Below are 57671 nucleotides of genomic sequence, written 5' to 3'. Positions count from 1 at the left end.
ACAGCGACACCGAGCTCAAGATCGTCATCATGACCGCCGCGCCGGGCAGTGAGGACGAGACCAAACTCCAGCTCACCACCGTCGTCGGCCCACCGGCCGGCATACGCAACTGATCCGCCCCGCGCGTCGGCGGTCACCGACAGCGTCACGTACTGGGACGACGAATGGGCCCTGATCGAACCGCTGTTGCCAACACCGGCCTGCGAGACGAAGGCGGGCGGCCGCCGGAGAAGCATCCTCGCCGGGAGATCGTGGACGCGATCCGCTATGTCGTGGACACCAGTTGCAAGTGGCGGGCACTGTCCGAGGACTTCTCGCCTTGGCGCACGTCCTACGGGTTCACGGCCCGCTGGGCCGCCTGCGGCGACCGATGCGCTCCACCCGAGGGCTTCGGGCGTGTGCCGGCGGGGCCGCTCCGGCGCGGGCTATGACTACCCCTGGCCCGCGGGGCGACGCTCTGCAACTGATCCCAGTCCTCGAATGGCTACGTGTATTGCGTCCGGAAGGCGGATGCCCACAGCATTGGCCGACTCGAGAACTTCAGGCTGTGGCTACGCGCTACGGCGAACGTGCCTTCGTCTTCCAGGGAACCGTCAACGTTGTCGCGGTCCGGCTGTGGGCCCGGCCCTGACCGAGCTCAGCTCTTCCGCGCCGTCACTCTGGAAAACAGCCAATGTCTGCCGTCCTCGCCCTTACAGTTGCTGTCACCACCAGTACCGGCTCTGCCGAACCAGCCCGTCTTGTCCCGCTGACCTGCCCGAACTCATCAGGCTCCTATTGGTGTTCGTCCTGGCACCACCCGTCCGGACCCCGGAACACGTCCTGCGCCGGAAGGCCTGGCGCCGCCACCATCAAGCCGTCGCGCAAGCCTGCCTCCAGCTTCTCATCGGAGAACACCCGCGTCGCCACGCTGCTCTGCCCTCTCGCTGAGCCGTCACCCACTCGACCCAACGAGCCAGGCAAACATCGGGAACAGGCCCGGGCGAGAACCACCAGGTCACAAGCTCAGCATTGGCTTGGCGTTGTTTTTTTCGGCGAGAACTACAGGGGTCCCGACATGGACAGGCCTCCGAATCGCCGAATCGCGGGTTTCGGCCTCTCGGATAAAATGTGCTGGAAGCACGGGTGCGAATGAGACGCATGAGCGATTGGCATCCCGCAGTCGCGTGCTCCAGGCACCCGAGGGTACAGTGAGCTGGCAATACCCAAACTCTGCACCGAGGTGCCGACCTCGCAGGGGCGCCGCACGCGGCCGACGAATGCCTGAAAAGACGCTTTCGACAGGGGGCGGAATCCATTCGGAAAGTATCGCCAGGAGGATCAAGTGACGGAACAACTGGCAGTGAGCAAAGAAACCATCGCCCGTGACTTCGCCAAGCGTATGCACGGCACCCTGGAGCAGGACAAGGTCGACGCCGCGGTAGGCGCCCTGCTGTCGCCGGCGGTTTCCTATCCGGCGGAGTGCATCGTCATCAGTGCCATCTTCTACACGCACTGGAAGATCGTCGTTACCGACGGGGAGACCTTCAACGGCAACGCCGGCGGTGTGGGAACTCCCGGTGGCGGCGGCATGTGGGGATCGGTCAACACGAACGACATCAACAAGCTCTACAGCCAGACCAAGAGCTTCGAGTACTACGCCACCTCGGCCTACGTGAACGTCAATTTCTTCGACGGAAGCGCCAACTTCCTGGGGTCCTTCAACGCCGGTGGCCTCTCCACCCTCAATGGGGCCGGCGGGGGCTCCGGCAGCTGGTCCTAGCCTCGATCTTTCGTGACGGTCTGCCGACGAAATCGGCAGACCGTCACGCGTTCCGTGGCTGCTGGTGGGCAGCCCGGTTCGAGGCCACCGGCCCGAACACGGCCGGCGCGGCCCGCAGCTGAACTGGTGGTGTCCGCGGGCTGGTGACGTTGCTTGATCGTCGCGCTTTCCAGCCGTGGGCGAGGGGTGGGGCTGACGACGTGGACGCCGTACTGATGCTCGGGGCCTTGGCGTGGGTGGGCGCGCTGTTCGCCGGCGTGGCCGTGGTCGGCGACGGACCGATGGGCCCGGTGCTGACGTTGGGTGGCATTGCAGCCTTCATCGTGATGGCGATCGGCGTGACGATCGTGCCTCGTCGGCTGCGATGGCGGGGGGATGTCCGGCCACGCAGTACCGGCCGCCCTGCCTTCGAACCCGGGTATCCGCTGAAGCCTGCGCAGATCGCGGTCGAGGAACGCTGGGGCGTCACGCAGCAGATCACGGACAGCGGGTGGGTGAGGGAGGTCGGACGGCTGAGCTGGCGCCAGGCCACGGTGTTTCTGGTGGGCCACAAAACGGGGTTAGTCGTCGATCCGTGGTTCTTGTCGCGCCGGGCCTACATCTTCGACAGCACCTGCCACGTCGGCCCGAGTTCGACGCCGGCAACGCTCAACCCCGGGTTCAACCTCCGGCGAAAGAACCGCGTGCTGCGGATTTCCCAGGGGACGCAGGTGATCGACTTGGCTGTCCCGACAAAATCCGTGTCCGCTGTCGCGCTCATCGGGGCGTCGGGGACGGTCGACAAGGTGGTCGGCACTGCCGTCACCGTCTCCGGGGAACGCCTCGCCCGGATCGCGCGGGCTGATCGTCGGGCCGCGCGACGCCATGCGTTCTTCACCCGGATCAACGCGCCTTCCAAGACGAATCGTCATGCTCTCGCTGCTGTGCCTGGGCGCGGCGGGTGTCTACGCAGGGCGCCTGATATTTCGGAACGAGCACGACTCGGGTTGAACCGGTGGTGTCCGGTGGCACCGCGGGCATGATGACCTCCGCCGGAATCCTGATCCCCGCCGGCGCCACGGTCGCCTTCGGCAGCGGCAGCGGCAGCGGACCGGCCGTCCGCCTCACCGCCGTCCACGGCGTCACCGCCGCCCGCACCCTCCCGCTCGCCCTCGAATTCGGTGTAGCCCGGCTGGTACGCCTGTCCGCCGTCCTCGCACCCGGGTGAAACCCACTCGGGCTCGGGGGGGCAGGCCGGCTCGTCGGCCTCGTCGGTCCCCACGGCCTCGCCGGTCCCGCGTGGCCGGGGCGGAACGTGCGGGTCGGACGGGCGGCGTGGCGTCGGCATCAAGGCGATGGCCGACACCGGGCCCACCGCTGTCCCTGCGTACCTGCGAAAAGTGGTCGCGGGACCGGGCGAGTGCAAGCGGCCCGGTGTTCGTGACTTCGGCGGGCGCGTCATGGCGGCCTCCCACCCGGAACTGCCGGGCATCCATCGTTCCACGCTCGACTGTGCCCGGGAATCCCACGCACAGGCCCGGGGCCCGGCCCCGGCGGCCGGCGGTCACGCGGCCGGTTCAGGCCGTTCTGCCCGTGCCGCCGGGTGAGATGGCAGGATTGTCTGCCGACGCATCGGTGACGGCCGGGGGGATGCACGCCATGCAGCATGGTTCGGTCCACGCTCTCTTCGAGGTGTGGGCCCGGCGGACGCCGTCCGCGCTTGCCGTGGTGTGCGGCGCGGAGCGTGTCACCTACGGTGAACTCGACCGCCGGGCGAACCGGTTGGCCCGGCGGCTGCGGGATGCAGAGCTCCCGTCCGGCGGTCTGGTCGCGGTGTGCCTGGAGCCGGGCCCCGACGCGCTGGCGGCGATGCTCGGCGTCCTCAAGGCGGGCGGCGCGTATGTGCCGCTCGGGCCGGGAGTCCCGGAACCGCAGTTGCGCCACGTGCTCGCCGACGCCGACCCGTTCGCGGTGGTGACCACAGAGGCGCTGCGGGTCACGGCCTCCGACGGCAGGCGCCGCAGGATCGTGGCCGTCGATCGGGAGGCCGACGCGACAGCCGGCCGGTCCGCGGAGCCGCTGGATGTGGCGGCGCCCGATCTCGCGTGCGTCTTGTATACGGCGGGGACGACCGGCCCGGCCAAGGGCGTGCTGATCGAGCACAGCGTCCTTCTGAGCGCCTTCGAGGGCTCGCAGGTCGTGCACCGCCCGACGCCCGAGGACCGCCAGCTCGTCATCGCCCCCATGGAGTCCGCGGCGTTCACCGCGGGCTGGCTGCGTACGCTCGGCTCGGGCGGCACGCTGGTGCTCCCCGCACCCGAGGGCCTGGCGCACGACGCGCCGGCCGCCGCGAAGGACTTCCGGTCCGCCGCCGCGAAGGCGGCCAGGTTGGCCACCGCGGGGACACGTACGAGTGCCGGCGCCGCGGGCCGGGAGCCGGCCGCCACCGCGCTGCACGCGCTGGTCCTCGCCGAAAGCGTCACCGTGCTGGACTGCGACACGGCCACCGCCGCGGACCTGCACTGGTACATCCGGCGGAACGGGCTGGACCTCGGCGCGGTCCGTCTGGTCAGCGTCACCGGCGACGTCTGGTACCTGGACGAACAGCAGGCGCTGCGCAGGACGCTGGGTCCGCACATGCGCGTGCTCAATGTCTACGGCCCGGCCGAGGCCGCCGGCTGCGCGACGTTCTTCGAACTGCCCGACCGGCCGGTGACCCTCGACCGTCCCGAACGGGTGTCGCTGATCGGGGAGTCCTTCCCCGGCCTCCACGTCCGGGTGCTCGACTCCCGCGGCCGGTCCGTCGTATCGGGTTCGATCGGGGAGATCGCGGTCGACGGTCCCGGCGCCGCCCGCGGTTACCGGAGCGCCGACCGGCGCCCGGGCATCGGCGGGTGGCTGCGTACCGGCGACCTCGGCCGGGTGGCGGACGACGGCCGGCTCGAATACCTCGGACGCAAGGGCGCGCACGCCGACGCCGAGGCGGTGCTGCGCGGCCACCCGTCGATCGAGGAGTGCGCGGTCGCCGAGATCGAGACCGCCGCGGGTCGCAGGACCCTTGCCGCCTATGTCGTCCTCGCCGACGGCGCGCGGTCCGATCCGGCGGGTATACGCAGCTACGCCTCCGCGCGGCTGCCTTCCGCGCGGGCCCCGCGCACCGTCGTCCCGCTGGTCTCGCTGCCGCGCACCCGGGCCGGCCGGATCGACCGGCGCGGCCTGCCGCTCCCGGTGCGATCGTCAGGCGCCGGGGCGGCGTCCGGCGGCAAGGGCGGACCGGGGTCCGGCTCCGGCGACACCAGGGGTTGCGCGCCGCTAATTGCGGGTGTCGTGGCGGCTTTCCTGTCCGCGGTGTTCACCGATCTCCTTTGGCCCCACTCGACCGACCTCACCGGCGTGCCCCAGCCGGAGGCCGCGCTGTTCTTGGGCCTCTATGTGTGCGAGTGGCTCTCCTTCGGCCTGGGAGCCGCGTTCCTCTTCTACGGACGGGAGGCGGTCGCCCGTCAGGGACGCTCTCGCCGCCTCAGCACCGCAGCGCACTTCTCCGTGGTCTGGCTGCTGGTCGCCTGGTGGCCGCAGGACAACTTCTACCGGCTCGCGAGCAAGACCGACTGGCCGCGCCAGGCCGCTTTGGTCTACGGCTTCAACATCACCCTCATGGCCGCCGCCGCGGTACTGGTGGCATTCTTCGTCGCGCGGCCGCGAGAGTGGACCTGACGTCCCAGAGCCCGCCTTCCGCCGCCGATGCGACGCCGGCCACCTCCGCCTCTGCGTCCTGGAACATCGCGCCCAGAGCGCGGTTGGCGGCGACCACCGCCGCCTGAGCTGCGTCCAGCGCCTCGGGCGTACGGGCGGCGAGCGCCACACCCACGTACGGATACGGGTCGAAGCTCGCCGTCGGCACGGTCGGCAGCAGCGTCGCGCCGAACGAACGGCACTCCCGTGCCACCCGGCCCAGGTGCTCGAACAGCGCCGCGGAAGGCAGCCGCGCGCCCAGCGGCAAGCGGTCCAGGGTCCGCACCCAGAATGAGCCGCCGTGGATCTGCGCGAGCCTGGCCTGGATGACGAAGGCGACCGCCGGGCCGGTCAGCCGGAGGTTGATCTCCGTGGGGCACAGCCGTCCGGCCCGGTCCGCCACGAAGTCGACGTCGTACCAGCCGCGATAGCCGTCGGCGGCCAGCGCGCCGCCCACGGCCGAGCCGAAGCGGACGGCGGTCTCCGTGGCAGCGTCGGGCAGGACGGCGGGGCCGACGGTGACGCCCCGGTAGCTCGTGTCCTCGATGTCCATGGCCCCGACTCCGACGGGGTGGACCCGGCCGTCGGCGCCCACGACGGCGTCGAAGGTCGGGTCGCTCAATGGTCCCGAGCCGTCCACGTGGTCCTCCACCAGCACGCCGCCGGCGGGCATTCGGCCGACCAGCGCGCGGGCGTCGCGCCCGGAGCCGACATCGCCGGGCGGAACCACGAGGGTGCCGGAGCCGCCGACGCCGTACTCGGTCTTCACCACGGTCGTCATGCCCGCGGCGGCGCGGGTGGCCAGCAAGCGGGCGAGGGCGCGGCGGGAGGCGACCGGGTGCTGGGCCGGGACCGTGACGCAGGGGTGCTCGGGGGCCAGGGCCCGGAAGAGGGCGTGCGCGGCGGACTTGGACTCGTAGCGGCGGACGGCGCGGAGCACCGCCGGGTCCTGGCCGCCTTGCGTGCTCACAGTCGCCGCGATCCGGGCGAACTGCGCCGTGTGCCCCCACGGGATCACCGGCAGGCCGGCCGCCGTGATGCGTTCGAGCAGCACAGGGTCGGCGAGAACCGCTTCGGACAGCCCGGCGTCCCCCGCGAAGCCGCCGTACACCTCGACATCCCCCCAGCCGAGCGGCGCCGCCAGCACCCGCATCCAAGCCGGATCCACGTGCCGGGGGAGCACCACGGCTTTCGGGTGCGGGCCGGCGAACGCCGCCAGGCACGCGTAGTGGTCCCCGCCGCGTCGCAGGGCGGCGGAGGCGCCGGGGAACTGGGCGTTGAACTCGCCCACGTTGCCGAGGTGGACGGTGCGCAGGCCGCCCGTCCACGCCCGGACCCAGGCCGGGGGTCGCACCGGGCGGGGCCAGGCGGTGAGCAGGGGGAGTCCGCGGCCGGCGTTGGGGCCCGACGGCGCGGCATCCGTCCGCTCCGCGCTCATGGCCAGGTAGAACGACTCGGCGTGCGGATCGGAGGCGATCACCACCCGGGTGAAACCGAGTCGCCCCGCCTCGGCCAGTACGTGCTGGTACAGCAGCCGCCCCACGCCCTGCCCGATCGCGGCGGGTTCCACGAACAGCATGCCCAACTCGCCGTCGGGCGCGGTGCCGTCGAGCGTGGCGAACCCCAGGACGCGCCGGACGTCCGCCGGCTCCGCCGCCGATTCGGCGTCCCGCGCGACCTCCTCCACGACCGCGGTCCTGCGGGCCGCCACCTCGCCCGTCCGCAGCCGCAACTCCTCCCGGCACGCGGCCAGGAACGCCGCGTCGTAGCCCCAATGCCCCTTCGACCGCAGCGCCAAGTCACTCAGCGCCTGCGCCTCGTCCTCCCGCGCGGCCCTCAACCGCAGCACCCGGCCCCTGGACCCGGTCCCCACCAGCCGGCCCCGCTCGCTCCCCATGACCCGATCCTGCCACCACCGGCCCCCCGACCGCCCAGGGTTGAGCCGCCTCGGAGCCGGCCCGATCGGCCATCCGTGGTCCAGCCGCTGCCCGCCGATATCACCTGACGGCAGTGCCGACCGAGCAGCCGGCCCGGCGTCCGCGGGCGGCGGGGACGCACCGCCCTCAGGAAGGTGCCACCGTCGGACCGGTCGAGGAGTCGGTGGCGCCTGCGAGGCGCCGGAGATGTCGGGTGAGTGTGCCTGCGGTGACGATCAGGGCGGCGCCTGCGTAGACGAGGGTCTGGAGGGTGTCACCGTGGATGCGGAATTCGCCGCCGGTGTAGAGGGCGAGTCCGGCCAGCGGCACGGCGAGCCATTCCCAGCGGTTCTCGAATGCGGCGAGGGCGACGACGAGGAGCCCGTACCAGTAGTAGGAGGGGGAGGTGAGCAGCAGGGTGATCCCGGTCATGATGAGGGCGCCGTGCCAGGGGCGGCGGGGGTCGCCGCGGAGCAGGACGTACAGCGCGGTGACGGCGATCGCGGCGAGGGCGGCGGGACCGGCGGCTGCGTCGGGCAGGACCAGGCGCAGCAGGGCGAAGCGGTGGACGGCGCCGGGTTCGTAGCCCTCCTCGTGCAGGTAGCCGGGCAGGTAGCCGAGGACGCCGGCGCCGGAGGCGAGCACGTACGGCAGGTAGGTGAGGGCGACGACGGCGACGGCCGCGGGCACCAGGCGCAGCCATTCCCGGCGCGGGCGGCGGGCGAGCGCGCCGGGCATGACGAGGCCGGGCAGCAGCTTGACGGCGATCGCGGCGCCGAGCAGTGCGCCGCGCCGGACCGGTGCGGTGGCGACGCCGAGGGCGAGGACGGTCAGCAGCACTCCGAGGGTGTCGACGTGCGCGTCGTTGACGGCGGCGACCGGCACCAGCGGGCACCAGGCCCACAGCGCGGCGCCGCGCGGATCGCCGCCGCGCCGGCGCAGTGCCAGCAGCAGCGCGCCGGTGGTGGCCAGGGCGAGGGCGGCCCCGCCCAGTTGCATGGGCTTGTGGCGGGCGCCGGACGGGGACAGTTCGTGCACGAGCAGGAACCACCCCTCGGCGACGGGCGGGTAAATGGTGTGCACGGCAGGGCGGTTGATGCGGGTGCACACCCCGCCGGTGGCCGGCCGCGAGTCCCACCCCGGGCAGGGATCGGGTCCCTCGGCCACAGGCGGGAACAGCCACGGCCCGCGCAGCCGGGCCGGCTCCGGGGCGTCGGGGGAGTATGCGTACGGCGAGATCCCGGCGGACTGTACGGTGCCGTCCCACACGTAGCGGTACATGTCGTCGCTGGTCCGCGGCGGCGCCACCAGCCCGGCCAGCGCGAGGGCGGCGGCGCCGGTGACGACAAGGACGGTGGCCGCCCGGCGCGGCACCTTGCGCACCACCAGCAGGGCGGCCGCGAACAGCAGCCACGCGCCGGCGTACCAGTACGGCAGCCGGCGCGGGTCGCCGAACGTACCGCCTACGGCGACCGTGGCGGCGACTTCCGCGGTGAGCGCCACGAGCAGCAGCACCAGGACCGGCACCGCCCAGCGGCCGCCGGGCCCCGCCGACCGGCCGGGGAACGGACCGGGTGACCGCCGGGCCGGGCGGGCGGGTTCACCGCTCAGGGCAGTCGTCGGTCCCGCGGCCGCGTCCGCACCGGTCCCGCGGATCGGGTCCGGGCCCGTCGAGCCGTCCCTGCTGTCCTGGATCTCCACAGGTCACACCCTCACACCTGTCCGGACCGGGCAGGACCGCCGCCGTGCGGTCGTCCGTGTTCCGTAAGGAGTCGTGAGAGGCTCCGCAAGGGGCGTGCGTTGTGTGATGGGGGCCATGTCCACATCGTCTGAACCCCCTTCGTTGTCCCCAGGCGGTCCGCCGCACGAAGTCCGCCTGCCCCGGACGCCCCTCGGCTCCCGGGTATCGCGCTACGGCGGTGCGGCCGCTCGCCGGCTCTCCGCTGCTCTTTCCCGCGGGCGCACCGACGGTCCCATGCGTGAGCGGGCCGTGCTCGATCCTTCGCGGCTCAGGATGGGACCGCTGCGGGAAGGCGCGTTCCGCGGGCGCCTGCACGACGCCCGCACCGCGGTCTCGGTCGGCCGGCTGGCCGGGGCCGCGCTGGTGGTGTGCTTCGTGACCGGTCTGGTCAGCCATTACCTCCAGCAGCCGCCGGGCTGGGCGGTGAACGTACTGCCCAGCCGTCCGGTGTGGGGCTACCGGCTGACCCAGGGACTGCACGTGGCCAGTGGAATCGCCGCGATACCGCTGGTGCTGGCCAAGCTGTGGACCGTCTACCCGCGGCTGTTCGCCTGGCCGCCGCTCAAGTCCGTCACGCACGCGCTGGAGCGGCTGTCGATCGCGGTGCTGGTCGCGGTGACGCTCCTGCAACTGGCGACCGGCCTGCTCAACACCGTGCAGTGGTACCCGTGGCCGTGGAACTTCCGGCAGACCCACTGGGCGCTGGCCTGGGTCCTGGTGGGCGCCCTGCTCCTGCACATCGCGGTCAAGGCACCGGTGATCGCTGCCCATTGGGGTCGCCGGTCGGCCGGCACGCTGCGGCTGCCCGCGGCCGACGGGCCGGACCGCCGGGCGTTCCTGGCGACGGTGGGGGCCGCGGTGGGCGCGGTCACCGTGACGACCGCGGGCCAGTCGTTCACCCCGCTGAAGGACCTGGACGTACTGGCCCCGCGTCATCCCGACCACGGTCCGCAGCACCTGCCGGTGAACCGTACCGCCGCCGCGGCCGGCATCACCGCCGGCCACCTGACCGGCTACCGGCTGACCGTCCGCGGCCCGCACCCCTACGACCTGACACTCCCTCAGCTCCAGGCGCTGCCCCGGCACTCCGCGGTGCTGCCGATCGCCTGCGTGGAGGGGTGGAGCAAGAACGCCCACTGGTCGGGTGTGCGGATACGGGACCTGCTCGACCGCGCCGGCGCCCCGCACAGCGCGACGATACGGGTGGTCTCGCTCCAGAAAGGCGGCGCGTACTCGGTGATGGAAATGGGCGCGAGCTACGCCCGCGACCCGCTGACGCTGCTCGCGCTGTCACTGAACGGCGCGCCGCTCGACCTCGACCACGGCTTCCCGGCCCGCATCATCGCCCCCAACCGCCCGGGCGTGCTCCAGACCAAGTGGGTCGGCATGCTGGAGGTGATCGTATGACCGGCGCGCGGATCCTGCGGTGGACGGTCGGCGCCGCCGGACTGGCCGCCCTCGGCTACGGCGTCTCCACGCTGCTGACCGACCCCCAGGTCGGCGACTGGCACGGCGTGCTCAGGTGGCTGGTGCTGGCTCTGCTGCTGCACGACGGCGTACTGGTGCCCGTCACGCTTCTGCTCGGCCTCGCCGTGGGCGCACGGTGGCGGGCCCGGCTGCGCCTGCCTTTCCTGGTGGCCGGGTCGCTGACCGCGGTGGCGCTGCCGGTGCTGCTGCGGCCGGGCGCCACCGCGAACCCCTCCGTACTGCCACTGGACTACCTGCGGGGCTGGGTGCTGTCCCTGGCCGTGGTCGGGGCCGTCGCGCTCCTGCTCCCGCTGTGCAGGCGGATACCGGGCCTGCGGTTTCCCGGTGTGCGGATTCCGGGAGGGCGCCGGCCGGGGAGCGGGGCCCGTGGCGGCCGCCGGACCGGACGGCGCCGGTCCGGCGGTACCCCGTAGGGCCGGCGGGAGCTCACCGGGCGGACGGGGGCACCGGGTTCAGGAACATCCCGAACCGGCGGCCGTCCGCGGTCCATTCCTCGGCCACCGTCCAGCCCGTCGCCAGCGCCGCGCCGCGCAGCGCGGCGGGGCCCAGCCGGGCCCACCGGAAGTCCCGGCCCTGCCGGCCGTGTCCGTCCTGCACCCGTACGGTCAGCCGCTCGTCGACCTCGTGCGGCGCCGCTTCGGCGAGCAGCCGCCCACCCGGGGCGAGCAGGTCACCTATCCGCCGTAGCAGGGCGCGGGGGTCGCCGTCGATCCCGATGTTGCCGTCCAGGAGCAGGGCGGTGCCCCAGGCGCCCTCGTGGGGCAGCCGGTCGAACACCGAGCGGCACAGCACGGGCCCGCCCTTGCTGCGGGTCCGCTCGACCGCGGCCGGATTGACGTCCACTCCGAGAACAGGCATGCCACGGCCCGCCGCAGCGGCCACCATCCGGCCGGGGCCGCAGCCTATGTCGAGCACCGGCCCGCGACAGCGTCGCAGCAGCGCCTCGTCCGCGGCGTCAGGTGGGGCGCACCACCGTTCCACCTCCAGCGGCAGCAGCCAGCCGTCGGGGCGGCGCAGGAACAGCGGCCCCCGGCCGTCCCGGATGGCCAGGGTGTAGGGGTCCCCGCCCCAGGTCGTGCACTGCGGTGCCGGTGCCGGAGCGGTCACCGGGCGGCGTCCGGAGCGGTGCGGGGCGGGGTCCCGGCAGCGGGCCGGTCGCCGGTCGTGGCGTGCGCGGGCCCGGGCGCCGGGCCGGACGGGACACGGGAGGCCGGTGGGCGGTCCGCTCCCGCCGGCCCCCGCCGCAGGGCGCCCAGTTCGGCCACCGCCCGGGCGAACCGGGTGCGCGGCGCCGCCCGGGCGACCTCGACCGCGTCCGCCGGTTCGTCCACGTCGAGGAGTACCGGCAGGTCCCGTACCCGCAGACCCGCCGCGGTCAACCGCGCCCGCTGCACCGCGCCGGTGCGGGCCGTGGACATCGGCACGCCCAGCAGGAGTCCGGGGCGGCGCGGCTCGGCCAGCCCCAGCGCCCAGAAACCGCCGTCGGCCGCCGGGCCGAACCAGGCGTCGCACTCCTGCCACGCCGCGTCGGCGAACACGGGCCGCAGCAGTTCCGCGGTCACCTGCGGGGTGTCCATGCCGATCAGCAGCGCGGGCCCGTCACACCCCGCGAACGCGGCGGCCAGTCGCGCGTCGAGCCCTCCGGCGGCCTGCGCCACCACCTGATAGCCCGCGGGCAGCCACGGCCCGGGCTTCCCGTCCAGTACGAGCACGTGACGACCGGCAGGCAGCGCCAGACCGGCTTCCAGGGTGTCGGCGAGTGCGGCTTCCGCCAGTTCTGCGGCCTGGCGCGGCGTCCAGTACGGCGTCAGACGCGTCTTGACCCGCCCGGGCACCGGCTCCTTGGCGATCACCAGCAGCGTCGTACCGCCACCTCCCCCTCGCACGGCCGTCATCGGTCTGTCCCGTGCCGTGGGGCCGGAGCGGCTGCGGCGCCGGCAGGACGCGGTCCGGACAGGGCGCCGCGGACGCCGGCCGGCTCGTCTCCGCCGGCCGGGCGCCGGACCGGTGCGCGCAGCACCGCGCTCATGTCCTGAACGGCCTGCCACGTGCCGCGCCAGGTGCCGGTGACCTTGGACCGGCCGGTCCGTGGCAGGTACGGGACATCGCTCTCCGTCACCCGCCAGCCCGCGTCGGCGGCGCGGACCAGCATCTCCAGCGGGTAACCGGATCGGCGGTCGGTCAGGTCCAGGCCGAGCAGGCCTTCGCGGCGGGCGGCGCGCATCGGCCCGAGGTCGTGCAGCCGCAACCCGGTCCGGCGGCGGATCCGGCGGGCCAGTTCGCGGTTGGCGAGCCGGGCGTGCAGGGGCCACGCGCCCCGGGCGGTGGGACGGCGGCGCCCCAGCACGAGGTCGGCCGCACCGGTCAGAACCGGCTGGGCCAGATCAGCGAGCAGCGCCGGGTCGAGCGAGCCGTCGCAGTCGCAGAAGCAGACCACGTCCGCGGTCGCGGCGAGCAGCCCGGCGTGGCAGGCCGCGCCGAAGCCGCGTACCGGCTGCGATACCACCAGCGCCCCCGACTCGGCGGCGATGCGGGCGGAACCGTCGGTGGAACCGTTGTCCACGACAATCGCCCGCCATCCGACCGGGACACGCCCGAGCACCCAGGGCAGGGCGGCCGCCTCGTCGAGGCAGGGCAGCACGATGTCGGCGACGGGACGCTGTCCGTCGACGGCCGGGAGGGCCGTCGCGTCGGAGGCGGGGGAAGCGCCGGGAGCGGAGCGAAGGGCCGGATGCGCGTGGCCGGACGGTGCCGCGCCGGGCGACGCGGCGACCGGGTGGTCATGATGAGGTGAGCCTGTCACCCGCTTCACACTACGGAGCCACACAGGGATGAATCGGACTCCCGCCCTTACGAAACACGGACATTGATCACTGTCGGCCACAGCTCGGCGACAGTGCGGCGTAGCTCTCCGCACCCGGGTGCCCCCGCCGGGTCGACTCGATGTGCGGCCGGTGGCTCTCGCCACGGACCGCGTGGCCCCGAGCCGGGCCGGCGGTTCAGCGCGGTGCGCGCCCGGCGGGGAGCCCCCGCTGCGGGGCGCGGGCGAACTGCGCGACACCGTCGGCGAAGTCCACGGCGGGGCGCCAGCCGAGTTCGGTGCGCAGGCGCTGGGAGGACGCGGTGATGTGCCGCACGTCGCCGAGCCGGTACTCGCCGGTGACCACGGGAGTGGGGCCGCCGCTTGCGGCAGCGAGCGCGGCGGCCATCTCCCCCACGGTGTGCGGGGTTCCACTGCCGGTGTTGTAGGCACGCAAGGAGCCGGGCGGACGGTCCGCGATCGCCTCCAGCGCCGCCACGTTCGCCGCCGCGACATCCGCGACGTGCACGAAGTCGCGGCGCTGGTGCCCGTCCTCGAAGACCCGCGGGGCCTCGCCCCGGGCCAGCGCGGACCGGAAGAAGGAGGCGACGCCCGCATAGGGGGTGTTGTACGGCATGCCCGGCCCGTAGACGTTGTGGTAGCGCAGGGCCATCGCGCGACCACCGGTGGACCGGGCCCACGCGGCGGCCAGGTACTCCTGGGCGATCTTGGTGGCGGCGTAGACGTTGCGCGGATCGGCGGGCGCCTCCTCATCCACCAGTCCCGGTACCAGGTCGGCTCCGCAACGCGGGCAGGGCGGCTCGAAGCGGCCGGCCGTGAGGTCCGCCGCCGCGCGCGGTCCGGGGGCCACCCTGCCGTGCTGCGGGCAGGCGTAATGCCCTTCGCCGTAGATCACCATGGACCCGGCCAGCACCAGGTGCCGTACGTCCGCCCGCGCCATCTCGGCGAGCAGTACGGCCGTTCCGAGGTCGTTGCTGCCCACGTAATCGGGTGCGTCGGTGAGGTCCTTGCCCAGACCGACCATCGCCGCCTGATGGCAGACCGCGGTCACACCGTGCAGCGCCCGCCGCACCGCCTCGGGATCCCTGACGTCCTCGTGGTGGAACTGTGCGGTTCCGGACGGAAGTTGTTCCAGCGGCCCGGCGTGGGCGGTGGGCAGCAGGGCGTCCAGGACCACTGGTTCATGGCCGCGGGACGCGAGGGCGGCAACGATGTGCGAACCGATGAAACCGGCACCGCCGGTGACGAGTACACGCATGCGGCGACAGTAGGTCGGGCAGGCGGAGGGCGATCGGTGGCAGAGCGGTCCGCCACGAGTTCGTAAGGAATCGCAGCCGTGTCCCCGGCAAGGATTGCCGGGCGGCTTGCCGGAGGGCCGCGAACCGTGCCGCGGCGAACCTGGCCGAAGCCGTCGCTGAGGTCCTCGAACCGGAATTCACTGCCCTTGCGGCAGTTGGAACCCGGGATCCATCCCGTTCAGCGCGTTCGCGCAAAGGCAGTCCCGCGCCTCGTTCGCCGGCAGGGCGGCCACGGTGTCGAACAGCACGCCCCGCAGCCGGTCCACATTGGCGGCGAACGCCTGAAGCACCTCCTCGTGCGAGACGCCCTCGCCGGTCCCGGCACCCGCGTCGAGGTCGGTCACCAGGGTCAGGGACGTGTAGCAGAGCTCAAGCTCACGGGCGAGGGCCGCCTCGGGGTGACCGGTCATCCCCACCACTGACCAGCCTTGAGCCCGGTGCCACAACGATTCGGCACGTGTGGAGAAGCGCGGGCCCTCGATCACGACCAGCGTGCCGCCGTCCACGGGTTCCCAGTGCCGGCCGTGTGCTGCCTTCAGCGCGGATGTCCGGCCCGTGGGGCAGTACGGGTCGGCGAGCGACACGTGCACGACGTTCGGCACCGTGCCGTCGGGCAGCGGCAGCCCGTCGAAGTACGTCTGCGCCCGGGACTTCGTACGGTCGACCAACTGATCCGGAACCAGCAGTGTGCCCGGCCCGTACTCGGGGCGCAGACTGCCGACGGCGCAGGGGCCGAGGACCTGGCGGACCCCGACGGAGCGCAGGGCCCACATGTTGGCGCGGTAGTTGATGCGGTGCGGCGGGAGGTGGTGGCCGCGTCCGTGCCGGGGCAGGAAGGCGACCTTCCGGCCGGCGATCTCGCCGAGGAAGAGGGAGTCGCTGGGGGGTCCGTACGGCGTCTCGACCTGGACCTCGGTCACGTCGTCCAGGAACGAGTAGAAGCCGGAGCCGCCGATCACACCGATCTCTGCGTTTGCCATGACCGCACGGTAACCATCCTCTGACGGCCGAAGTCCCGGTCCTCGCACGGCGTCAGGATCTCGAAAGGAGTTTCAGCGCGTCTTTGCGGCCCGAGGTCACGCGCGCCGACTGCCGAGGGTTTCGGCTCGGACGGCGGGCGTTCGCCGTACCGTGGCGGCATGACGATCCGTGACGGCGTCGGCATCGATCTCGACAGCATTCTGCGTCAGCTGGAGGCCAATGGCTTCGATGATGTCCGGGTGGAGTTCGCTCCGGATGACAGTGGCGGTGCGGCGGTTGTCGATGTGGTGCGTCGGGGGGTTGCGGCGGCCAACGAGGTGGTCAACGAGGCGGCGGATTCTGTCTGGGGGGCCTGGCTGACAGCGAGCTTCGCGGGTGTCTCGGTGAAGCTGACACAGTTGGAGAGCTGGGAGGCGCTGGTCACGTGGCTGGAGGCGTTCGCCGGTGAAGTACGGGCGGGTGGGCTGTCGGGTGAGCTGCGGGCCACGAAGACCATCCGGCTGCCGGCCTGGGTTGAGCGGATCGCCGATCCGATGGTGACGGCGTACGTCGCGCTGGCCGCGCCGGGCGATGCCGGGGCGGCAGGCTGGCCCGAGCGGGCGGCGCGTTGGGCGGCCGAGGCCGGAGGTGACGCCTACGTCTCCAGCGGCGGGATGAACCAGCTCGACACCACCGGCGACGTGGCGGCGCACTTGGCGTCGGCACTGCACGTGGCTTCGTCCGGCGCGCTGTTGTACGCGGACGAGCGGGCGTCGCGGGCCGCCTCGGTCCAGATCGGCGCGAACGGCCAGGCGACGTATCAGACCCATGACGCGTCCGCTTCCCTGGCGGCCCAGGCCGGCCGGGCCCGTGAGGCCGTCCTCGCCGAAGCGGAGCACGCGCGCTATGCCTTCGTGGCGCCGACGCCGCACCGGGTATACGCCTGGGACGCGCGCGGCCGGGCCCTGCCGCCGCTGCGACCGGAGGTCTCCGCCGCCGCACTGCGTGAACACGCCGACCTGTGGAGCCGGTTCGTCCCGGATGCCCACTGCATGCAGCTGCTCACCGACGAGCACCTGGCCCGGGTCTCGGATCTTTCGCAGTGGAACGTGACGCACGTCACTGCCGGGCGCACGCTCGTCGAGGCGCCGGATCCGGCCGAGTGGCTCCGTCCCGGCGGACCCGCGCCCTCGGTCCTTGACAAGGCGCGTGCCGACTTCGGCCGGGCTCTCGTGTCGGCCGACGATGTCCGATAGCCGCCGCTCACCGGGCTGAGCCGTGATTGCCGCTCGTTGACCGCCCATCAGCACGCTGACAGACTCTTCGAGGCTCGAACCATTGTGTGTCTGGCCGATACCAAATCCTCGCCAACGGACGTTGAGCCCGACGCCGCTGCCGAAAACGTTGTCGACGGCCCCGCCTGCCCCGGCAAGGCCGACACGTGCGGCGACCTCCACGAAGCCGTCGGCGCCCTCGCCCCAACCCCCGCCGGCAGCCCACGCGAGCCCTACCGCGAACACACCCTCGACGCACACCGATACCAAACCCCCGCCAACGGACGTTGAGCCCGACGCCGCTGATCCCGCCTGTCCGCCGAACAGCGCCGACGCCTCCGTCCCGGATCCGGGCGGCAATCGCTCGAAGCCCATCAGCGACGACTTCAAGGTTCAGTTGGAACCGGCGTGCAAGGAGGATCCGGCACAGCACGCCGCCTACCTCTTCCACACCTACAGCGACCCGGCCCACGACGGCGTTTCCCCCCCACGCACGGTCGCTTGGCCACCTCCCCGGTCGTATACGCCACGCGCTGCGTGCACACGTTGTGTGTCACGACAGGACAGTCGAACGGCCCCACGGTGTACGACGACATGGAGCAGGCCCCCCAAGACCAAGGGGCAATCCCCAGCCCGCCCAGGTGAGACGGGGGCAGGTCCGTCACGGGAGTTCGCCCAGGGCTCCGCTCAGCCAGGTCGTGCAGGGCGGGGAGTGGAGGACGTCGGTGTGGCCGCCGGGGAAGGTGCGCTGGGTGAAGGGGCCGGACGTGACGTCGCGCCAGGGGGTGAGGGCGAGGTCGCTGGTGAGGGGGTCGGAGGTGCCGCGCAGGGCGAGGACCGGGCAGGTCAGGGGGCCGGGGGGCGGGGGTGCGAAGCCGGCGAGGAGGCGGAGGTCCTGGAGGGTGGTGTCCACGAGGATCTCCCGCCACTCGTCCGAGGGGGCGTCCGCCAGGGCCACCGGGTCGACGTCGTCGAGGTACACCGCAGCGTCCGCGTGGGAGGCCGCCGCCTTCTCGGGCACCTCAAGGAGTTCGGGGGCACGCGCGCCGGACACCACCAGGGCCGCGACCGAGGTGCCGGCCCTCGCCAGCCGGGCAGCGGTCGCGTACGCCACATACGCCCCGTAGCTGTGGCCGCACAACACCGGGCGTTCGTGGTTCCGGCGGCCGATCTGCTCGGCGCAGGAGCGGACGACGGCGTCGAACGATGGGGCGGGAACGCCGAAGTCGCGCCCGTACCGGCCGGGGTAGCGGACGGTCCAGGCGGCGCGGCCGAGAGCGGCGGTGAGCGGCTGGAACTCGCGGCCGAAGGAGCCGGCGCCGGGGAAGAGCACGGTCACGCGAGGGACGCCGTCCGGGGCGGGGGCGTCGGTCATCGGGGGCTCCGCTGGTGGTCGGCTGCCGGGCGGGGAGCGGGAGGCGGGCCGGCCGCCGCAGGGTCCCGGGTCCGGGAGCGGCGGTGGAGGGCGGCGGCGGCGAACACGGCGGCGAACAGGAACCAGCAGAGCCACATGGGCGGTCCTGCGAGCAGGGTGACGGCGGTCACCGTCACGGCGCACAGCACGGTGACGGCGCGGGTCGCCGCGCGCGGCTCGGCCAGCCTGGCGAAGGAGGCGGCGCCGATGCCGTAGAGGACGAAGTAGATGCCGCCGGAGACGATGAAGAGGGACTCGAACGGGACGAGGCCGGTGGACGCGGTGACCGCGATGAGGGTGAGCACGGCGCCGACGGCGAGGACTGCGGTCACGGGGTTGCGGTCGCGGGCCCGGACCCGGCTCAGCGGGGCGGGCAGGTAGCCGCTGCGGGCCAGGCCGAAGACGAGCCGGGACAGTGCCAGGACGGACGCGAAGACGTTCGCGGTGATGGGCGCGAGCACCAGCAGCAGGGTGACCGGGCGGCCGAGGCCGCCGAAGGCGCGCTGGGCGAGCAGGAGCAGCGGGGCGGAGTCGAGGGCGTCGTCGTGGGAGCTGACGGCGGCGAACAGGCCGGCGAGCACCAGGGCGTAGAGCGTGACAACGATCAGGTACGAGGCGGCGAAGATGCGCGGTATGAGGTGCGGCTGCTTGTGCTCCTCGAAGGTGAAGGCGACGGTCTCCCAGCCGGTGAAGGCGACGTAGACGGCGGTGAGGACGCCGCCGATCCTGCCGATCGGCGGCAAGGCGGTGGCCGGCGCCTTGGGTCCGTGGACGGCGACGGCGGCCGCGGCGGTCAACAGCACCACGGCGAACAGGCAGAGGATCAAGGTGACCTGGAGCCGTCCCGAAACGTTCGTGCCGACGCGGGCGACGGCGGTGGCGCCGGCCAGCACGAGTACCGGGAAGATCCAGGTGAGGCTTCCCACGCCGGAGAACTGCGCCGCGTAGCGGCCCCCGGTGACGGCCGTGCCGGGGATGCCGGTGACCAGGGCGAAGGTGGCCGACATCCCGGCGGCGCGGCCCGCGGAGGGGCCCAGGGCGATCTCGGCGTAGTGGGCCACCCCGGAGGCCGACGGGTGGCGGCGGCCGAGCCATGCGTAGCAGTACAGCAGCGGTACGACCGACAGCGCGGCGATCGTCCACGGAATCCAGACCGACCTGCCCAGCTCGTGGTAACTGGTGCCGGGCAGGATCATCATGCCGCTGCCGAGGATGGTGGACAGCGCCACGAAGGTGCCGACGGTGCCGCCCATCGACTTCTGCAGATCGCTCACTCCGCCTCCGGGGTGGTCGGCGCCGCGTGCGGTCGTACGGGGGGTGGTTCGGCGACCGCGGCCAGGCACGCCTCCAGGGAACGTTCCAGCACTCCGATCACGGTCTCGTCCAGCGAGTGGCCGCCGTCCGCGACCGTCAGGTGGAACTCTCCCGCCACCCGGTGGCGCCAGCCGACGACGTTCTCGGGCGGGATGAAGACGTCGCCGCGGGTGGACAGGACGTGGAGGGTGCCGAGCGGGCCGGCCGCGGCGACCCACTCAGCGAGGTGGTCGGCGACCACGGCGTCCCGGCGGATGCCGTCGGCGATCTCGGCGAGCATGTCCTCGTCATCGAGGAGGTCCTGCGGGAAACCGTCGTGGGCCAGTGCCGCGGCGACCTGGGCGTCGGAGTAGTGCGACATCGTCGGGATGCGGCCCTCGGGGTCCGGGCAGGGCGCGTTGATGACCAGCAGGGCGACGGACAGGGCGAGGCGTTCGGTGAGGCCGTCGTGGAGGCGGAGCGCGGACAGGCCGCCCATGCAGTGGCCGACCAGGACGACCCGGTCCGCCCCCGACCGGCCGGCCGCCCGCCGGAGTTGCTCGGTGCAGGCCTCCTGCCACCCGCCGGAGGTCAGGGCCTGCGTGGAGGGCGGGTTGGGCAGGGCGGTGTAGGCCATGCCGCGGCGGGCGGCGAGCTTCTCCAGGTTCCCCAGAGTGCTGCCGCCGGCGCCGGCGGCCGGAAAGGAGGCGATGAGATCCCTGACGCCCGTGGTGCCCGTGGCCGTGGCTGCGCTCATGTCGCCAGGTGCTTCACGTCCGTTCACTTCGCCAGGTCCTTCGCGTCCTCGGCACCGACCACTTCGACGTGCAGCTCCGTCAGCCCCAGCATGAAGTTGGAGTGGAGTTTCCGCGGGGTGTCCACCACCACGAACGCCTTGTCCCAGGCGGCCAGTTCCTCGATCAGGGTCTGGATCTCCAGGGTCGCCACCGGGGCGCCGATGCAGCGGTGGACGCCCGCGCCGAAGGCGATCTGCCGGTTGTCGGGGCGGTCGATCACGAAGTCGTCGGGGCGGTCGAACACGGCCGCGTCGCGGTTCGCCGACATGTTCCACAGGGTGACGAAGCTGTTGGCGGGGATGGTGTACCCGCCGATCTCGACGTCGGCCACGGTCACCCGCTGCACGTAGCTGTTGGTGGAGGTCCACCGCAGCAGCTCCTGGGTGGCGAGTTCGGTGGAGACGTCGCCGTCCACCACCCGCTGCCACTGGGCACGCTCGTGGTGGATGGTGTCCACGGCCAGGCTGGCAGTGTGCGGGGTGGTCTCGTTGCCGCCGACGGCGACGTTGAGTCCGTTCAGCAGCGCGACGTCGCGCGTCATCTCGCCCCGGACGACGCACTGGGCGAGGTAACCGATCATGTCATCGTCGGCGCCGGAGTCGATGCGCTGCTCGATGAGGTCGTCGACGAAGTCCAGGACCTCCAGTTGGGCGTCCACCAGGGAGTCCAGGGGCGACGTTCCGGCGTACGCGCCGTCGCGGTAGCCGATCATGGTGCGGGTGGCTTCGAGGAGCACCGCGGCGTCCTTGGGCCCGACGCCGAAGAGGACTTCCAGCACGCCCTTGGGCAGCTCCGGCGCGACGACCCGGCTGAAGTCGAGCCGGTCGCCGACGGACAGTTCGGCCAGGGCGGCGCGGATGTTCCGGCGGACGGTGCGGCCCGTGTTGCCGAGCATGGCCCGGTTGAACCCGCTGTGCTTGACGGGGCGTTTGATCGCGGTGTGCGCCGGGGGGTCGGCCACGATGAGCATACGGCCGGAGGCGGTGTCCTTCTCCGGGTGCCAGGAGCCGTCGATCATGGTGCCGTACGACGAGCTGAGCCGTTGGTGGTCGATGTACGCCGCGTAGACGTCGTCGTACCGGGTCAGCGCGTAGAACTCGTACCCGTCGGGCCTGCGGTGGATCGAGACCGGGTGTTCGGCGCGCAGGTCCGCCAGGTAGGCGTAGGGGTCGCCGACGGCGAAGAACTCCGCCGAGTAGAGCGGGCTGTCCTCAACGACCAGCATTCTCGGCTCCGATCAACTCGGCGATGCCCGCGGGTGTCCGTCCGCCGAAGAAGACGTGGCCCGGGACCCTGACGCCGGTCTGCTGCTTGAGCAGGGCGCGGCAGCGCAGGACGGCCAGCGAGTCGACCCCGGCGGCGAAGATGTCCGTCTCCTCGGTGATGTCCTTGTTCAGGACCTTCTGCACGCATGCGATGATCATGGCTGTCGATATGTCGGTCATCTCTCTCCGCCTTCTTCTGTCGCGCGGTGCCGGGCCATCAGGAGGCGGGTGTCGACCTTTCCGCCGGACTTCGTCGGGAAGCTGTCCGTCAGACGGACCCGGATCGCGGGCGAGAAGCCCTTCACGACCGGCTCGACCAGCGAGGCGAGCGCGGTGTCGGCGCCCGGCGCGGCGGTGCGCACGAAGGCCACCGTCGACTCGGCGTCCTGGACGACCCGGCAGTCCAGCACGCCGGGCAGGGCCGCCACCTCCTGTTCCAGGGCGGCGGCGTCCACCCGTGTCCCGTTGACCTTGATCCGGCTGTCCAGCCGGCCGGCGAACACGAGGTCGCCGGCGTCGTCGACGCTGACCAGGTCACCGGTGTGGTAGGCGCGTTCCCCGTCCTCTTCTGCGAACCGGTGGGCGAGGGTGCCCGCCGCAAGGTACCCGAGGCAGACGAGGGGGCCGGCGACGACCAGCTCGCGGCCGGCGGTGGACGGGTGGTCCGCGTCTCCGTGCCCGTTCCGGTCCCCCTCCGGTGTGCGCAGGGTCTGCCGGCACCCGTCCAGCGGTCTGCCGATGGGGATGAGGGGGGTGGTGAGGACCTCCGGGAGCTCGTACCGGTGGGTGGCGAAGGTCGCCTCGGTCGGGCCGTAGAGGTTGACGAAGTGGTTGCGCAGGCCCGCCTGCCGGGCCCGGCGGTAGGTGGAGACCTGGAACTGCTCGCCGCCGCTGAAGAGCCACGGGATGCCGGCGATCGCCTCGGGGACGGCGGCGACCAGGGTGGCGACCACCGCCGCGGGCAGCAGCACCCGGTCGATGCCGTACGTGCGGGCCAGGTCGGGCCAGGCGAAGACGTCCTCGTTGACGCCGGGCAGGCACACCACGGTGCCGTCCGCCGCGACGGTCCGCCAGGTGTCGAACCACCAGCCGTCGTAGGCGGGCCGGGCGAAGCTGCCGGAGGTCAGCCGGCCGGTGGCGGCCGGTACGTCCAGCCCGCGGCAGGCGAACAGGGCCAGCAGGTTGCCCCGGGTCACCGCCACCGCCTTGCGGCTGCCGGTGCTCCCTGAGGTGAAGTTGACCGCGACGACCTCCGCGGGGATGCGGTCCGTGCTCGTCCGGCCGGCCGCGCGATCGGTGCCTGGGCGGTTCGCCGCACGACCGGCGCTCGGGCGGTCCGCCGCGCCTTCGGCCGCAACGGACCAGGAGTCGCCCGTCACCGTGACGGTCAGCGCCAGGTCGGGCCGCACGTGGTCCAGTTCCTCCGGGCCGAAGCCGCCGTCGTCGGCGACGGCCACGCACCCGGCCCGCCATGCCGCCAACTGTCCGGCGAAGCAGCCGAGCTTCGCGTCGGACCGTATCCGTATCACCCGGACCGGGCCGTCCGCGCGGACGGCCGCCGCGATCGCCGCCTCGACCGCGGAGGCGAGGTCGTCCACGCGCCGCGCGCTGTACTCGGTGTCGTCCTCCACCCACAGCATGCGGGGCGACCGCCACAACCCGCCGTGCAGAAGTGCGTTCCACGCGTCGTCCGTCATGACCGAAGCCCCAGCTCGTCGATGATCACACTCACGGTGATCAGGCTCAGCCGCAGGTCCCACCGGTCCGGGGTCGGGTCGGCGCCCAGCTCGTCCAGGGCCTGCGGTCGGAACACCCCGCTCGCCGCCACGAGGTCGCGCCAGCGCGCCAGCAGCCGGTCGTCGGCGACCGCGTCGAGCCCGTAGGCCGTGAAACCCTGCTTGGCGCGCCGCAGCACCGGCTCCGGGAGGACGTCCGCGTAGGCGGCCTTCAGGCAGGCCTTGCCCTCGAAGTCCGCCACCTTCTCGGCGTCCCCGGCGCGCAGCCCGAGCTCCACCACCTCGTTGCCGAGGAAGGGGTAGCGGCCCTCTACGGAGTGCGCCATGAGCATGATGTCGCCGTGGTCGCCGAGCAGGTGGCCGCCGAGCTGCACGTGGACGTCGGCGATCGAGCGCATCTGCATCCGGCTCAGCCGGGCGGTTTCCCGGTCGTCGAAGGGGATCAGCCGCTCCCGCCAGAACTCGTCGCCCTCCGCGGCTGCCGCGGCGGTGGGCGTCAGGGCCAGCCGGCGGTGGCGGTCCCGCCTGCGCCAGTCGACCTCCCAGCCGAAGTCGGCCCTGCCCCACGCGCTCTCGTTCTCGGGGCGGGCCTCCGGCGGGCGGCGGCGCGGGAGGCTGTCGAAGGCGTACGAGTCGTAGCCGAAGAACAGTTCGTCGGCGCCCTCGCCCGAGATCACGCCCTTGACGCCGGCCAGGTGCACCTCGCGGGACAGCATCAGTGCGGCCACGTTGTACGTCTCGCGCTGCGGGTAACAGCAGTGCCGGACCATCTCCTCGAATTCCGCCGCGACGTGCGCCGGTGTGCAGCGGATCTGGTGGTGCTCGCTGCCCACCGCCTCGGCCACTTCGCGCTGGAAGCGGCCCTCGTCCAGTGCGGCGTCGTCGAAGAGGACGGAGAAGGTGCGGGCCGGCTTCTCCAGGACGCCGGCGGCCTCCGTCACCAGTGTGGAGGAGTCGAAGCCGCCGCTGAGGTAGGCACCGATCTCCACGTCCGCGCTCAGCCGGTCGCGTACCGAGCCGTGGAGCGCCGCACGGAGTTCTCCGGCGGTGACGGGGGCCGCGTCCGCGCCGGCGAACTCGCCGTACCGCCAGTAGCGGTCGGTACGGTGACCCTGCGCGTCGAAACGGACCACGCAGCCGGGCGGCACGGCGTGCACGTCCCTGACCAGGGTGCGCGGCGCCACGATGTTGCCGAGCGAGAGGTACTGGTCGAGGGCGCGGTGGTCCAGCCGCCAGGTGGCCGGTACGGAGGCGACGAGGGGCCTCAGCTCGGAGCTGAAGTGGACCGTGGTGTCCCGGGCCGTGTAGTGCATCGGGCAGATGCCGAAGCGGTCGCGCCCGAGGTAGAGGCAGCCCTCGGCCTTGTCGTAGACCGCGGTGGCGAACTGGCCGTCCACGAGCCGCAGGCCGGCGGAACCGTACCTCGCGAACAGCTCGGGGATGACCGCCACGTCCACGGCGTTGGCGGACCGGTCCTCCCCCAGGCGCCGGCGCAGTTCCCGGTGGTTGAACACCTCGCCGTTGGTCATGGCCACGAACCGGCCGCTGCGGTCCTCGGCCGGCTGCCAGCCGTCCCTCAGCGCGGTCATGCCCAGGCGGCCGAGCTTCACCGACAGGGTCGGGGTGCTCAGCGAGTACGTCTCGTCGGGCCCCCGGTGGAGCAGCCGGGCGTGCATGGCCGCGGCGACGGAGCGGTCCATGTCACCGTCGGGCGCGAAGGTTCCGCACAGGCCGCACATCGGGTCACACGCTCCGTTCCGCGAGGTGGTCGGCGAGGACGCGCAGGTTCTCGGCGCGCAGCACGTCCCGCACCCCGGCGTCCGCCCAGCCCAGTTCCCTCATCCTCGTGACCAGCACGATCGCCGACGCGGAGTCGCCGCCCACCTCGAAGAAGTTGTCGTCGAGGCCGATGTCGCCGGTGCCGGTGAGGGTGCGGACGACGTGCAGCACCTGGTCGCCCGGTGAGGCCGGCGTGCCGTCGTCGCCGGCCGCCTCGTGGCGGCGGGCCCGCAGGGCGTCCCGGTCGACCTTGCCGTTCGGGGTGTACGGAAAGGCGTCGATCCGGGTGAAGACCGAGGGGATCTTGTACGGGTCGAGGAGCGCGCCGAGGTGCCGGCGCAGCGCGCGGGCATCGGCATCGCCCTGGTAGTAGCAGACCAGGGCGTCGGCGGTGGAGGGGTCCGCGCCGCCCGCACCGTCGTGGGCCTCGGCGACGACCACCGCGTCGCGCACCGAGGCCAGCCGGCACACCGCGTTCTCGATCTCGCCGGGGTCCAGGCGGTAGCCGCGAACCTTCACCTGCCGGTCGAGGCGCTCCACGAAGTACAGCCTGCCGTCGCGCAGTTCCACCACGTCACCGGTGCGATAGGCGTCGGGGGCGCCGGGGCGGGCGAAGGGGCGCACTCCGTGCTCGGTGAGGTAACCGGCGGCCACGCTGGCGCCGGTGACGACGAGTTCGCCGCGGGGGACGGGGCCGGCGGCCGGCGTGTCGGGGGCCGGGGCGTCCACGTCGCGTATCCAGTAGTCGCAGTCGCCCACCACGTCGCCGAGCGGCACCGACTCCCGGCAGTCGGCCGGGTCGAGGGGCTCGGTCAGCAGGTTGCACACGGTGGTCTCGGTGAGGCCGTAGGCGTTGTGGAAGTCGGCCACCGCGGACCACTTGTGCACGACGGCGGGCCGGCAGGCTCCGCCGCCGTTGACGACGTGCCGCAGCCGGAGGCCGTCCGGCTCGGTCGTGGTGAGGGCGAAGGGCGTCGTCTTGAGATGGGTGATCCCGAACCGCTCCAGGGTGTCCCGCAGGACCGCGCCGGGCGCGAGGTGGGCCTCCTCCACGACGACCAGACAGGCGCCCACGGTCAGCGTCCAGAGGATTTCGGTGACGCATCCGTCGAAGGTCAGCCGGGCGAACTGCAAGGTGACGCAGCCCGGTCCGACGTCAAGACGCTCGACATGGTCCCGGATCACCGCGGCGAGCGGGGCGGTGCGCACCAGCACGCACTTGGGCCTGCCGGTGGAGCCCGAGGTCTGGATCGCGTAGGCGAGCTCGCCGTCGGCGAAGGCCGGGAGCGCGGCGGGCCCGGGGCTCGTGGCGAGCGGGCTCGCCGCCGCGTCGGAGGGGCGCCATTGGGCCGGGACCTCGGCCAGGTCCGGGGCGGGGGCGCCGGCCGAGGAGCCGGCCAGCAGCCGCACGCCGAGCAGGCGGACCTTGTCGGAGTTGGAGGACGTGCTGTCCCGGCCGTCGATGAAGACGAAGGGGCGGCGGGCCCGGAGCGCGCCGACCATGGCCACGATCGCCGCGGCCCCGCGTTCCGCCCGGATGCCGATGAATTCACCGGGCGCGGTACGGGCCGACAGCCGGCCGGCGAAGGCGTCGACGAGTTCGCCGAATTCACGATAGCTGATCGACCGGTCGGTACGCAGTGCGGCGTGCTCCGGGAAATCCCGCACGGCGCGCTCGATTCCGTCGAGGACGGACACTTGCCCAGTAGTCAATGTGGCCTTCTCCATCGATTTACGAGCTCGGCAGACGGAAACCGGAGAGCACAATGCGTTCAGCGCACTGTTCGACAGAGCCTCGTTCACCGCACGCGCGATGCACAGATATCGCGGAGGCGTGGGGAAGTAAAATCCCGAAACATTCCCGGTGCATCATTAGACCTGGAGGGCGGTTGTTTTTCAAGTGCTGGATACCGGCATCTTTCAGCCACCGCCCGGTAATTGTGAAATCTGTGTGAAGCCGCCTCACCCCCGTCAGGCTTCCAGTGCGGCCCGGACCAGCCGGGCCACCTTCGGCAGGGTATGGCCGGTCCAGATCGAGTAGTGGGTGCCGGGGACGATGTGCTCGGTCAGGTTCGACGCCACCGTGTTCCAGCGCATTGCGGACCATGGCGACTCGGAGGCGATGAGATGGACGACCGGGCCGTCGTAGGGCTGGGTGACCTCGAAGCCGTAGCTGGCCTCGAGGTGGGCACGGAACATCGGATATCGCTCGGCCAGGAGGTCCGCGTCGAGCTCGGCGGGCAGCGCGGCCGCCCGTTCGGCGGCCCGGAAGACCTCTTCGGCGCCGGCGTCGGCCGGCATCCCGGCCAGCACCCGGTCCGGTGTCACCGGGTCCGCCCCCACGCTGGCGAGGACGTTGTGCAGGAACCACCGTACGATCTCGCGCTCCGGCGGGAGTTCGGCGATCCTGGGCACGCTGACGTCGACCATGACGACCGTGCGGACCCGGGTGCCGGCCCGCGTCAGGCGACGCGCCGTGTCGAGGGCGATGATGCCGCCCAGCGACCAGCCGAGCAGCGCCACCTCTCCGCCGTGCCGGAACTCCCGCAGTATGCGGGCGTACTCGGCCGACAGCGCGGGCAGCGAGCGCACCGGCTCGCGGTTGCCGTCGAAGCCCGGTGCCTCGATCCCGAAGACCGGCCGCCCTTCGCCGAGCAGCCGGGCCAGCCCGAGGTACGACCACGCCGAGCCGGAGCTGGCGTGCACGCAGAACAGCGGGGTCGCGGTGCCCCCCGGGGCGAGGGGCACGATCCGGTCCAGATCCACCATGGCTGCCGGCCTCGCCGCCGTCAGGCGGACTCGCCCTTCACCTTCTCGTCCACGACGGAGGACACCGCCCGCACGGTCGCGTTGCCGTAGAGCGCGCGGACGCTGAGCTTGATGCCGAATCCCCTGTTGATCCGGCTGACCGCGCGCATCGCCTGGAGCGAGTTGCCGCCGATGTCGAAGAAGCTGTCCTCGGCGCCCACCTCGGGCAGGGCCAGGACCTCGCCGAAGATGCCGGCGACGGACTTCTCGGTGGCGGTGCGGGGGGCGTCCCGGTCGGCCCCTGCGGTATCCGCTTCGCCGGCCGGGACCGCTCCTTCGGGGCGGGCGGGATCCGCCCCGGAAAAGGACCCCTGGGCCGGCCGGTCCGCGCGCTCCAGCCGCAGGTCGGGGGTCCAGCGCACGCGGACGCCGGTGCGAACGGCCCAGCGGCCCGGCCGGAAGGGGTCGGCGACCGGCATCCCGGCCGAGGTGCCACCGCCCGGCTCGGGGACCGCGACCAGCAGTTCGCCGGGAACGCCCGGAGGGACCAGGCCGAGCGCCCGGTCCACCACGTACGCCTGGCGGTCCGCGGCGGACAGACCTGCCCAGAGGGCGGACACCGGTGCGCCCGCGACCGCCGGGGGCAGGTCGCCGCGGCCGGCGGCGAGCAGCCGCTCGGCCGCCTCCCCGGTCACCAGGGGGATCGCGGACAGCCGCTGGTCCGGGTCGGCGGCCGCGGCCAGCAGCACCGCCTCCAGGTGGTCGAGCATCGCCTCCATCCGCCACCGGTCGAACATGTCGGCGGAGTACTCCACGCCGGCGCGCAGCGCGGAGCCGTCGTCCACGATGCTGACCGAGATGTCGAACCGCGAGCTGACCGAGTCGAGCGTCACGATCTCGGCGGTCACTGCGGGGAACGCCAGCTCCTCACCGGACACCGAGGCGCCCAGCAGTTGCAGGCTCACCTGGAACAGCGGGTTCCGGTTCGGCTCACGCACCGGCTGGACGGCGTCCACCACCTGGTTGAACGGCAGTTCCTCGTGGTCGTACAGCTCCAGGACGCCGTCCGCGACGCGTTCCACCAGCTCGCCGAAGGTGGGGTCACCCGACAGGTCCGAGCGCAGCACCACCATGTTGATGAACATGCCGACCAGCGACTCGAGCTCCGGGTCCGGCCGGCCTGGCATGGGCACCCCGACGGGGAGGTCCTCCAGCCCGGTCCAGCGGCCGAGCACCACGGCGTACGCGGCCGCCAGCACCATGAACATCGACACGCCCTGCTCGTCGGCGAGCCGCCGCACGGCGGCGCGCACGTCGGCGGGGAACCCCTTGACCAGGGAGGCGCCGCGGTGGCCCCCTTCGCCCGCCGGGCGGGGCCGGTCGTGGGGCAGTTCCAGCACCGGCAGCCCGGCCAGCTTCTGCCGCCAGAACGCCACTTCCTCGTCCAGTACGGCTCCGTGAAGGCGTTCGCGCTGTGCCTCGGCGTACTCCGTGTAGTCCAGGCGCGTCTCCTCGAAGACCGGCTCGGCGCCGGACTCGAACGCCCGGTAGGCGGCGGACAGCTCCGCATTGACCACCGAGGTGGACCAGCCGTCGGTGATGATGTGGTGATAGCCCTGGTAGAAGACGTATTCCTCCTCGGCGGTCCGTATCACCCCGAAGCGGCACAGCGGGCCGGTCCTCAGGTCGTACGGCTGCGACCGCCGGGCCTCGATCTCGGCCCGGACCCGCTCCTCCCGCTCGACGGTGGACAGTCCGCGCAGGTCGGTCACCGTCAGCGGCACCGTGGCCGGCGGGGCGACCACCTGGTACGGGGTGCCGTCGTCGTCGCTGAAGGTGACGCGCAGTGCCTCGTGGCGGGCCACGACGAGGTTCAGCGCGCGATGCAGCGACCCGGTGTGCAACGGACCGCGGAGCCGCCAGACCATCAGGACGTTGTACGCGTTCCCGGGCGTGAGCTGGTCGAGGAACCAGAGCTGCTCCTGGGCGAAGGACAGGCGCCGGGTGCGCGTGCCGTCCGTGCCCACGTGGCCGTGACGCTGCATCGGTTACTCCTTCGATGAGGATCGGAGCCTGGGCCGAGTAGGTGCGCCCGGGGTCAGGCGGCTTCCGGCGAGGTGGCGGGTTCGGTCTCCGGCGCCGGCATGGCGCGCAGCCGTACCACCGGTGACAACGCGATCGGGACCACCATCGCCGCCGAACAGATCGCGACCACCGTCAGTCCCGGCCGCAGGCCGATCGCGCCGCCGATCAGGCCCCCGAACAGCCCGCCCAGCGCGCCGCCGCCGAAGAGGAGGGTGCGGAAGGCGGCGTTCATCCGGCCCATCAGCGACCCCGGGGTGATGGTCTGGCGCAGCGACAACTGGGTGACGTTCGACAGGCCACTGCCGAAGTAGCTGATCAGCAGGGACAGGATGAACAGGGCGATCACCACCGGCCTGGGTCCGCCGGCGAGCGGGAGCAGCAGCGGCGCGGTGTAGATCGCCGCCAGCGCGAGTCCGTACACCGGGCCCACCGGGTAGCGGCGCAGTACCGACCTGGACATCAGCGCCCCCAGCAGCGCGCCGACCGACGAGCAGGAGAAGACCAGGCCGACCGCCTCCGGGCTCAGGCCGCGGTCGCGCACCCCGTAGAGCAGGAACAACGTCTGGACGCAGGTCAGCGAGAAGTTGGTGAAGGGTGCCAGCACGGCCAGCGAGCGCAGCACGCCGTGGCCGAACACCCAGCGCACCCCTTCCAGCAGTTCCCGTCCGAGATGCCGTTTCGCCTGGTCGCTGCGCGGCGGTACGGGCTCGGGGGTACGGATGAGCAGCAGGCCGGCCAACGAGGCCAGGTACGACACCGCGTCAAGCACCATCGCGGTGGGCGGCCCCAGCCAGCCGATCAGCACACCCGCGACGCCCGGCCCCGCCACGTCGGTGGTCGACTGGGTGACGCCCAGCTTCTGATTGGCCTCGACGTAATGCCGGGAGTCCTTCACCAGGGTGGGCACGAAGGACATCCAACTGACGTCGAACAGGACCGAGAAGACGCCGACCACGCAGGCGATCACCAGCAGGCCGGACATGGACAGGTGGTGGAGGTGCCACAGCAGCGGAATCAGCGCGATCAGCAGCATCCGCACCGCGTTCGCCGCCATCATGATCGGCTTGCGTCGGCCCCGGTCCACCCACACCCCGAAGACGAGCGCCAGGAACAGGTACGGAACCAGCTGCAGGAAGCGCAGCAGGCCCACCGCCTCCGCGCTCGCGTCGAAGGCGATCACGGCGGTCAGGGGCAGTGCCAGGCTGGTGATCTGCGTGCCGAACAGCGACAGCGCCTCACCCGACCAGAACTTCAGGAAGTCGGTGTTGCGCCACAGCGTCCCCGACGAGACCTCGGGGGGCTCCTTCGAGACCTGCTCGTCCAGGGCGCCGGACATCGCGTCGCCTCAGCCGACTTCGGCGTGCCGGCAACGGTACCCGTACGCCGGTGTCGGCTCCCGCCGTAACGACCCCTCGCGTTGCACGCGCTCCTGAGAATCGTCCACGCTGAATCCCTCGGCTCATTCGGCTGCGTCCGGCGCATGAGCATACGCATTCGGCTACCCAGTCGCCAGAGACTTGGCGCGAATCCTGTGCTGCTGCCGTTGAGTTGCCGTCGTCGTGGCTTATCCCGGGATTCCAGGGAAACGAGATCATGGCCGGTTCCGGACGCCGGGAGCGGGGACCGGCGGTGAAAACGGAACACCTTGCCAGGGCAGGTACGGAAAACGCCATGGGCCGATGGACCTATTGTCGGCCCGTGGCACGGAAACAAAACTCGTACCGCACCCCGCCGCCGGAAGGGGGACCGTTGTGTGCCAGCGATGCTTTTTCCGACCGGCCGGCTCCGACAACTGGCCCGCCGGTGCGCGCCGGCGGACACGCCGCCCGCACGGCGGGGGCTCCGGCTGCCGTGGACATCGGGCGACAACGCCGGCAAGGACATCCGACGGCGAACGATGGGGAGATGGGGATGCTGCTGAAGGTTGATCCGGTCGATTCCTTTTCCGGGACGTTCCGCGTCCCGTCCTCGAAACCGGAGACGCAGCGGGCCATTCTGACCGGCACGCTGGCCGAGGGCACGTCACGGGTCTTCAACGACCTCCGGTGCGACGAGACGGAGACGATGAAGAACGCCTGCCGTGCCTTCGGTGCCGAGATCACCGAGCACGACGGGTACCTGGAGATCCGGGGTACCGGTCGGTCCTTCCGGCACCACCGGCGGGTCATCCAGTCCCGCGGCTCGGGCCTGGTGTTCCGCACCATGACCGCGCTGGCCTCCGTACAGCCGTCGCCTGTCGTGGTGACGGGCGACGCCACCCTGCGCAACCGTGTGATGGAGCCCCTGCTGCGCGCGCTGCGCGAACTCGGCGCGGACATCGAGTCGATCGTGAGCGAGGACAAGGCCCCGGTCGTCAACTGGGGCGGCGGGCTGAAGGGCGGGGTCTGCCGGCTGCCCGGCGACATCAGCTCACAGTTCGTCACCGCGGTCCTGTTCGCCGCGCCGTTGGCCGACGGCCCGGTGGAGATCGAGGTGACGGGTGACGTCTACTCGCAGTCGTACATCCGCCAGACGCTGGCGAGCCTGACCGGCGCCGGTATCAAGGTCTCCGCGTCGGATGACTTACGCCACTACCAGGTGGAGCCCTCCTCCTACCGGGCCCAGGACGTCACCACGCACGAGGACTACACCTCGGCCTCGTACCTGCTGGCCGCCGCCGCGCTCTTCCCGGGGCGGACCGTCCTGACCGACGTGTACGGCGACAGCATGCAGGGCGAGTTCGCCATCGTCCCCATCCTTGAGCAGCTCGGGGTGACCGTCACCTTCGACCGGGCCACCTCGTCGCTGACCGTCGACAACCCGCCGGACAGCCTGCGCGGCTCCTTCGAGGTGAACGTGCAGGACTGCCCCAATATCGTGCCCACGCTCGCCGCTCTCGGGGCGTACGTCCAGGGCAGCCTGCGGGTCACCGGCGGACGGCTCACCCGCTTCCACAAGGCGTCCCGCATCGAGGCCATGGCCACCGAACTCACCCGTATGGGCGTGGACATCGAGGTCCTGTACGACGACGGGATCTGCGACGGCTTCGAGGTCCGCGGCGCGCGGTCGTACCCCGGCGGGGCGACTCTGTCGAGCTGGGGCGACCACCGTGTCTTCATGTCGCTGTTCGTGGCCGGGCTGCGGATGCGGTCGGCGAACCGGTTCGCCGGCTTCGAGGACGTGCGGCTGTCCTTCCCCGCCTTCCTGACGGAGTTCGCCAAGGCCGGGGTGCGCACCACGGCCGTCGAGGGGGACGGCGACGCCGGCGGGGTGGTCAGCGAGGCGATGGCCGGCTGACCCGGTCGACCGGCGGCCGGCTCACCTGACCCCCACGGCGTACAGCGCCGCCTGGGTGCGGTCGGCGGCACCGATCTTCGGATAGATGGCACTCAGGTGGTTCTTGACCGTCTTCTCCGAGATGCCCAGGTGTCGCGCGATCCCCCGATTGCTCAGACCGGCGGACACCAGCAGCAGGACGTCGGTCTCGCGGGACGTCAGGTGGGCCAGGGCCTCCGGTGCCAGGGCCGGGGTCCGCCCCGGGGTGACCGGCGGCTCGGGCCGGGCGTCCTGCACGGCGTACAGCGCCGCCTGGGTGCGGTCGGCGGCACCGATCTTCGGATAGATGGCACTCAGGTGGTTCTTGACGGTCTTCTCCGAGATGCCCAGGTGTCGCGCAATCCCCCGATTGCTCAGACCGGCGGACACCAGCAGCAGGACGGCCTGCTCCCTTCGGGTGAGACCGGCTGCGCCTCCCTCGTTCACGGCTTCTCCAATCGCGTCGGCAGACCTGATGGAGCCACGGGAAAAGGAACGGGGGTGACGACCGGAAAGCAGCGGCACCGCGACAACGCCGGGGCGGGCGTGGGCGTGACCGCGGAAGGGGACGGCACCGGGCGGGCACAACCCTGCCAGGGGTGGTGCGGGAGCGTGGTGGACCCGGAGGCACGGAACAACGGGTGGAGCGGGACGGGACGCCCAGGACGGGTGATCCGACGCGTAACGCGGTCGATCAAGCCTGCGTTCGATGAACGATCCCTCGCCCGGTCTCCCGGATCGAGAGCAATACCACGAAATTCCGTCAGAAATGCTAACCAGGCTCTCTCCGCGGTGTCAACCATGCGGTGCGGCGAGGAGTCGAGGCTCAGTTGCCGGCCGCGGTGAGCTTCGCGGTAGCCGGGTCCCGCACGGGCCTCGGGCCGGGCGGGCCGGGGCATGGGGTGCGGTGGGAGGGTGCGGTGTGGGGTGCGGTACATTCCGGCGTCTGACGGTGCGTCAGCGCGGGAGGCTGCGGCCCTGCTCTCCGTACAGGTCAGAGGGGGTGCGTCAGTGAGCCCGGGAGGGCGGAGCGGGGTCGGCCCGGGCGACCGGGTGGGTGTCCGGGTGCCGTCGGGCAGCAACGACCTCTACGTGTGCATCCTGGCCGTGCTCGCGGTGGGCGCCGCGTACGTGCCGGTGGACGCCGAGGACCCGGACGAGCGGGCGGAGCTGGTCTTCGGCGAGGCGGGCGTGGCCGCCGTGCTGGGCGCCGACCGCACCCTGACCCCGACCGGCGCCGCCGGAAGCGCCGCGGCCCGTGGCACCGAGCCCACCGCCCGCCGCCCTTCTCCCGACGACGACGCGTGGATCATCTTCACCTCGGGCTCCACCGGCCGTCCCAAGGGCGTCGTCCCTCGAGAAGAAACGCACCCACACGTACTTGCGCCTGGTACACGTCAAGGGGGAGCTGCAGGTCACGGGCCCAGGTGCCCGGCTGCGGTCGCGTCGTGGTCGCTGCTCTCCGGCCGAGGACAGGCGGCTGGCTTTACCGCGGATCCCAACCAGTCCACGGCGGACTACCTGGTGGCGTGGCCGGAGGCGAAGAGTCTCGTGCTGCAGCCCACGACGATGGCCCGCTACAGGGACTACGTCACCCGCGACCTCATCCCCGCTCTGGGCGACATCCCCCTGGACGACCTCGGCTACCCGCACATCGCCGCGCTCGTCCACGCCCAGCTCGCCGCAGGACGGGGCAAGGTTACCGTGCACCGCATCCTCGCCATCCTGTCGAGCGCTCTCCGCCCTGCACTGGGACGACGTCCACCTGGCCCAGCACGCCCTCCACGTGCGCCGAACCCTGTCCGCCATCGACCACGCCCTCAGCGCAAGCACCCCGCCGAGCCCTGGTGCCGGCCGCACAGGCTTGCCGCGACCACTCCGCGATCACAACCCCGCCGCCCACAACCAGCTCACACCGATCAAGCCGAGAACGGCACCGGCGACTTCGCCCACACAGGGCCGGGAGGCCCCACGCCTGCGACCACAATGCGACCACACCGCATTCGAGCACGAGAAAGGCCGCCCCCGCATCTCTGCGAAAACGGCCTCCGACCTGCGAAAACGCTGGTCGGGACGACAGGATTTGAACCTGCGACCCCTTGACCCCCAGCAGGGGGAGCGCGCTAAGTCCCGCCGGATGGTCGAAGGCTGACCTGCGCCTCAGCTCAAGGGAATGGCAGGTAGCGAGCGTGAGCCCTAGGACGTTGCGCAGTGAGGCAACCTGTCGCGCACCCCTGATGCACCTCCTGATCCCCTCTCCGTTCTTCAAGATCACACCCAGATCACACCCAGACATCGGCAGAAGTACCCGACAGATGCCACAGGCCACAGGCCTGGTGCCGTAGGGGACCGACACGCGGACTCCAGCGCCCCGCAGGTCCCGCAGCCAGCCCGTCACTTGGCCCAGCGGGGCACAGGCCGAGGCCGAGCATCAGGGCGGCGTAGTCGATTGGCCCAGCTCCGACGGCCCGCGGCGGTGACCCCACTGCCGCACCTGCCCGGTACGAGGTTCTGCCGGCTGGAGCCCAATCGGTCGCGCAGTGGCTGTAGGCCGGGGCCGGTGATCCGCAATGCCTGCCGGCTTGACCAGGAATCGCACAGCCAGCATGTACGTCCCGCCCCGCATGCCGGCCACGCGACGGGGCCACGGCGTCGGGCTCGGTTTCCACAACTTCCGCCGCCTGACCGTGCCGCTCGGCAGCCGGCTCGGCGTGACCATCTCCCGTGACCGGCAGGACACCGACCGGCTAGGCGTCGCGGACTTCAACCGCTTCACCATCTTCAACAGCCGGGAGTTCGTGGCACACGCACCGGACTGGCCCCGCAGCCACCCTGCCCTGCACCGGGAGATGACCGAACTGCTGCTCCGGCAACGCCTCGTCGCCCCCGCCTTCTTGCAGGACTACGCCCCGGGAGGCCGGGGCAAGTCCGCCCTGGACGAGATCACGGAGGGTCGAGGACTCAGCGCCCGCGCAGGCGAGTGACCAGCCCGCGGGCCCGGCGGCAGCCGTACGCGAAAACCTGCGGCGCGGTGACCACCCTGATGAACAGACTGGCGGCATGACCGACGACTGGCAGCCCGGCTACCCCATCGACCTGCGGACCCCGGAGCAGCGCGACAAGGCATCCACGAACCACGTCTCACCCGACTTCGAATACCAGATCGGACGGGTCCTGGCCCGGTACACCGGCGTCCGGGTCTACCTCCAGGACGACAACCGCGCGCAGAAGAGACCCCCGACGTCCGGATCGACTACGGCAACGGCAGGGTCGGGCACGCCGAGATCTGGATGGAGCTGGACCGGCAACTCGTAAGTCGCAGGCGTCCTCAGCCGGCAGCCGACCCTGACGGCGGCGCACCTCACTCGCGACTGGACCGTCCGGGTCACCGGCGCTTTCCGGTTGAAGAGAGGGAAGGACACGCGGTGGCTGCCCGACGTGCTGGGGCCCCTGGAGGCCGCCGGCCACGTCTACGAGTACGCCCCGCGCCCGGACAACCTGTCCGTGCACCCCGGCCCGCTGGCCGATGAGGCGCGCAGCCTGGGGATACGGGGGCTTGCCTCGGCCCCGGCTCGCACCGGCGGTCCCGGGCGCGTCGAGTTCACCGTGTGGGGGACCGGAGGTCCGGCCGACGTGACCTGGGAACCGTTCCACGACTGGCTGGACGACCACCTGTCCGCCGACATCCCGCACATGCGAGGCAACCGCGAGAAGCTGGCGTTGACCGGCGGCGACGAACGTCACGCCGTCGTGGGCGTGACGATGAGCAGCTCCTGGGCGGCCTTCCACGCCCTTCACCACGACGCCAACACGCTGCCTCCCCTGCCGCCGACGCTCCCGCCGGAGTTCACGCACCTGTGGCTGATCGGCGCGCAGGCCTCCGACCGCGTCCTGGCCTGGTATCCCTACCTCGGGTGGTTCGAGCCGCATCGGCACTGGGCAACGTACTAAGCCCAGCCCGCCCGGCACCTATGCTGTGGTCCGCCGGGGGAAGCAGCGGCGCGGCGCCGCGGTCGGACCGGCCTGCCGCGGGAGGCCCGGACGTCGCCGCAAGGCGACCAGAGGGTGGCCCCGGTGACGCGGTGCGGTGGGGGGAACTGCGACAGTAGGGCGCATGGAGCCCAGTCATTTCCGCATCACCCGGGTCGTGCTCAGGCAGTTCCGCAGTCTCGCAGAGGCGGACGTGTCCCTGGGTGATCTGGTGTTCCTGGTCGGGCCCAACGGAGCGGGCAAGAGCAACTTCCTGGACGCACTGCGCCTGGTGTCCCAGGGCGTGGGGTCCTCACTGCACGACGCGCTGCACGAGCGCGGCGGTGCCGCGCAGGTGCGGCGCCGAGCGCCGGGGCGGCAGGATCGCTTCTCCGTGCGGCTCGAGTTCGAGGGTCCCGACCTCGCCGGCACCTACGAGGTGCAGGTCGCCGTGGCGCGCGGGGGCGGCTTCCGCGTCGCCGGCGAGCACTGCGCCGTGGAGTCCGGCGGGCGGCGGGCCTCCTACCGGGTGGAGGACGGCGCGCTCGCCGTCTCCACCGAGCGCAGGCTGCCGGCCGCCGACCCGCAGGGCCTCCTGCTGGCGCAGCTCGGACGGCACGCCGCGTTCCGCGCGGCGCACGCCGGCCTGGCCGGGATGAGCGTGTTCGACCCCGACCCGCGGGCCATGCGCGTGGTCCGGCCCGCCCAGGACGGCCGCGCCCTGCTCCATGACGGCTCGAACGCGGCAGCTGTGCTGTACCGCCTCGGCCGTGCCGCCAGCGCCGAGGAACACCGCCGCCTGGAGAGCTACCTGCGGCAGATCGTGCCCGGGCTCACCTCCGTGCGCCGCCGCGTGACGGGCGGCGCCGAGACCCTGGAGTTCGGCCAAGCCGTGGCGGGGGCGCCCCGCCCCTCGCGGTTCGCCGCGGGCTCGGTCTCCGACGGCACGCTGCGCGCCCTCGGCGTGCTGCTCGCGCTCTTCGCGCCGGCGGCCGGCGGGCAGGGAGTAGTGGCCGTCGAGGAGCCGCAGTCCGCGCTCCACCCGGCAGTTGTGGCCGTGCTGCGCCAGGCGCTGCGGGACGCCTCCGACCGCCGCCAGGTGCTGGTGACCAGCCACAGCCCGGAACTGCTCGAAGACGAGGAAATACCGGTGTCCCAGGTGCGGGCCGTGCGCAGCGTGGAGGGTGTCACCACCGTAGACGAACTCGACGAGCCAGCCGCCTTCACGCTGCGCGCGGGACTGGGCACGGCCGGCGCGCTGCTGCGCGAGGGCCGCTTGGTGCCGCGCCCCTCCGCGGCGGGCGCAGCGGGGGCTGAGGACAGCGTCCGCAGCGCCGGGGACCTTTGAGGGTGTGACCGGCGACTCGCGCGGGGACGACCCATGTCGCGAGCAAGTAAGCACACTCTCCCACGGCGGCCGCCCACCCGCCTTCGACCCCGACGCCTACAAGCAGCGCAACACCGTCGAGCGCTGCATCAACCGCATCAAGCAGTGGCACGGCCCGGCCACACGAACCGACAAACTCGCCATCGCCTACCAGGCCGCACTCCACCTCACCGGCATCTTCATCTGGACCCGACGCTAACCAAAGAGACAGAACCTAGGAAGCTGGCCAGCTAGTCTGCGGCGGACCAGACCAGCTGTACCGGGGCCGGACGCGGTGACGAGGCGCCCGGACCAAGCCAGCCCTGCCCGCCGGTTCGGGTGCCCTGCGAGCACGCTGACAAGCACCTCTACGGTGCGGTGTTCGCGGTTCGGGAGGGGCGGTGTTCAGCCCGGGCCGGTGCAACGATGCCCGCCTGCTGGATACACGAACGCGGGGAGGAGGAGGGGGAGGAGGACCATGGACGACCTCTATGTGGCTGCGGCCGCGACCGCCGGAGCGGGGGAGTACGTCACTGCGGTCGTGTCGTGTCTGGCTGTGGGTGGTGTGCTGGTCGTGGGCGGGCGCAGGCTCTGGCGAACGGGTCGTCCGCTGCTGGCCCCTGACGGGCCGGTGCGTGTCGGGGAGGCGCTGTACGAGCCGTCGCCGCCGCGCCGTCGGCACCGGACGATGGGCCGGGCCTTCGCCGCGGTGGGATGGTTCTTTCTGGCCGGTGGCGTCCTGAACGCCGCACTCGCTGTCCACGCCGCTCTCACCTGACACGCAGGCCGGCGCCGCATCTGATGGCAGGCCCCGGTCATGTCTCCTTGCAGGTCCGTGGCATGCCGCCGGGCACCGTGGACCGGGAGTTGAAGGCTCCAGAAGGCCGGGGTGCGGACGGCGTCCTGGCTGGGCCGGTCGTGGTGCGGGTGGCGGGGGTCACGTAATGCGGTGGTGTGTGTGCGTACCGCTGTCGTTAGGATCACCGGTGACCAGTGGGTGCCATGGGGGTGGTGGTCATGACCGATCTGAATGTGGATCCGGGTGAGTTACGGGTGTCCGCGCACATGGTGGACACTGTCAACGGCAGGGATCTGGACGACCGGATCAAGCAGGCGCTGGCGAGCACGAATGCCGTGGCGCAGGCGCTGTCTGGCTGGACGGTCAGGACCGAGGCCGATGCCGTGGCCGACACCTGGCAGCCGGCTCTGCGGGGTCTTCAGGAGCGGATGTCGGCGGCGGCGGATGCTCTGCGGCAGTGCGCGACCAGCCATGAGTGGAATGAGACGCTCATGGGCCGGGACTTCGAGGGGATCGGGTAGATGCCGGATTCCTTCGCGCTGTTGTGGAGGCTGGACGTGGAGTCCATCGCGGAGGCCGCCCGCAAGTGGCGGAGCCTGTCGCAGGAGTTGGGCAGTGCGCACACCCGGCACCAATTGCATGTGACGGCTCCTTTGCGGAGGGCCGGCTGGTCGGGTGAGGCCGCTACCGAGGCGTTCGGGTTCCTGGCAGGGGTGGAGGAGCGGCTGGCGATCGGCCGGATCGAGGCGGAGACCATCGGTACGGTCCTGACCGTGGTGCACCAGCGCATGGAGCAGGCCCAGAGCAGCCTGCGCGCTGTGGTGCGGGAGGCGGAGGCAAGCGGATACGCCGTGGACGACGCCGGTACGGTGACGGCCCCGAGGAGCACCAACCGCTACGAGGCGGAAGAGGCCGGCGCGGAGTTGGCCGGCTACCGTCGGCGTATCGACGCCGCCCTCGAGGCGGCCTCGCAGGCGTCGGAGGACGGGCGGAACGCGCTGGCGGTTCTGCACGGCGACGTGATGGGCCAGTACCGGCAGCACGCGTTCAACGAGGCGGGCGTCGACGCACACACGGCCATGGAGCTTCTCGGTGTCCGCCCGCCCCGGCCGCCGCGGGACCCCAAGGCCGCGGCGAAGTGGTGGAGCGGCCTCAGCCCGGACGAGCGCCGCGAATACGTGCTGCTGTATCCGCAGCTGATCGGGGGCCTGGACGGCCTGCCGGCGACGGTGCGGGACGACGCCAACCGCCTTGTGCTGGACGGGCAGTTGGACAGCCCGGACTTCGCGACCGGTCATGACTACGGTGTGGCCTCCGACGCCGTGCTGGACCCGCGGTATCGGCGGCTGATGAAGGTCAAGGACACCCTGGACTCGTACGAGGGCGCCCCGCCGGGCCAGGAACTGTACCTGCTCGGCTTCAACAGCGCCGGCGACGGGCAGGTGATCATCGCCCAGGGCAACCCCGACACCGCCGCGCACACCGGCGTCTACGTCCCCGGGACAGGCACGACGATGGACAGCACGCCCGGGTCGGTGGACCGTATCGACCGGCTCCGGCAGGCGGCCCAGGCCGCTCACCCGGACGGTGCCGTCTCAACGGTGTTCTGGCTGGGGTACGACGCGCCGGAGCTCAACACCAGCGTCGTGACCCTCGGGCGGGCCGAGGCGGGGGCGCCGGACCTGCGCCACTTCGTGGAGGGCACGCGCGCGGCCCAGGGGAGCGGCCATCACCAAATCACGGTGATAGGGCACAGCTACGGCTCGACGCTGGTCGGCGCCGCGGCCAAGAACGGGATGCTGGGGGCCGACGACATCGTCGCGGTCGGCAGCCCCGGCATGGACGTCGCCTACGCCAGCTCCTTCGGCATCCCCCGGGACCATGTCTACGCCGGGGCCTCGCCGAACGACCCGGTCGCGCAGGACCTGGCCGGATGGCTGGGCGAGAAACCGACCTCCGACGCCTTCGGCGGCAATGAGTTCACCGTCGCACCGGGCGGCCACAGCAGCTACTTCGACCAGGGCAGCGCCGGCCTGGAAAACATGGGAAGAATCATCGCAGGCAGAAGGCCCACCCTGGTACACCCCGCCCCGCCCACCGATCCCGCGCTGGGCCTGTATCCCCACTCGTATCCGCACTGACGAAACACTGGACACATCAATGAGCCGGACGAAAGCAGGTCTTCCCCTCATGAGAGGAATCCGCTGGCCGCTGCTCGCGGCAGCTCTCGTCCCGCTCGTCGCACTGGGAGGCTGTATGTCATCGGACGACGGCGGCAAGAACGCCCCGCTGCCGCGGATGAGCCGGCAGGACGCGCAGACCTGGGCAGCCCACTTCACGCAGTCCATGGCCCGCAGCGCCGGGGTCGGGATCCAGGAGAAGAGCATCGATCCCCAGTTCCACAACTGCATCGGCAAGCACGACGAAGTGGTCAACGACGGCCGCTTCGACCTCACCTACCGGGCCGAGGCACGGCTGGCACCCTCGCTTCAGGGCAGCGCGGTCGCCAGGATCAGGGACGACCTGAAGAAGCGGGGCTATCAGATCACGAGCTTCCGTGACGACAACTCGGTGCAGCCCGCGGTCGTGCTGCAGGCATACAGCCCCGACCAGCACTTCTCCGTCGACGTCTCGGGCTACACGTCCCCCGACGTCCTCGACTTCGCGGTGTCCACCCCCTGCCTGATCCCCCCGGGAGCCAAGCAGGAAAAGCTGTAAACCGCCGCCTCACCGCCTTCACCGGGCACCGGGGGCTCAAGCGCCGCCGGGACAGGCGGCTTCGGCGATCCGGATTCTGGCGGGCGCGGGTGCTACGGGAGCCGGCAGCCACTGGCTGAGGCCGACCGGGAACGACCATCCCGCGCGGCCTGGTGGGGGCTACGCGCCGCAGGGGGTGTCGTTGTTTCGCAGGGAGTGGGTGGTGTCGTTCATGCCGTAGGAGCGCAGGTCGTGGATGGTGCCTCCGTCGCGGCCGACGCACACGTGGCGGCCGAAGTAGTTGTCCTTCTGGTAGACCCGTGCGGTGCGGCTGCTGTTGTTGATGATGGAGCTGCCGTGGCCGCGGATGTAGTCGGGCAGGTGCCTGACGCTGCCGTCGACGGCGCGTTTGACGTAGGGCTGGCCGCCGTAGTTGATGTCGGGGTAGATGCACACGTATCCGCGGGGGCACTGGATCTGGTCCCGGGCCGGTGCGGTGACGGCTGCTGTCCCGGCTCCGGCTGGCGCCGGGACGGCCCGGGCGGGCGTGACACCGGCGAGCGCCGCGGACAGGGCGACGATGGTCGTGCCGGCGAGTGCCAGCATCCTGCGGGAGTGCATGAGCTTGATCCCTTCGATGGTTCTTGCGGCGTTGCCGGCAGGCCGCCCCGTCCAGCCCGGGGCGCCGCTGCCGCCGGTCGACGAGGCTCATCCCCGCGGAGTGGAGAAGCCGCCGCGGTCAGGGCACGGGGCTGTAGACGATGTCCTGGTCGGGGCAGTCCGCTGCGAGCTCGTCCAGGGCGTCATGCTCGGCGGCGTCGATGCTCAGGCCCCAGGTGAGTTTCACGCTGAGCCAGTCGGCGGTGTAGCGACAGGTGGCGCCGGCCGACGGCGGCATCCAGGCGGCGGGGTCCTGATCGGCTTTGCTCCGGTTGGCCCGGGCAGTGACGGCGACGAGGTGGCGTGGGTCGTCAAGGTAGTTGGCGTAGGCGACGCGACGGGCCTTGGTCCAGTGCGAGGCGCCGGAGTCCCAGGCTTCGGCGAGCGGGACCAGGTGGTCGATGTCGAGGGCGCGGGCGCCGGTCACGGTGGTGTCGTCGTACCAGGAGTACCAGGACCCGCCGCTCAGCGTGCAGGTGCCGGTCACGGTGGGCGCGGTGACCGCCTCGTCGAGTAGGACTTCCGCACGGGTGTTGCAGCCGTTGAGGTCTGCGTCGATCCAGCCGCCGAAGCTCGATTCGCGGTTGTAGCCGGTGCGCTCCTCGGCGGCTACTGGAAGCTTCGCGACGGCCTGATGGAGGGCGACGCCGTGCTCGACCGGGGCGTCGGCGGCATGGGCGGGAGCGGTCAAGACCACCACTGTGCAGGCGAGGACGCCGGCGAGGGCTGTGCGGATCGCGGAACGCATGAGGTTGTCCTGGCAACCTCAGCAGACCGCGAAACGGCGGGATACCAGGAGTCCACACTCGCGGGTGAGGCCGACAACACCATTAGGTGGTGGCGCGTCATCTCGATGACGGGGTCGCCTTGGAAGCGGAGGACGTTGTTGCCGTGGGCTGGTGGCGGGCGAGAAATTTGCTCGCCGGAGCTCGTCGCCCCGTCGGGAAGACCGAACGCGGCCGCTCCAGCCAACCTGGCCTGGACGATCAGATCGTGGACCAGGCACTGGACGCTCACTGCACCAGCCGGGGTCACGACATGTGGATCGCGGTCAGAGCACAGCAAAGATGAGGCAGGTTGACAGGCAAGGGCCACCAGCATGTCGGGCTCTGTCTCTGACGCGCCGCTGAAGTCCGGGACGTTGGCCTTCCCGGCCACGGCCGGAGGCTCATCCTTCATGCGCTGCCGCGCGGTCGCGTGCCTCTCTTTCTGCGTCCGGTATTTGGCCTCGGCCTCGGTCTGGCGGGGCCGCCGGCAGGGGTCTCAAGCGAGTTCGGCGTGGTTTGCGGTCGGCATGGGTCTGCGGACCGCGGTGAACAGTCGGGCGAGGGTGGCTGATCGTCCGCTGTCGGCGGTCTGGGGGGTGATGGCGGCGATCCCTTCCTCGAGCCATCGGTCCCACGCGGGCCGGTCGTGTGGTTCCAGGCGGCCGTACTGCTCGGCCATGTCGAGGACGGCTCTGCCGATCTGGCGGGCCATGGAGCCGCCGTTGTGGCGGAACCGGCTGGTGATGGTTCCCAGGTGACAGACTTCCGCGGTGCCTCCCGCGAGGGCGAGGGAGATGTTGAGGTAGGTCTCGACTGCGAAGTCCGGTGGAAGCGGGTGCTGGATGCGGGAGGTCCGGATCGCGCGGTAACCGGTCAAGGAGTTGGCGCCGAGGTGTCCGACCTCCGGGAACAGCGCGGCTGCAAGGGGCTCGTAGATGGTGAACGTGGAGCTGAGGATGGTTCCGGGGTAGTCGTACTCGTAATCGCCGACCACGTGGTCCGCACTGCTGGTGTCTGCGGCCTTGCGCAGTGCGGCAGGCACGTTCTGCGTCGAGGAGACGAGGTCGGCGTCCAGGAAGCAGACCCACTGCGTGCGCACGGCCGCCAGCGCCGTGTTCATCGCTGCTCCTTTGCCCCGCGGTCCGTGCAGCACCTCGGCCCCGGCCCGAGCCGCCGCGTCAGCCGTCCGGTCGGTGGAGGCGCTGTCGACGACCAGGACGCGGTCACCCGGCCGTGCCGCGGTGCGTGCCTGTTCGATGATTGCCGCCACGGTCCGCTCTTCGTTGTACGCGGGTATGACAAAGGTGAACACCGGCCTCCTGCCTCCTGCGGAGCAACGTTGGCAACACGGGAGGCAGTGTAAATCGGCCAGTGCGGCCATGATCGTGCGGGAGTGACGCTGACCGGCATGCCCTCTCGTCCGGCAGCCGCCCGCCTCCGTCACGTCCTGTGAGCGTTCACGTCTTGATCGAGGTCCTGGAGTGCGGCGGTGATGAGTTGGTTGGCGTGGTGCTGGTGGCCGCGCAGGGGTTTGGCGTAGATGCGGTAGAGCACGGTGAGGCTGTGTCCGGCGCGTCGGGCGGCTTCGGCGGGTGGGATGCCGGCAGTGATCCACAGGGAGATGCCGGCGTGGCGCAGACAGTAGGGGACTTTCGCGAAGGGGGTCTCGGCGTCGCGAGGGAGGAGGGTGCGGCGGCGGGCGGTGGCCCAGATGCGGCAGTATTCGGTGGAGGGCACGCGGCCGCCCCGTACCGCGCGGAAGAGCCGGCCGTCGGGCGCGGTGCCGTAGCGCTGAAGGTGAGCGCGCAGCAGGCGGACCAGATCGGGCGGGATCGGCACGCTGCGGGTGGCGTTACGGGCTCTTCGTTTCAGTCCGCGGGTGTCGTGAGGGCGGCCGTCATCGGTCCAGCCGGAACCGGCCTCGGGATGACTGCGGGCCAGGACGAGTTCCCCCCATGCTTCCGGGGCTGCATGCGGGCCGGGCAGAAGGCAGTCTTTTTCGTTCAGAGCTGCGGCCTCGGCTGGCCGCATCGCGGCGTAGTACAGGCAGCCGAAGAACGCCTCCAGGTGAGCGCCCCGCAGCCCCTGTGTCCCTACGGCGATGATCAGGTCGCGGGCGAGGCGGGGGCCGGGCACGTAGCGGAAGTCGACCTCGATGTCCGTCAGCGGCGGCTGCCAGTCCACCTTCGGCAGTGGATTGGCCTGAAGCCGCTCGCACGAGACGGCATAGACCAGGGCATTGCTGAGCACTATCCGCTTGCGCCGGACGGTGTTCTCCGCGGCCTCGCTCCCGTCCATCCTCCGCGAGACCGCCGCCAGCACCGCGCGGAGGCGGTGCGGTCTGGCGGCCTCGGCCAGCGACAGCGAATGGCGCGCGATCCATTCCAGCCCACGCGCCACTTCCGCCGGGGCCTGCTCCACCTTCATCCGCGGCGTCCACGTCCCGTCCCTGCCGCGGACCATGCGGAACGCCCACGACAGCAGCGCCCTGCGCAGGGCCGGCGGAGCCTGACCCGACGATGGCCTCACGAGAGCCATCGTCACGGTGGCCAGAGCGTCAGCGATGCCCGCACGGTGCTTGGCCGAGACACGCGGCCACTTCACCGCTGCGTACTCCACGGCGTGCTCGAACCAGGTGACCGTATTCCTCGCCCGCAGCTCCGTGACCGGCAGCCCCGTGAAGGTATCGAACTGCTCGCCCAGTCGCAGCGCGGTCATCAACTCCGCGCGCCGACCGTCAGCCTGCGCCTCGAACTGGTAGCTCTCACTGTGATCCCGGTCCCCGACACGCCAGCGCACCGTGAACGGTCGGCGCCGCCCGGAGCGGATTCGGAGCTTGTAGACCCGCACATCGAATGTCAGCACACCCACCCACCGGCGCACAGCAGCTCCTGAGCAGCCGGCAAGGGCAGCCCACTGCGACACCTGCTGTTCGAGGGGGACGGGTGTTGCGTCGGTGTGGCCCAGAGCGGGACCGGCGAACCGGTCGGTGGCATGACCTGCATGGTCACCAGAGTTTCCCTAAGGCCCCACAGCTAATCAATTCTCACCAGATGGGACGAGTCGTCATGAGGACTTGATCTCGGTGCCCTTCGGGCGGAGCTGCGACCACGACCCGTCGCTGGTCTCGCAGTTTTTCACCAAGGGCAAGGGCGCCTCCTGCACCGAGGTTCTGCGCCACGCGGTCCACGAGTACCAGGTCGGCGCGGCCACCACCGCGCAACTCGAGGCCGTGGCCCAGCCGAACGTAAGGGCCCGGAGGATTTCCTGTTCGTGTGCGGCCGCTGCCCAGCGGCCGGGGGAGCCGGCATCTACTGGCTCTGTCCGGAGGGTGGCGGTCTCGGTTCTGTTGTCTGGTCGCCGCCGGTTCCTTGCCCTGCCGTCGCTTCGCCGCTCAGGGCCTTCGCCGCCACCGCTGTTTCAGGCCTCGGCACCCCCATGACGGTTGACGCGGCTCGCCTTACGCCAGATCAGGCCCCTAGCGACTACCGAACCGACGGAACGTCAATTCAAGTTGGCAGCGGCGAGAATGCTCGTAGACTGTCCCTCACGCCGCCGCAGAGGGCGGCTTGTAGTGCAGCGGATGGACACCGCGATATCCACCGGCAAGGGTCGAGTACGCCGCCCGGACATTCCCATGGGCGGGTACCCAGATTCGCCTGCAGGCCACCGAAGCGACGCTGGGTCAGCCTAGAGACGGACTGCGGTCCTCCCCGCGGCAGGCTCGGGTGCGTAGCGCTTGGTGGCGCTCTGCTCGCGTATGCCCATCACCGGCCGTGAGTTGACTGCGCGCCGGCCCATGCGATTGGGGCCCGGTGAGCACTGCCACCCTTACCATTCTCGACTCGGACGACGACACCGACGGCATCGAGGTCATCGACATCCGCTCCGGTGACCGCTCGACACCCTTCGAGCACCGCGTCGAGCCGGTCAGCAAGACCACCAAGGCGATCAAGTTCCTCGAGAGCCACCCCGACGTCCAGATCTCCCCCGCCGCCGTCCGCCGGATCGCGTTCGGCGCGGTCGAGCCCGGCCTCCTCCACGGCGCACGCCTGGAGCGCCACCGCGTCGAGACCGGCTGGCTGAGCGTTCTCACCTACCGCGCGTACACGCTGATGCTGTCCCCCGCGATCGAGAACGATCGGCTCCTCGATGAGGCCCACTACGCGGCCGACCCGGACACCAGCGATCAGCAGCGGGTCCTGGCCATGCCCGCCGCGCACGACACCGACGCTACCCTCGTCTACGCCGACGCCATGGACGACCTCCTCGCCGCCATCGACCGGGCGTCCAAGAGTGTGAGGAAGAACAACCCGCAGGAAGTCGGTCGACGCATCGTGGAGCGGCCCCTGACGGCCGTTGTCACCTTCCTCAAATCCGGACGCCACCCCGACGACGACCTGAGTATCGTCGACGGCAACAGCCGCTGGGCGTCCTGCACCACCGACATTAAGGTCCTGTCCAGCTCGATCCGCCCCACCAACGCCAAGGACCCCGACAGTCTGCTTCCGTCCCACCTCATGCGGCTCCCCCTCTCCGAGCGGCGGGTTCTAGGCCGTTTCGTTTAGATCATCTGATCGTTGGTTGGGTGTGCCGTTAAGCGATGCGCAGTGGGCGCGGATCGAGCCGTTGTTGCCTGACCGAACGCCCAGACGGGGCGGGCGGTGGCGGGATCACCGTGAGGTGATCGATGCGATCGCCTTCAAGTTCCAGACAGGGTCGCAGTGGGTGCGCCTGCCGGAGAAGTACGGGAACTGGCGGGGTGTCTACAACCGGCTGCGGATGTGGGCCCTGGACGGCACCTGGGAGCGGGTGTTCACCGCCCTGGTGGCTCAGGCCGACGCCGATGAGGACCTGGACTGGGCGGTCTCGGTGGACTCCACGATCGTGCGCGCGCACCAGCACGCGGCCGGGGCCCGCAAAAGGGGGTCCCGGCCGGCGAGCCGGACGATCACGCCATCGGCCGGTCCCGCGGCGGACTGACCACCAAGGTCCACCTCGCCGCAGACGGGAACTGCCGGCCCCTGGCCTTCGTCGTGACCGCGGGCCAGGCCGGTGACGCACCGGCCTTTCCGCTGGTGATGGACCGCCTGCGGGTTCCCCGCCCTATCGGGCGGCCGCGCACCAGACCCGACGTGGTCCTGGCCGACAAGGCGTACTCCTCCCGCGCAATCCGCGACCACCTGCGCAGACGCGGCATCACAGCGGTGATCCCCGAACGGGCCGACCAGCAGGCCAACCGCAGGCGGCGCGGACAAGCCGGTGGCAGACCACCGGGCTTCGACCGGGAGGCATACAAGCAACGCAACACCGTCGAGCGGTGCATCAACCGCCTGAAGCAGTGGCGCGGCATCGCCACCCGCTACGACAAGACCGCGACCATCTACCTGGCCGGACTCCACATCGCAGGCATCTTCCTCTGGTCCGCCCGCTGATCCAAACGAGACCGCCTAGTCCGGGAAGTCGTCAAGAACGCCCACCGCGACATCAACGCCGCCACTGGCACGAGCAGGGCGGCTCGTGCCAAGCGCGACCAGGCCGCCAGGGTCCTCAACGCGATGACCGTCCCGGTGCAGGTCATCGTCGGCTACGCCGACGACAACCCGGCCATGGGCATGCGGCGCTTCCCCGTTGCGATCCGCTCGCTGCTGATGCGCATGAACGTCGGCGTGAAGCCGTTCGAGGCGTCCTCGCAGAACGGCGTCACCGCCGAGGAGATCGTCACCGCCTTGTTCGATGCAGGCGAGCTCGGCGATAGCGACCAGGCCGTGAGGGACGTCCTCCTCGGCCGCGCCGATGTCACCGACGCCATGAAGTCCCTCGGCCTCAACCCCGACTTCCGTGACCTGCGGTTCACGTTCGTTGTCCAGCAGCTCACCCGCAAGGAGCCCCGGTTGAACGCGATCATGGCCGCAAAGCTCGACAAGCGCCGCCTCCAGGTCACCCACCGCAGCGGCCCGATCGTCGAACTCGGCCTGCGCTCGTACTCCAGCCTTCCCAAGGAGAAGATGGCGCCCGTGCGCACCGCGCTGGACACCGGCTGCCTGTGGCAGACCCTCACCGACCACGAGTGGACCGTCGAGAACATCGACAACGACCAGGCCGTGGACGACCTGCTCGAGCGCGCTGATAACGAGGACATCCCCGCCCGGCTGCTTCTCGGCGTGCTCGCCATGGTCACCCTCGTCACCAGCGGCTACCTCCTCGCCCCCGGCGGCTCCGCCGAGCAGATGGTCGGCGGCATCAAGGTCATGCGCCTCGGCGTCGGCGCGGTCGTCAAGACCGTCCTCGACATGAAGGAGGGCCGGCAGGTACTCGCCGACGCGATCAAGCGGATCCGGGCTGGTCTGCGCCCGCGGTGGTGGGCCGATGGCCACCTCGTCGAGCGTGAGGACTGGAAGGGCAGCGACTTCAACGCTCACCTGCGCCTCGCCGCCAACCACGGGTTCGACACCGAGGGCTACCAGAACGACCCCACAGCCACCGAACTTGAGGACAGGGCCCTCACGGCCTTCCAGGCGTCTCTCACCAAGGCTGCCACCAACCTCGATGTCCTGATCGACCTGCGCAAGGAGAACGGCACCACCACCGAACTCTCCTGGACCGTCGTGGAGCCGTCCTTCAAGCAGCTCAACTTCATGGACAAGGATCTCGCCCGCATCTGCGAGGGCGAGCCGCGCTGATGACCGACACCGCTTGGGCCGGCGTCGTCGCCATCACCGATGCCCGGTACGCCATGCTCGCGCGGCTCGCGGGGCAGTGGCTCGTCGAACTGCAGCCCGAGCCGATCCCCATCGGCGAGGACTCCGGCTGCGAGGACAAGGCCATCTACATCGCGGTCAACGGCAACGGCAACGCCTGCTACTGCGGGAAGACCGCCCCCACCCGGGCCCTAAACCGGGGGGCCGCCGCGACCAGGCTCAGCCAGCACATCAACGGCAGCACGTCGAAGCGGGACGAGTGGGTCGAGTACTGGGTGATCCCGCTGCATGACGCCACCCCCGGCCATGTCGTCTCCGCCCTGGAGAAAACTGTGGCCGCCCGCCTCGGCATCCCGCTCGTGTATCGGACGCGCATGCCGCGCCAGCGCACCTGACCCTCGGTCGGCGGAAAGACCACGGCTGCCACCGGAAACACACGTGGGCCTCCGCACCGAAAGGACGGTGTTGGGGGCCCACGTGCTGCCAAGGGTATAGCCGGGCCCGGCTCGAGCGACCAGGGCCCCGGCACGGAGCCCGCCTGCTGGCCAACAGTCGGCCCCTTCCGGCCGGGGCTGGTCTGCTGCTCGCCGTTGTGGTGGCCAGGCAGCGCGGGCGGCGGGTGTGGTTGAGGGCGGTCCTGGGACGAGGGCCGGCGGCGGCGCTGAGGGGAGGGCCGGGCCGTTGCTGGTGGCTCTTGATCTGGTAGGCGGTGGTACGGCCGTCGGGGGTGCGGGTGATGAGGTCGAAGGACTACCTCTGGCTCCACAACAGGGCTACCGAGGTCACCATCAACGAGGCGGACCTGATCACCCTGACGCTTCCCCTCCCGATTCTCAGACGCATCGGGATCGCGCGGGAGAAGCAGAAGAATCCCGGGACTTCGACCACGTCGGACCGGCTCACCAACTCACTCGTGACAAGAACGCCTTCTTCCAGCAGGTCGATGACGAGACCCTCGACCGCTTTGAGGCAGTCTTCCGGAAATCGCGGCCTGAACTCGCCGACTGCGCGAGGCCTCCCGGGACGCGACGAAGGGGCCGGTCGCGGAGTGTCCCGGTCGGCCCCTCAGCGTCGGATTCTAGGCCGACGCGCTGGGGGTGACCGAGTGCACTGTGTGGCGGTGGCCTTGAGCTGGCTTGGGGGTGACTACTCACAGAGATTCCTCAACGGTGCTGATGGGTAGAGCCGTAGGGGCAGCCGCACGAGTTGTGCGGGTGTCGAGGGCTGGTGATCCGGGGGTGGGGTGTGGCGCGGCGTCGGTCGGTGGCGGAGGCGTTGGCGGAGGCGCTGCGGCTGCGGCAGGAGGCCAAGCTGGCCGAGGCCCGGCGTGAACAGCAGGCGCAGCAGCGTGCTGCGGCGCGGTCGAGGCGTGCGCAGCGTTCCCCTAGCCCGGCGGCTGAGCAGGCGCGGCTGGCGGCGCAGGGTGAGAAGCTGCTCAAGCGTCAGGAGGCCGAGCGGGCTCGGGAGGTAGCCCGGATTGAAGCCAACTTGGCCAAGCGGGAGGGCCAGCGTAAACGCGACGCCGAGGCGCGTGACCGCGAGCGTTTGCGCGCGGAAAAAGAGCGTCAGAAGACGGAGCAGCAGGTACGCGTCGCCAGGTTGGCCCAGGAGGCCGAAGAGCGCACTCAGGAGGTCGCGCAGCAGCTCGCAGATCTGGACGGTGTCCTGCTGCGGCGCCCCAGGGTCTTGGACGACTGGTACCGCGACGTTGAGCAGGCTCTTGTGGAGCGGGGGCCGCAGGGTTTGGCTGAGACGGTGGAGGAAGTGCTGCGCGGCTCTCCGGTGCCGGCTGGCTGCCGGGATGCGGTGGAGGCCGGGTATGCGCCCGAGGCTCGGGAGGTGGCGCTGAAGGTCGACTTGCCGGGCCTGCGAGTGGTGCCGGCGGTGGTGGAGTACCGGTTCGTGGCGCGGCGGGCGCAGATCGTCGCGCAGCCCCGCAAGGAAGCCGAAGTACGTGAGCACTATCGCGCCTTGGTGGCGCGTTTGGCCTTGCGAGCATTGGATGAGGTGTTCTCGATGACGCCGGCGGCGCTGGTCGACAGTATCGCCTTGAACGGGTTCGTGTCGGCGACTGATCCGGCGACCGGCCGGGGGGTCCGGCCGTGTGTGATCAGTGTGGTGGCGCGCCGTGCGGACGTTGAGGCATTGGTCCTGGACGAGCCCGGTCTGGATCCGCAGCGGTGTCTGCGCGGCATTGGCGCGGTGGTCTCCGAGCATCCGCACGACTTGGAGCCGGTACCCCCGGTGGTCGAGATCGACTTGTCGCGTTACCGGATCACTGCTGACGCCGCGGCCGTCACCGGCTTGGACTCCCGTCCGGACCTGCTGCAGATGGATCCTTTCGTGTTCGAGCGGCTGGTGCGCGAGCTGTTCGAGGCTATGGGCTACGAGACCTGGCGCACCCAGGGTTCACGGGACGACGGGATCGACGCTGTTGCAGTCAAACGTGACGCACTGGTCGCCACGCACTTCGCGATTCAGGCCAAACGCACCAAGAACGTCGTCCCGGTGGACACCGTGCGCTCGCTGTGGAGCACGATGCACGACGTGGGCGCCAGCCACAGCATCCTGGTCGCCACCTCCTGGTACGGCAAATCTAGTCACGAGTTCGCCCACCGCATGGGCCGCATTCACCTCATCAACGGCCGAGAACTGAAAGCCCTGCTCCTTGAGCATTTGGGCATCGACGCGCTGATCGGCCTGCCCAAGGTCCCACCCGGCTGGGTACCGGACGACGTCGTCTGATCGCATGTTCGCCACTGAAGGGGAAGACGGCTTCCCCCAGCGCGGCCTTGTACCACGCCAGGGCACCGAGGTGTGCCTCGCCCTCGGTGCCTTCGACGTCGGGTACTTCGAAGACCACGAAGCGGTGGGCGCCTCTGGGCATGCGGCGTAGAAGCGGCCGCCCCCGCCGCCGTCACCCCCGCCGCCGCCCAGACCGGGCAGTGGGTGAACACCGGCGAGACGTACCCGCTGCAGTGGATCTGCGGCTATGGCTGAACCGCATCGAAGCCCAGTTCACCGCCCTGCGCTACTTCACCCTCGACGGCACCGACCACCCCAGCCACAAGGAGCAGGGCAGCAAGATCCGCCGCTACACCATCTGGCGGAACAAATACACCCAAGATAAGCGCCTACGCGAAATCGTCGCCAGAGCAAAGGTCGCCTGACGCCGCATCAGTACGCCTCTGCACCCCATTGTCAGGCACCGAAGTGTTCAGGGTAAGGGCAGATCTCCAGCTCCTCGTCCGGACGATCGCTCCAACCCCACCAAAGATGCTGATCCCCGCGCTGCCACACGCTTCGACAAACACGCTTCCCATCCTCCTCCCGCCGCGAGAGGACCATCGCAGTGCAGGTCATCGACTGATCGCAGGACGGGCAACGGGGTGCCGCACTATTTTGCCTCCACGTGATGACGGTAGCGCTTCTGACCAGCCGACCGCCCCGATGCTCGATCCCTCGTCAACGGGGCGAAGGTTGCTTGATGCGGCCCCAGGCGGGTCGCTGCGTATGGCGATGGGGTTCAAGACAAGCGGGAGGCCTCGGGGAGCGGTCGGCCGGCCACACATGGAACCTATGCGTCTCTGGCCTGGGCTGGTGGACGTTCGTGACGAATCGGCCGCCGAGCATCCTCGCCGACTCCAGTGCCGCTAGACGGTCCGGGCCCGGGCGCGGACTGCGCCCGGGTTTGGGAAGGCTGTGACAGGCCCGCAATACCCAGCTAGGGTCCGATCGTGATCGGTGAAGGTGCGCTGCGCGGGTACATTCTGGAAGAAGTCTTGGCCTGGCTGCTGCGCTCCAGCGGGTACGAAGTGCTCACCGCGCAAGACGACGGTGAGCAGGCGCCGTGGAAGGTGCTGGAGAGAGGCAACCACGGCTTGGTGGTGCGTGGTCGCGGAGCCTGGCACCAAGCCGACACGCTTGGCCAGTTCCGGTATGTGCCGCCGTTCTCCCTTCCCATTCGCCTATTCGTGGAGGCGAAGTTCACTCGCACCAAGGTGCGGCTCTCTACCGTCCGTAACGGCCATGGTGTCGTGCACGACGTCAACGAGAACGTCATGACCACCGTCTCGACGCACTCGGGTCCGCGCCGTCCGAGAACTCAGTACCGATACAGCTACGCCATCTTCTCGACCTCCGGGTTTAGCAGGGACGCCCAGGAATTTGCCCTCGCTCACCAGATATCGCTCGTGGACCTGTCCGTGCCGGACTTCCAAAAATTACGTGATCTGGTACGAACCGCAGCAAAGGACATTCATGCGGCGATGCTTGCGATGCCGGCAGCCGATCTCCCGACCATGCACAAGATCCGGAACTACCTGAGAGGGCCTCTGCTGAACCTCCGGGAGGAGCCGGTCGTCACGGACCCTAAGGTCACCGCTCCACTCGACACACTGGCGGACAGCCTGCGTAGCCGCTCCACTTTGGGGCTTGTCCTGGCGTTCCCCGCCGCACCGTTCGTTCTCGGACTCGCCACCGACGACCTGTACGGCTTCGTGCGCTACGCACTACAGCACCCCACTCACTCCGTCCGACTGCGCCGACTCAGCGGCGCAAGACCGCACCCGGTATGGCAGATCCGGCCCCTGGAAGACCCCGCCGCCTACGCGCTGACGTTCGGATTGCCAGAGCAGGTCGAGGCATGGATCCTTGATCAAGAGACTTCCAGGACCCCTCGTACGCGTGTGGTGAAGGAGAGCATGCTCTCAGCCATGACCCTGTACTGGATGGAAGGCGACCACGCCCACACCTTTCAGCTCCGGTACACGGCTGGGGAAATCATCGAGCAGCGCGCAGGCGATCGCGAGTCGTGGCACCCGTCGTCTCCGCTCCAATCCCCGATGGGATGAGCGCAGTCAGGCCCAGATGGCAGGCGACCCTCTTGGCCGCCAGCCAGGATCGTGGACTGTACGGCAGAACTCGTGTCTAGGGGACCGGGGAGTCCGTCGTTGCTCAGCGGATCTGGTGGGGCACCTCGCGGGCCGCCAGGAAACGGGTCAGGGCCGCAGCTTGGTCTTCGGGTACGGCCAGGGCGGCCAGGCGCCGTGCACGGGTGACGGCGACGTACCAGATCCGCAGCTGTTCGTCGGTGCTGGGATCGCAGGTTGTCCAGCGCTGCACGGTGTCCGCGTCGGGGAGGAAGAGAAGGACAGCGTCGGCTTCGTCGCCTTTGACTTGATGGACGATGGCGGTGCGCATTCCGATATCGGCGGTGGCCCGGGGGATGGTGGGTGTGCCGGCCAGCCGGCCCTTGCCGCCCTGCGGCGCGGCACCGGGCAAGGGCGGCCAGGCCTTCATCGCCTGCCACACGTCCGAGCTCCATCCCGGGTGGGGGGTCGGCAGGTCGTACAGGAAGGCGAAAGCCGTGCGGTGCAGGCGGCTGACGGGTATGCCCAGGTCGGCGCAGATCCCCTCGGGGCTGCTCGCTTCCTGTGGGAACCAGTAGCCGATGAGTGCGCGGGCTGCGGTAGCGCAGGCCCGGGTGAGGTGGTTGGCGTCGGCCCCGGGGGTGTGAACGACGGAGTGGGCCCATGCCAAGGTGGTCAGGGGGTTGGCGCCTGGCCGCTCCCGGCTTGCACCAGGCAGGGTGGCGTACTTGTGCGCGGTCAGTAGGCACTGGTCTGCCGCGATGCCGTGCTGCTGTGCGTGATCGCGGAAGGCCTCGATGACGGTGTTGGCGCTTGTGGCGTGCAGGTGCTGGCCGCCTTTAGGGGCGAAGCGGGTGGGGAACACCGCGACGGGTATGAGGTCGCGCCGCACGACGGCAATGTCCGGCGGGCGGGGGCCTGCGCGCAGGGTGCTGGCGAGCCGACAGATCACGGGGGTGCTGCGCCGGTTTCCGGTCAGCGGGATCTCGCGGGCGCTGATGCGCCGGGCGAAGTCCTGCAGGGCCTTGGGTTCGGCTCCGCGCCAGGCATAGATGGCCTGGTCAGGGTCGCCGACAAGGACCAGCGGTAGCCCTGCGTCGTGCAGGAGCTCCAGGATCGCCAGGTCGGCACCAGAGCAGTCCTGCGCTTCGTCGACGATGACCTCCGCGAACCGGGATTTCAGGGGAGGCAGCAGCCACTGGGCTTTCTCAGCGCTGCGCATATTGCGGAGGGCCAGGTAGCGGGCTTCGTGCCCGGTGTAGTAGCCGCGACGGCACCAGGCATTGCGGGCGGCCAGGACTGCTTGCTCCCACTGATTGCGACTGCGGTTGCTGCTGTTCAGCATCCGCTGGGTGTCGGAGTCGAGCAGGTCCCAGGCCACGCACTCCTGCACGGAGTCACCGGTGATATTCAGCGTCAGCTGCATCTGCCCGAGGCTGACGGTACGGTCCAGCTTCACCTGCGCTTTGACTCCTGCCCACGACTCCAGCAACCGTGGCGCAGGGTCCGCTGGGCGAAGAGGCTTGGCCAGGAAATCCCACAGAAAGGAGTCGAAGGTCCCGATGAAGTGTGGGGCCAAAACCAGATCGCTGCGTCCGGCCTCGCGGCACCGGCGCGCCATCTGATCTCTGGCCACCCGTGTGAACGAGATCAGCGCACGCCCGGACCGCAGCGGCTGCGCTGGGGACTGCAGGTGGCGTGTTGCAACCACGTGCGTCTTGCCGGCACCCGGACAAGCAGAAATGTAGGCCGAACCCACCGCGGCAGCAGCCGCAGTTTGCTGGCTTGCGGCAGCTTCCTGCAACTCGGCCAGCGTCGGCTCGTCTGTGGCCGTCACCGCGCAGCTACTTGGCCGTCGCCTGCGGCGTCGGTGCACAGGAAGCGGATGGCGTCGGCCAGGTAATCCGGGACTGTGAACGGCACGGCCGGATCATCGAGGAGGTCCGCGAGTTCCTGCGCGAAGACCGGCTTGGGAATCGCCGTACCTACAGCCTGCTCACCGGTTTCATCGGCTGTCCGCTTGGCTTTTGCCACGAAGAGCTCCCCGAAGGCCACCGCGGGATCGGCGCTGGCCAGCACTGCGTCCCACCGGGACTGGGAACTGGTTGGGCAGCGAAGGAAGGCCTGACGGAGGGCTTCGCGGTTGCCGTCGCACCACAACGCCGGCTCCAAGGTGCGCGGAGCGAGAGCCAGGTGCAGCTTGCCGGGTGACTTCCAGCTCTCGCGCAGATCGCGCAAGGCTTGAAGCCGCTCGGGCTCTGGTTCGTCCAGACCGACGTCGGTGTCGGTGATCGCCGCGACCTTCCGGCCCAGACAGACCCCGTCGACCGGTGCCAGCAGCACCTGCAGGTACACCTTGAAGCCGACCCCGTCGACGATCACCCGGGTCGTGCCGAAGAACCGTTCCAAAGCCTCAAACGCCGCCTGCTGTTCTCCTTCAGCGGCACCTGGGCGGGGGG

At 71.0% G+C, this 57671-nt stretch carries 47 protein-coding genes and 5 pseudogenes (2 of these 52 cut by a window edge); 27 read left to right on the top strand and 25 right to left on the bottom strand.

What is annotated here, in order from left to right; translation table 11 throughout:
- The 6 genes and pseudogenes from ITX44_RS20335 to ITX44_RS20310 all read left to right on the top strand — a co-directional run.
- Nucleotides 1-113 carry the final stretch of a helix-turn-helix transcriptional regulator gene (locus tag ITX44_RS20335; protein WP_205358712.1) on the top strand. 766 nt of this gene lie to the left of the window's left edge, so the window shows 113 of its 879 coding nt (coding positions 767-879); its start codon lies off the left edge, out of view; its stop codon occupies nt 111-113.
- Between the two features lie 58 nt (nt 114-171).
- Nucleotides 172-353, top strand: a pseudogene (locus tag ITX44_RS20330) (transposase); the annotation flags it as partial.
- Between the two features lie 971 nt (nt 354-1324).
- The gene (locus ITX44_RS20325; RefSeq protein WP_205358711.1) at nt 1325-1762 is read left to right on the top strand and encodes a VapA/VapB family virulence-associated protein; all 438 of its coding nucleotides are present in this window, start codon (nt 1325-1327) and stop codon (nt 1760-1762) included.
- A 200-nt stretch (nt 1763-1962) separates the two neighbouring features.
- Nucleotides 1963-2784, top strand: a complete 822-nt coding sequence (locus ITX44_RS20320) for a hypothetical protein (protein ID WP_205358710.1) — start codon at nt 1963-1965, stop codon at nt 2782-2784.
- A complete protein-coding gene (locus ITX44_RS20315) occupies nt 2781-2969 on the top strand; it encodes a hypothetical protein (protein ID WP_205358709.1) in 189 nt (62 codons plus the stop codon). The genes ITX44_RS20320 and ITX44_RS20315 overlap by 4 nt, the downstream gene beginning before the upstream one ends.
- A gap of 431 nt (nt 2970-3400) precedes the next feature.
- The gene (locus ITX44_RS20310; protein WP_205358708.1) at nt 3401-5455 is read left to right on the top strand and encodes an AMP-binding protein; all 2055 of its coding nucleotides are present in this window, start codon (nt 3401-3403) and stop codon (nt 5453-5455) included.
- 1387 nt (nt 5456-6842) lie between these two features.
- Here the strand turns inward: ITX44_RS20310 and ITX44_RS41265 are convergent.
- Both ITX44_RS41265 and ITX44_RS20300 read right to left on the bottom strand, forming a co-directional pair.
- Nucleotides 6843-7319: pseudogene (locus ITX44_RS41265) on the bottom strand (GNAT family N-acetyltransferase); the annotation flags it as partial.
- Nucleotides 7320-7536: 217 nt separating this feature from the next.
- A complete protein-coding gene (locus tag ITX44_RS20300; protein WP_307795392.1) occupies nt 7537-9090 on the bottom strand; it encodes a glycosyltransferase 87 family protein in 1554 nt (517 codons plus the stop codon).
- A gap of 313 nt (nt 9091-9403) precedes the next feature.
- Here ITX44_RS20300 and ITX44_RS20295 point away from each other — a divergent pair, with 313 nt between their 5' ends.
- Together ITX44_RS20295 and ITX44_RS20290 are read left to right on the top strand one after the other, a co-directional pair.
- Complete coding sequence (locus ITX44_RS20295; RefSeq protein ID WP_205358773.1) at nt 9404-10537, top strand: molybdopterin-dependent oxidoreductase; 1134 nt, start codon at nt 9404-9406, stop codon at nt 10535-10537.
- Nucleotides 10534-11031, top strand: a complete 498-nt coding sequence (locus tag ITX44_RS20290; RefSeq protein WP_205358707.1) for a hypothetical protein — start codon at nt 10534-10536, stop codon at nt 11029-11031. The genes ITX44_RS20295 and ITX44_RS20290 overlap by 4 nt, the downstream gene beginning before the upstream one ends.
- A gap of 13 nt (nt 11032-11044) precedes the next feature.
- On the opposite strand, the gene ITX44_RS41260 is transcribed toward ITX44_RS20290, so the two are convergent.
- From ITX44_RS41260 to ITX44_RS20270, 5 genes are all read right to left on the bottom strand, one after another.
- On the bottom strand, nt 11045-11725 hold the full coding sequence (locus ITX44_RS41260; RefSeq protein ID WP_307795391.1) for a methyltransferase domain-containing protein: 681 nt from the start codon (nt 11723-11725) through the stop codon (nt 11045-11047).
- Complete coding sequence (locus tag ITX44_RS41255) at nt 11722-12513, bottom strand: TIGR04282 family arsenosugar biosynthesis glycosyltransferase (protein ID WP_236061126.1); 792 nt, start codon at nt 12511-12513, stop codon at nt 11722-11724. Before ITX44_RS41255 ends, ITX44_RS41260 begins: the two co-directional genes overlap by 4 nt.
- Nucleotides 12510-13262 (bottom strand): glycosyltransferase family 2 protein, encoded by a 753-nt coding sequence (locus ITX44_RS20280; protein ID WP_205358771.1) that lies wholly within the window; start codon nt 13260-13262, stop codon nt 12510-12512. Before ITX44_RS20280 ends, ITX44_RS41255 begins: the two co-directional genes overlap by 4 nt.
- A 355-nt stretch (nt 13263-13617) precedes the next feature.
- Nucleotides 13618-14697: an NAD-dependent epimerase/dehydratase family protein gene (locus ITX44_RS20275; protein ID WP_205358706.1), complete on the bottom strand. Its 1080-nt coding sequence runs from the start codon at nt 14695-14697 to the stop codon at nt 13618-13620.
- A 177-nt stretch (nt 14698-14874) separates the two neighbouring features.
- Nucleotides 14875-15717 carry an S-methyl-5'-thioadenosine phosphorylase gene (locus ITX44_RS20270; RefSeq protein WP_205358705.1) on the bottom strand — a complete coding sequence of 281 codons (843 nt, stop codon included), beginning with the start codon at nt 15715-15717 and terminating at the stop codon, nt 14875-14877.
- A gap of 159 nt (nt 15718-15876) precedes the next feature.
- On the opposite strand from ITX44_RS20270, the gene ITX44_RS20265 reads away from it, so the two are divergent.
- A complete protein-coding gene (locus tag ITX44_RS20265; protein WP_205358704.1) occupies nt 15877-16953 on the top strand; it encodes a hypothetical protein in 1077 nt (358 codons plus the stop codon).
- A 679-nt stretch (nt 16954-17632) separates the two neighbouring features.
- On the opposite strand, the gene ITX44_RS20260 is transcribed toward ITX44_RS20265, so the two are convergent.
- The 11 genes from ITX44_RS20260 to ITX44_RS20210 all read right to left on the bottom strand — a co-directional run bounded on the left by ITX44_RS20260 (nt 17633) and on the right by ITX44_RS20210 (nt 31424).
- A complete protein-coding gene (locus tag ITX44_RS20260; RefSeq protein WP_205358703.1) occupies nt 17633-18346 on the bottom strand; it encodes a thioesterase II family protein in 714 nt (237 codons plus the stop codon).
- Nucleotides 18343-19659: an APC family permease gene (locus ITX44_RS20255; RefSeq protein WP_205358702.1), complete on the bottom strand. Its 1317-nt coding sequence runs from the start codon at nt 19657-19659 to the stop codon at nt 18343-18345. Before ITX44_RS20255 ends, ITX44_RS20260 begins: the two co-directional genes overlap by 4 nt.
- On the bottom strand, nt 19656-20435 hold the full coding sequence (locus tag ITX44_RS20250; RefSeq protein WP_205358701.1) for an alpha/beta fold hydrolase: 780 nt from the start codon (nt 20433-20435) through the stop codon (nt 19656-19658). Before ITX44_RS20250 ends, ITX44_RS20255 begins: the two co-directional genes overlap by 4 nt.
- 23 nt (nt 20436-20458) lie before the next feature.
- Nucleotides 20459-21700, bottom strand: a complete 1242-nt coding sequence (locus tag ITX44_RS20245; protein WP_205358700.1) for a cytochrome P450 — start codon at nt 21698-21700, stop codon at nt 20459-20461.
- Entirely contained in the window at nt 21687-21920 is a 234-nt protein-coding gene (locus tag ITX44_RS20240) for an acyl carrier protein (RefSeq protein ID WP_205358699.1), read from the bottom strand. The genes ITX44_RS20245 and ITX44_RS20240 overlap by 14 nt, the downstream gene beginning before the upstream one ends.
- The gene (locus tag ITX44_RS20235) at nt 21917-23437 is read right to left on the bottom strand and encodes an AMP-binding protein (protein WP_205358698.1); all 1521 of its coding nucleotides are present in this window, start codon (nt 23435-23437) and stop codon (nt 21917-21919) included. The genes ITX44_RS20240 and ITX44_RS20235 overlap by 4 nt, the downstream gene beginning before the upstream one ends.
- Nucleotides 23434-25215 (bottom strand): asparagine synthase (glutamine-hydrolyzing), encoded by a 1782-nt coding sequence (gene asnB, locus ITX44_RS20230; protein ID WP_205358697.1) that lies wholly within the window; start codon nt 25213-25215, stop codon nt 23434-23436. The genes ITX44_RS20235 and asnB overlap by 4 nt, the downstream gene beginning before the upstream one ends.
- Before the next feature lie 4 nt (nt 25216-25219).
- Complete coding sequence (locus ITX44_RS20225) at nt 25220-26968, bottom strand: non-ribosomal peptide synthetase (RefSeq protein ID WP_236061122.1); 1749 nt, start codon at nt 26966-26968, stop codon at nt 25220-25222.
- Between the two features lie 258 nt (nt 26969-27226).
- Nucleotides 27227-28024: a thioesterase domain-containing protein gene (locus ITX44_RS20220; protein ID WP_205358695.1), complete on the bottom strand. Its 798-nt coding sequence runs from the start codon at nt 28022-28024 to the stop codon at nt 27227-27229.
- Between the two features lie 20 nt (nt 28025-28044).
- Entirely contained in the window at nt 28045-30048 is a 2004-nt protein-coding gene (locus ITX44_RS20215; RefSeq protein WP_205358694.1) for a condensation domain-containing protein, read from the bottom strand.
- Nucleotides 30049-30101: 53 nt separating this feature from the next.
- Nucleotides 30102-31424: an MFS transporter gene (locus ITX44_RS20210; protein ID WP_205358693.1), complete on the bottom strand. Its 1323-nt coding sequence runs from the start codon at nt 31422-31424 to the stop codon at nt 30102-30104.
- A gap of 575 nt (nt 31425-31999) precedes the next feature.
- Between ITX44_RS20210 and aroA the strand changes: the two genes are divergently transcribed.
- Nucleotides 32000-33364 (top strand): 3-phosphoshikimate 1-carboxyvinyltransferase, encoded by a 1365-nt coding sequence (gene aroA / locus ITX44_RS20205; RefSeq protein ID WP_205358692.1) that lies wholly within the window; start codon nt 32000-32002, stop codon nt 33362-33364.
- Between the two features lie 21 nt (nt 33365-33385).
- Here the strand turns inward: aroA and ITX44_RS42695 are convergent, their stop codons facing one another.
- Nucleotides 33386-33829 carry a response regulator transcription factor gene (locus ITX44_RS42695; RefSeq protein WP_307795390.1) on the bottom strand — a complete coding sequence of 148 codons (444 nt, stop codon included), beginning with the start codon at nt 33827-33829 and terminating at the stop codon, nt 33386-33388.
- A 582-nt stretch (nt 33830-34411) separates the two neighbouring features.
- On the opposite strand from ITX44_RS42695, the pseudogene ITX44_RS20195 reads away from it, so the two are divergent.
- The 10 genes and pseudogenes from ITX44_RS20195 to ITX44_RS20150 form a co-directional block, all read left to right on the top strand.
- A pseudogene (locus ITX44_RS20195) lies at nt 34412-34732 on the top strand (AMP-binding protein); the annotation flags it as partial.
- Nucleotides 34733-36006: 1274 nt separating this feature from the next.
- Nucleotides 36007-36366: a hypothetical protein gene (locus ITX44_RS20190; RefSeq protein WP_205358691.1), complete on the top strand. Its 360-nt coding sequence runs from the start codon at nt 36007-36009 to the stop codon at nt 36364-36366.
- 76 nt (nt 36367-36442) lie between these two features.
- Nucleotides 36443-36697, top strand: a complete 255-nt coding sequence (locus ITX44_RS20185) for a hypothetical protein (RefSeq protein WP_205358690.1) — start codon at nt 36443-36445, stop codon at nt 36695-36697.
- Nucleotides 36698-36784: 87 nt separating this feature from the next.
- Nucleotides 36785-37333 carry a hypothetical protein gene (locus ITX44_RS20180; protein ID WP_205358689.1) on the top strand — a complete coding sequence of 183 codons (549 nt, stop codon included), beginning with the start codon at nt 36785-36787 and terminating at the stop codon, nt 37331-37333.
- Between the two features lie 163 nt (nt 37334-37496).
- Nucleotides 37497-38699, top strand: a complete 1203-nt coding sequence (locus ITX44_RS20175) for an AAA family ATPase (protein ID WP_205358688.1) — start codon at nt 37497-37499, stop codon at nt 38697-38699.
- 64 nt (nt 38700-38763) lie between these two features.
- A pseudogene (locus ITX44_RS20170) lies at nt 38764-38937 on the top strand (IS5/IS1182 family transposase); the annotation flags it as partial.
- A 258-nt stretch (nt 38938-39195) separates the two neighbouring features.
- Complete coding sequence (locus tag ITX44_RS20165) at nt 39196-39495, top strand: hypothetical protein (RefSeq protein ID WP_205358687.1); 300 nt, start codon at nt 39196-39198, stop codon at nt 39493-39495.
- A 239-nt stretch (nt 39496-39734) separates the two neighbouring features.
- Nucleotides 39735-40037: a hypothetical protein gene (locus ITX44_RS20160; protein WP_205358686.1), complete on the top strand. Its 303-nt coding sequence runs from the start codon at nt 39735-39737 to the stop codon at nt 40035-40037.
- Entirely contained in the window at nt 40038-41657 is a 1620-nt protein-coding gene (locus ITX44_RS20155; RefSeq protein ID WP_205358685.1) for an alpha/beta hydrolase, read from the top strand.
- Between the two features lie 115 nt (nt 41658-41772).
- Nucleotides 41773-42234: a hypothetical protein gene (locus ITX44_RS20150; protein WP_205358684.1), complete on the top strand. Its 462-nt coding sequence runs from the start codon at nt 41773-41775 to the stop codon at nt 42232-42234.
- 159 nt (nt 42235-42393) lie between these two features.
- Here ITX44_RS20150 and ITX44_RS20145 read toward each other — a convergent pair whose 3' ends face one another.
- From ITX44_RS20145 to ITX44_RS20130, 4 genes are all read right to left on the bottom strand, one after another.
- On the bottom strand, nt 42394-42834 hold the full coding sequence (locus ITX44_RS20145) for a peptidase inhibitor family I36 protein (protein ID WP_205358683.1): 441 nt from the start codon (nt 42832-42834) through the stop codon (nt 42394-42396).
- 118 nt (nt 42835-42952) lie between these two features.
- Nucleotides 42953-43621, bottom strand: coding sequence for an HNH endonuclease family protein (locus ITX44_RS20140; protein WP_205358682.1), 669 nt, complete (start codon nt 43619-43621; stop codon nt 42953-42955).
- A 515-nt stretch (nt 43622-44136) separates the two neighbouring features.
- The gene (locus ITX44_RS20135; RefSeq protein WP_205358681.1) at nt 44137-44952 is read right to left on the bottom strand and encodes a glycosyltransferase family 2 protein; all 816 of its coding nucleotides are present in this window, start codon (nt 44950-44952) and stop codon (nt 44137-44139) included.
- A gap of 128 nt (nt 44953-45080) precedes the next feature.
- The gene (locus ITX44_RS20130; protein ID WP_205358680.1) at nt 45081-46505 is read right to left on the bottom strand and encodes a site-specific integrase; all 1425 of its coding nucleotides are present in this window, start codon (nt 46503-46505) and stop codon (nt 45081-45083) included.
- A gap of 950 nt (nt 46506-47455) precedes the next feature.
- On the opposite strand from ITX44_RS20130, the gene ITX44_RS20125 reads away from it, so the two are divergent.
- From ITX44_RS20125 to ITX44_RS20095, 7 genes and pseudogenes are all read left to right on the top strand, one after another.
- Entirely contained in the window at nt 47456-48208 is a 753-nt protein-coding gene (locus ITX44_RS20125) for a hypothetical protein (RefSeq protein WP_236061120.1), read from the top strand.
- 16 nt (nt 48209-48224) lie between these two features.
- Nucleotides 48225-49075 (top strand): IS5 family transposase gene (locus ITX44_RS20120; protein ID WP_372440949.1). Its coding sequence is split into 2 segments (ribosomal slippage): nt 48225-48573 and nt 48573-49075, totalling 852 coding nucleotides; the frame shifts between segments, so codons are not numbered across the junction.
- A 123-nt stretch (nt 49076-49198) separates the two neighbouring features.
- Nucleotides 49199-50323 (top strand): hypothetical protein, encoded by a 1125-nt coding sequence (locus ITX44_RS20115; RefSeq protein WP_205358679.1) that lies wholly within the window; start codon nt 49199-49201, stop codon nt 50321-50323.
- The gene (locus ITX44_RS20110) at nt 50323-50736 is read left to right on the top strand and encodes a hypothetical protein (protein ID WP_205358678.1); all 414 of its coding nucleotides are present in this window, start codon (nt 50323-50325) and stop codon (nt 50734-50736) included. Before ITX44_RS20115 ends, ITX44_RS20110 begins: the two co-directional genes overlap by 1 nt.
- Before the next feature lie 868 nt (nt 50737-51604).
- Nucleotides 51605-53086 (top strand): restriction endonuclease, encoded by a 1482-nt coding sequence (locus ITX44_RS42690; RefSeq protein ID WP_205358677.1) that lies wholly within the window; start codon nt 51605-51607, stop codon nt 53084-53086.
- Nucleotides 53087-53334: 248 nt separating this feature from the next.
- Nucleotides 53335-53511 (top strand): annotated as a pseudogene (locus ITX44_RS20100) (transposase); the annotation flags it as partial.
- A gap of 567 nt (nt 53512-54078) precedes the next feature.
- Nucleotides 54079-55194, top strand: a complete 1116-nt coding sequence (locus ITX44_RS20095; RefSeq protein ID WP_307795389.1) for a hypothetical protein — start codon at nt 54079-54081, stop codon at nt 55192-55194.
- A gap of 103 nt (nt 55195-55297) precedes the next feature.
- On the opposite strand, the gene ITX44_RS20090 is transcribed toward ITX44_RS20095, so the two are convergent.
- Together ITX44_RS20090 and ITX44_RS20085 are read right to left on the bottom strand one after the other, a co-directional pair.
- Entirely contained in the window at nt 55298-57049 is a 1752-nt protein-coding gene (locus ITX44_RS20090) for a UvrD-helicase domain-containing protein (RefSeq protein WP_205358676.1), read from the bottom strand.
- Nucleotides 57046-57671 carry the 3' portion of an ATP-dependent nuclease gene (locus tag ITX44_RS20085; protein WP_205358675.1) on the bottom strand. Its footprint extends 1246 nt past the window's final position, so only the last 626 of its 1872 coding nucleotides appear in the window; its start codon lies beyond the right edge, outside the window; the stop codon is at nt 57046-57048. Before ITX44_RS20085 ends, ITX44_RS20090 begins: the two co-directional genes overlap by 4 nt.

Origin of the sequence: Actinacidiphila acididurans (assembly GCF_016918855.1) — a bacterium.
Lineage (GTDB): Bacteria > Actinomycetota > Actinomycetes > Streptomycetales > Streptomycetaceae > Actinacidiphila > Actinacidiphila acididurans.
This window is presented reverse-complemented; position numbering and strand designations above follow the sequence as displayed.

What these genes read in the sequence shown, in the direction of transcription:
- ITX44_RS20210 (WP_205358693.1), bottom strand. Translation starts at nt 31,424, where the DNA reads ATGTCCGGCGCCCTGGACGAGCAGGTCTCGAAGGAGCCCCCCGAGGTC.
- ITX44_RS20155 (WP_205358685.1), top strand. Translation starts at nt 40,038, where the DNA reads ATGCCGGATTCCTTCGCGCTGTTGTGGAGGCTGGACGTGGAGTCCATC.
- ITX44_RS20250 (WP_205358701.1), bottom strand. Translation starts at nt 20,435, where the DNA reads ATGAGCGCAGCCACGGCCACGGGCACCACGGGCGTCAGGGATCTCATC.
- ITX44_RS20235 (WP_205358698.1), bottom strand. Translation starts at nt 23,437, where the DNA reads ATGACGGACGACGCGTGGAACGCACTTCTGCACGGCGGGTTGTGGCGG.
- ITX44_RS20265 (WP_205358704.1), top strand. Translation starts at nt 15,877, where the DNA reads ATGACGATCCGTGACGGCGTCGGCATCGATCTCGACAGCATTCTGCGT.
- ITX44_RS41255 (WP_236061126.1), bottom strand. Translation starts at nt 12,513, where the DNA reads ATGACGGCCGTGCGAGGGGGAGGTGGCGGTACGACGCTGCTGGTGATC.
- ITX44_RS20175 (WP_205358688.1), top strand. Translation starts at nt 37,497, where the DNA reads ATGGAGCCCAGTCATTTCCGCATCACCCGGGTCGTGCTCAGGCAGTTC.
- ITX44_RS20165 (WP_205358687.1), top strand. Translation starts at nt 39,196, where the DNA reads ATGGACGACCTCTATGTGGCTGCGGCCGCGACCGCCGGAGCGGGGGAG.
- ITX44_RS20290 (WP_205358707.1), top strand. Translation starts at nt 10,534, where the DNA reads ATGACCGGCGCGCGGATCCTGCGGTGGACGGTCGGCGCCGCCGGACTG.
- ITX44_RS20295 (WP_205358773.1), top strand. Translation starts at nt 9,404, where the DNA reads ATGGGACCGCTGCGGGAAGGCGCGTTCCGCGGGCGCCTGCACGACGCC.
- aroA (WP_205358692.1), top strand. Translation starts at nt 32,000, where the DNA reads ATGCTGCTGAAGGTTGATCCGGTCGATTCCTTTTCCGGGACGTTCCGC.
- ITX44_RS20185 (WP_205358690.1), top strand. Translation starts at nt 36,443, where the DNA reads ATGACCGACGACTGGCAGCCCGGCTACCCCATCGACCTGCGGACCCCG.
- ITX44_RS20315 (WP_205358709.1), top strand. Translation starts at nt 2,781, where the DNA reads ATGATGACCTCCGCCGGAATCCTGATCCCCGCCGGCGCCACGGTCGCC.
- ITX44_RS20190 (WP_205358691.1), top strand. Translation starts at nt 36,007, where the DNA reads ATGCCGGCCACGCGACGGGGCCACGGCGTCGGGCTCGGTTTCCACAAC.
- ITX44_RS20245 (WP_205358700.1), bottom strand. Translation starts at nt 21,700, where the DNA reads ATGCTGGTCGTTGAGGACAGCCCGCTCTACTCGGCGGAGTTCTTCGCC.
- ITX44_RS20220 (WP_205358695.1), bottom strand. Translation starts at nt 28,024, where the DNA reads ATGGTGGATCTGGACCGGATCGTGCCCCTCGCCCCGGGGGGCACCGCG.
- ITX44_RS20275 (WP_205358706.1), bottom strand. Translation starts at nt 14,697, where the DNA reads ATGCGTGTACTCGTCACCGGCGGTGCCGGTTTCATCGGTTCGCACATC.
- asnB (WP_205358697.1), bottom strand. Translation starts at nt 25,215, where the DNA reads ATGTGCGGCCTGTGCGGAACCTTCGCGCCCGACGGTGACATGGACCGC.
- ITX44_RS20260 (WP_205358703.1), bottom strand. Translation starts at nt 18,346, where the DNA reads ATGACCGACGCCCCCGCCCCGGACGGCGTCCCTCGCGTGACCGTGCTC.
- ITX44_RS20270 (WP_205358705.1), bottom strand. Translation starts at nt 15,717, where the DNA reads ATGGCAAACGCAGAGATCGGTGTGATCGGCGGCTCCGGCTTCTACTCG.
- ITX44_RS20115 (WP_205358679.1), top strand. Translation starts at nt 49,199, where the DNA reads ATGACCGTCCCGGTGCAGGTCATCGTCGGCTACGCCGACGACAACCCG.
- ITX44_RS20240 (WP_205358699.1), bottom strand. Translation starts at nt 21,920, where the DNA reads ATGACCGACATATCGACAGCCATGATCATCGCATGCGTGCAGAAGGTC.
- ITX44_RS20140 (WP_205358682.1), bottom strand. Translation starts at nt 43,621, where the DNA reads ATGCGTTCCGCGATCCGCACAGCCCTCGCCGGCGTCCTCGCCTGCACA.
- ITX44_RS20160 (WP_205358686.1), top strand. Translation starts at nt 39,735, where the DNA reads ATGACCGATCTGAATGTGGATCCGGGTGAGTTACGGGTGTCCGCGCAC.
- ITX44_RS20145 (WP_205358683.1), bottom strand. Translation starts at nt 42,834, where the DNA reads ATGCACTCCCGCAGGATGCTGGCACTCGCCGGCACGACCATCGTCGCC.
- ITX44_RS20215 (WP_205358694.1), bottom strand. Translation starts at nt 30,048, where the DNA reads ATGCAGCGTCACGGCCACGTGGGCACGGACGGCACGCGCACCCGGCGC.
- ITX44_RS20310 (WP_205358708.1), top strand. Translation starts at nt 3,401, where the DNA reads ATGCAGCATGGTTCGGTCCACGCTCTCTTCGAGGTGTGGGCCCGGCGG.
- ITX44_RS20150 (WP_205358684.1), top strand. Translation starts at nt 41,773, where the DNA reads ATGTCATCGGACGACGGCGGCAAGAACGCCCCGCTGCCGCGGATGAGC.
- ITX44_RS20110 (WP_205358678.1), top strand. Translation starts at nt 50,323, where the DNA reads ATGACCGACACCGCTTGGGCCGGCGTCGTCGCCATCACCGATGCCCGG.